Raw genomic sequence first — 57671 nt, 5'->3', positions numbered from 1 at the left:
TTATCTATTCCTAAGACTTTTATTCCCTGAATAAAACTCAAATAACCAATAAGACTATGCCCAAATCCCACGCCAACATTACGCAAAACTGTACTATCTGATAAATCTCTTTGCAACCTACTAATGGGTAGCTTGCCACTTAAAAAGTGGAACATTCCATTTGCAAGCTGTAAATTACCCTCACTATTCTCAAACTCAATGGGGTTAATTTTCTGTGGCATTGTTGATGATCCCACAAAGCCTTTTTTACCTTTTTGAACAAACCAACCATCTGAAATATATCTCCAAATATCTTGATCTAGGTCTATTAAGATAGAATTAATTCTCATCATTACATGAAATACCTCCGCCAGATCATCCCCTGGAGCTATCTGAGTAGTTGGCAAAGCTCTATCTAGTTTAAACTTGCTTAAAAAATTCTGACCAAACTGCATCCAGTCATAATTAGGAAAGGCAAATTTCAATGCACTCATATTGCCAACTGCTCCTCCAAATTTAGCTCTTAACCTAATTCTTTTAAGCTGTTCAATCTGAATCTTTAATCTCGAGACAAACACAGCAAATTCCTTGCCTAAAAGTGTTGGAAGCGCCGCCTGTCCATGAGTTCTAGCTAACATAGGAACTCTCTTATTTTTAGCAATAAACTTACCCAGCTCTCCGCTAACTAACTCAAGCTTAGGAATAATAACATTACCTAGTACCTCTTTAAGCATTAATCTATAAGCCACACTATTAACGTCTTCAGAAGTCAGCCCTATATGAATAAATGGATTTAGGTAGGAAAAATTTAGATCTGCAAATTTGTGCCTAAGGTAGTATTCCACGCTTTTAACATCGTGGCGAATATTGCCTTCTATATCTTTAACTAGCTTACCCTCATTTAGATCAAAATTTTCAACAATATTTCTTAACTCTTTTTTGGTCTTGGAGTCAATTTTTTCAATAACTCCATCTTCAGAAAGCTGGATAAGATACTCAATTTCAACAAGTACTCTTCGTTTAATTAGTGCTAATTCGGAAAAATAATCTACTAGGGGTGAAATTTTATTACTATAGCGTCCGTCTAGTGGCGAAATTGCCTGTAGGCTGCCCATATCTGGTGCAGGGAACAGCATATTAGACAACGTGAACGTAAGTACGACCTTGCTTATGTTGAAAGGTTACTTTACCCTCCTCAACAGCATAAATCGTGTAGTCTTTTCCTAGCTTTACCCCTTTTCCTGGGTGATACTTTGTTCCTTTTTGCCTCACGATAATATTCCCATTAATTGCAGATTCTCCACCAAATAACTTTACGCCTAAGTATTTAGGATTTGGTCTACGTGAACCTTTAGTTGTTTTACCTTGCTTTGTTTTAGACATGCTCGATACCTGTAATTTCTAATTTAGTTAAATATTGACGATGACCCATAATCTTATGGTGTCTTTTACGGTGGCGAAAACGTCCCACTCGAAGCTTTTCACCACGGAACTGACTCACTACCTTAGCCTCGACCTTAGTCTTTAGTGTTGGTGTTCCAATTTTGATTTTTTTATCATCTACAAAAAGCAGAACATCGTCAAGAGTAATAACTTTCCCCTCCTCAACATCCAACTTCTCAACATCAAGCAAATCGCCTTTGGAAACGCGATACTGTTTTCCACCTGTTCTAATTACAACATAAGACATAGTGCGTATTATATCATCAGTATCAACGTATCAACAACTCATCTTGGCGCTCTGACTGAAATACCGCCTGTGCCATTCCTAGCGAAATAAAGGTAACAACAACCGAAGACCCTCCAAATGAAACTAATGGCAATGTCACTCCCGTAATGGGAACAAGTCCCAAATTCATACCAATATTTACTACTGTCTGAATAAATAGTTGTATATAAATACCAATTAAAAATAAGCGGTTAAATATAGATTTGGAACCCATCGCGCAAACTAGTAGACGATAAAATAGAACTGCATATAAGCCCAATAATACAAAACTACCTATAAAACCCAGCTCCTCAGTTAATGATGCAAAAATAAAATCTGTATGACTTTCAGGTAAAAAACGCAGATGAGACTGAGTTCCTTGCCCTAGACCTTTACCTGAAAGCCCTCCTGAGCCGACAGCTATTAGCGCCTGCGTAGCATTATAGCCAATACCTTGTGGATCATAATCTGGCTGCACAAAAGACACAATTCGTGACTGCTGATAATCTTCAAGTGCAAACCACCCCAATGGCAACAGCAACATACCAATAAGCCCTAGGTATAATAGATAACGATATTTTACATACCCTGCAAACATAATAGTAAGGATCATAATTGAGTACAAAATAGCATCACCAAGATCTGGTTGCTTCATTACTATAAAAGCTGGAATAAAACCTAAAAAAAGATAAACAGCTACATTACGAAAGGTACGAAGCAAAAAAGTACTTGCAAATCCTGCAAGTGCAAATACCAGGGCCGGCTTCCCTAGTTCAGCTACTTGAATAGTGTATTTACCAATCACTATCCATCTATATGATCCTCGAATTGCAGGTTGACCAAAAACAGCTAGTAGTCCCACTACCAATAGTATTAGTACAACAGGCCATAGCATTTGGTATCTAACCAAGTTAAACTGTGATATCACTAAAAACAAGACTACTCCTATGCCAACAGATAATAAGTGACCTACTATTAAGTCTGGATTTACACTCCAGATAACAAATGAGCCCAATACGCTAAGAAGTACCGCTGGCAACAGAAGCTGTAGATCAACCTTGAATTTCATTAAAGAATTTTCAACTCTCCACCCTTAATCAACCTAGAAGTTAAGGTTTGTTTTTTAATTTCATCCTCGAACTCGACTGGCCAAGTAGGAAGCTGAACTTTAACTTCTTGATCTAATCTACAGCCCGCTGTTTTTCTAGCAGACTGGATACTACGTATTATTTCTCTAGCCTCCCCTTCTGCTTTAAGTGTGGGTGTTAATTTAGTATCCAATTTAACAGATAATTCTCCCCCATTTTTATTCCACTCAATCTCTTTTACATTAACTTCATCCATTATTAACTGCTCCATCTGTTTCTTGATGTCTCCTTTCGCTCTTAACTGTTTACCATTTACTGTTAACTTATTAAGCGGTTGTCTGACCTTAATCTGGCTTTCCTTACGCGCCGAATGTGTTTTCTCAACTATTTCTCGTACAATCATCATATCCTGCATTAGCTCTTCATTTATCTCTTTTTTATTTACTTTGGGCCAATCGGTTAAATGCACAGACTTATCCTCCGTTAAGTTGCGATAGATTTCTTCAGCTAGAAAGGGTGTAACAGGAGCAAGTGTCTTACTAAATTCAACTAAAACAGAGCGTAAGACCGACAGGTGGACTTTAATGTCTTCTCTTTTCCGGCTCCTTCTAACATACCAAGTTGAAAGATCATTAATAAAGCTCTTTAGCTCACGAACTACTATCGGAGTGAGGTATCCTTCTAATCCTTTGGTTACATTCTGTTTGGTTTCTTCCAGCCTGGACAAAATCCATTTATCCAATATAGCAACCCCAGTCTTCGTGTCACTATCTGGTTTGAATTTATGTAATTCAACGTTTATTAAAAAGTACCGATAAACATTCCAGAGAATAAAGATTGTTCCTTTCACTTGATTCCTATATAGCTCTTCAGAGATTAAAACATCCTCACCAAGCATGACATTACTTTCAAGAAGGTACAGTCTTAAAGCGTCTCCTCCATACTCAGTAATTAACTCTTTTGGATCGGGATAGTTACCATAGTTTTTGCTCATCTTCCTACCATCCGTGCCTAAAATTACACCTGTTACAACCACGTTGTTAAAAGCATGCTTTCCAAATAATGCATTAGAAAGCACATGAAGCACATAAAACCATGCTCTAATCTGACCAGTGTATTCAGCTACAAAGTCTGTAGGGAAAAAGTTATCAATATTCTGTGTTTTATCAAAGGGATAGTGGCGCTCGGCATATGGGGCTGAGCCTGCTTCGATCCAGCTATCCAATACCTCGGGTACTCGTTTTGCATCTTTTCCACATTTAGTACATTTGATTATTACATTATCGATTGCGGGTCGGTGTAAATCTGTTACCTTTTGTCCTGACAACTTCTCCAGCTCACTAATTGAACCTGGAACATATCGCTCGCTACACCCCGAGCACTCCCAGACAGGCACTGGAGAACCCCAATATCTGCTACGTGATATGCACCAGTCTGGCGCGGATTGCATACTTTTTAGAAATCGCCCATACTTAAAATGCGCTGGTACCCAGTTAATTTTTTCATTGGTTTTCTCCATTTGTGGTTTAAGTTTTTGCACATCCATATACCACGCATTTTGTGGAGAATAAAGAAGTCTTGTATGGCATCGCCAACACGTAGGAACTCTATGTGTTAAGGGATCCTCGCGGTAAACCAATCCGCGCTTGGCCAAGTCTGCATTTACAAGCGAATTAACCTTGAGGTAATACATACCTCCCCAGTTAGGTACATCGGGTTTTAGGTGACCTTCTTCATCTACATGCAAAGCAATCTGAATATTTTCAGCCTCCATCAATTTAAGGTCATCTTCCCCGTAGGCTGCAATCGTGACCACCCCAGTTCCCTCTTCAGCTGTAACAAAGTCCCCTGCAAAAATCTCAAAAGCTTTTTTACCTGGATCTATTCTATAAAAATCATAGTGGGGAACAAACCTAAGGCCTACTAACTTCTTCCCAGAAATTTTCTCCACAACTTCATATTTTTCCGCGGTTAGTATATTTTCAGCCGTCGTCTCAGCTAGTATGTAATATTCTTTCCCTTGTTTAACCTTAATATAAGTTAAATCTGGGTTAACAGCCAGAGCTAGCGTAACTAGTTTATTCCAGGGAGTAGTTGACCAAGCCAGGATATATGTGTCCTCCTCCTTAAGTTTATATTTATATACATTGGATGGCTCCGTCACGCTCTTATAATTTTCTGGATCCATGGCAACTTCAAAGTTAGATATAGGAGTAGAACAATGCGGACAAAATAATGAAACCCTAAGCCCCTTATAAATATAGCCTTTATCGTAGATATTTTTAAACACCCACATCACAGACTCCATATAATCTTTATCCATCGTACGATAAGCACCTTTAAGATCAGCCCAACGTCCAATATGATCTACATACCAGTCCCATTCTTCTGAAGTCTTACTAACATAGGCTTTGCATTCCTGTATAAATTTATCTATACCAACTATATTTTCAATGTCCTTCTTGCTCGTGAGGCCCAGCTTTTCCTCAACTTTATTTTCTGCTGGTAATCCATGGCAATCCCAACCCCATACTCTCCGTACCCTATAGCCCTTCATCGTCCAAAATCTTGGGAACATATCTTTAGCTACACTGGATAATAGACTGCCGTAGTGAGGTAGTCCCGTAATAAATGGAGGCCCATCAACAAAATTCCATTTTTTATTCTCAGGGCGAGAACTTATAGATTTTTCAAAAATCTTGTTATCTTTCCAGTATTTGAGTAGCTCATTCTCCAGCTTATTAAATTCCAGCTTTGAATCCACCTGCTTAAACATAAAAGTAATTATAGCAGAAGTAACCAAGCCTCTCATTTCCCCAACATATAAAGATCCGATCTTTATATATCCAAACTTTAGACCTCTAATTCAATCCTTTTGTAAGGTTAAGCCTTACATATTTTTTAACTTAGTAATAATCATTCAATCCAGAGCATATAAACTGTCCAAAATATAGAATTGACAAGACATTTATATAACGTAATATATGATTTTTCTCCTTTCTTTTAAAAAAATTATATGTGTTTAGTGCATCTATTAGCTTTTTATTACTCTTAAAGTAACTTGTGGTGATTCTAAGGTTTGGTAAGCTGTGTGCTTTCTTTTTCAAATCGTCACCAATACCTCCTTTTAATTCCAATAGAGATTCCAATATGCGTGCTCCTTTGAATAAATAACTTAACAATGGATCTATAGATCCACCTTCAGAACTTCTTAGAGCAATAAACAATTTATAACCACCAAATTCCAACAAGAAACCATATAAAGAAGTAATAATTGATCTATGTTTTATATCGTCATGAAATAAGAGAGATTTTATAAATGATTTAACAAAATTTTCTAGTTTTAGATCCAGACCTGAATCGACATTAAATTCCTCTATCCCATCCAAAATAACACTTCTAAGTTGCGCATTAAGAAGAACTCCAATTGAATTACTTTGAGGATTTAACAAAATAAAATCCAAAGCAGGCGCTGTTGTTTCAGAAGATAAATTTTGCATCTTAATTCTTCGTATATCTTCGCTTGCTGCAGCATCCATATAAAATAATGCCTTCTCAAAATCAAAAAACTGGAATGCAGTCCACCCAATAAAAAAATAAGGAGTTCCCTTGTGAATTTTATGATATTGCTTATTGTTATACTTATGTAGAAAATGTAAAAGCGATTCATATGCCCGAGCTCTTTCAAAAGGCTTATCAACTGTAAAAATATCATTTCCAACCCCATACTTTGCAAAAAATTTATCTCCTTTTCCTTCATCTAAAGCATCATACTCATCTACAAGAGCTGTACTTCCTGGATAATCTCTAAAATCTCTTAACTTCATAAACTTTTTAGAGTATTCAATCAGATGAAAGTTCATATCAGAAGTTAAATGTATTTTCCCCCGACTTTCGCGCTTTTTGAGTCTTTATACTTTTTTCCAGGCTAGGAGTAATGTAAATGTGGTCACTAATGGTATGTGTTTTTGATTGATACAATTATCTTGTGTCAACATTCATCAGAAAAGTAAAAACTAAAAGTGGTGCCACTGCTATTCAGATTGTGATCAAGATTGGTAGACAAGTAACTAAACTCATTCATGTGGGTAGTGCTCATGATCCAGAACGCTTACGTTTTCTCATCTCTGTAGCTAAAGCTAAAATTCACGAAGGTCAAATCTCTTTGTTTCCAGAACAAAGACCACCGGTAATCTTTCAGGAAAAAGCTTTCTCCCAGTATCTGTACGACCAGTTTTTATCAGTGTACCAATGGTTACACTTTGACCAGTTAACTGACGATGTCTTCGCTCAGCTCGTCATTGCTCGTCTGATTGAAACCACCCAGTCTTTTGGGTACAAAAAAGAAGATAAAGTGGAGAGACGGGTTATCTATCAGTATAAACAGAAACGAGCCCAGTTGGATCTGTCCAATATTGACAAACAGGTTGTTAAAGCAGAACGTATTGTCAATGGCCACGCCCCTCTAAAGAAAGCACCCTTTCTCACTCTAGCCAAAAAAAACCTATACTTAACCAAGAACTCATCAACGAACACCGACTGAGAGCCGGTATTAAAGGGTATGTCACCAATCTACCCACACTGCAGAAAGATCGCAAACACGGTGTCCTGCCACAGGAAATCATCAACGCCTACCACCAACTCTTTCAGGTTGAAAAGTCATTCCGTATGTCCAAATCAGACCTTAAAGCCAGACCTATTTTTCACCGCAAACTTGACTCAATTAAAGCTCATCTGACTATTGTCTTTGTTGCTCTGGCAATCGCAAGATTTGTTGAAGACAAAACCAATATATCAATCAGGAAATTTATCCAAAAACTTCGAGTGATTCAAACAGGAGTAGTAACTATTGAAGGCAAAAAATATCAGACACAACCAAGTATACCCAGCGATATCCAACAGCTTATTAGTAAATTAGGTGGTCACTAATTCGCGAAAGTCGGGTGCTATTAAAAACCCAGTTTTTAATAGCCCTGAAATACAACCTATTTTAAAATAAATAGCTAAAGATTAGAAGTAAAAAGGAGTATGTTCTCTTTGGAGCTCTATTTCAAACCTTTTGTAAGGCTAAGCCTTACTTACAAGCCAGCTCACTTAAGGTCCCATCTTCCACTAACATGTAAAGAACGACATTGTCTCGTTATCTGCGTTGGCGGAGGAAGGCAGGGATATCAAATTGCTCTTCTTCACTTAATTCTATCTCTGGTTTTTTCTTTTCATCATCATGAGCCACGCCATTTTTATCGTCTGTATCTTCTTCTTGATCCGCTCTAAGTGCGCCAGCTGTGGTTTTATTCTGGATTGAAGAAAAGTCATTCCTGGAAGTTGGCGCATACCGTGTTAATTTCTGCCTTGCTTCATCAAAGCCAGTGGCAATTACTGTAATTTTGATCTCATCTATAATTTCATCGTCTATTCTAGCTCCAAATATAATATCAGCATCTGCATCTACCGCATTAGCAATTATCTTAGCTGACTGATCCACCTCATTCATGGTCAGGTCTCGCCCACCTATAATGTTAAACAATACGCCCTTAGCACCATCAATGGATAGCTCAAGTAGCGGTGAAGAGATTGCCATCTTTGCGGCAGTTATAGCTCTATTTTCACCGCTTGAGGTACCAATACCCATAAGTGAAGAACCTGCATCTGTCATAATTGCCCGCACATCTGCGAAATCAACATTAATTAGTCCCGGAGTTGTAATAAGATCAGATATTCCTTGTACGCCCTGTGTCAATACTGAATCAGCTACACGAAATGAATCCAAGAGTGTCATTTTATTATCTACTACTTCTAACAGTCTTTGATTAGGAATAATGATCAAGGTATCCACATGTGCCTTAAGATTCTCTATTCCCTCCTCAGCATTAACCATTCTTCTTGTTCCCTCAAACATAAAGGGCTTAGTAACCACTGCTACCGTTAGCGCACCTTGCTTTTTGGCCTCTTCTGCAATAATTGGAGCTGCACCAGTTCCTGTGCCTCCTCCCATTCCTGCTGTGATAAATACCATGTCCGTACCAGCAACTTCCTCTGCTATGCGCTCTCGTGATTCCTCACCTGCTTTCTTACCTATCTCGGGATTTCCTCCTGCTCCCAGTCCACGTGTAGATTCTTCGCCTATACGAATTTTTGTGTCTGCCTTACAGGCTAATAATGCCTGTGCATCACAATTAACACCTACAAAATCTACCCCCTTAATAGAAGCAGCTATCATGTTGTTAATAGCGTTATTGCCACCACCACCAACACCTATTACTTTTATTTTGGCAAACTGAGCCTCATCTGGTTTTATATACATAGCACCAAAATTAAATTCTGCGATTACAATGTAACCGATAGTGTCGAAAAAGTCAACTGAAGATATTTAGGGCAAAAACGATTTGATCAGATTTATAGTTTTTCCGGCAACACCCTTGATTGAAACTTGCCTAAACATCGAGCTTAGACTGACCAATTTAAACATTGGTTCATCACCTTGAAACTCCGCACCATAATGAATTAACCCCACAGCAGTAGAATATTGAGGCTTATTTATTTCATCAACCAACCCCTTAACGTGCTCCGGTCTACCTACGCGCGCCGGCATCGCTAGTATATGTCTTGCAACATCCACAATATCTACCGTTTCAGCTCCACCTCCAGTGATTACAACACCAGCTGGCGTTTGTACACCAAATCCACTATTAGAAAGCTCTTCACCTACAAGATGAAATATTTCATTTAAACGTGGACGAATTATTCCTTCCACAACCGTTTTTTCTGAGATCTCCTTTAATCCTTCAGATAGCTGTAGCTTTGTAATATCTATCTTATTGGACTTAGAACCATGCTTGATTTCAGATTGTCTGTTTTTATCACTCAAGAAAATTTTTATCTTTTCAGCGCTCTCTAATGAAACTCTTAAGCCAATTGCTAAGTCATTGGTAACATGTCTAGCGCCAACTGGTACAACAGCTGAATAAGCTAATGATCCTTCAATCCAGATACAAAGATCAGTTGTTCCCGCACCAATATCCAGCATTACTACACCAAGTTCTTTTTCAGTATCTGTTAATGTACTGCTGGAAGAAGCCAACCCATTAAAGACTAACCCCTCAACATCTATGCCCACCTCTTCAACACATTTAGTTAAGTTTCTGATAGATGTTGCTCCACCAGTAACTAGATGTGTGTCTACCTCCAAACGTACACCTGTCATTCCTACTGGATCTTTTATACCTTCCTGAGAATCGACGGTAAACTGCCGTGGCAGTACATGTAAAATTGCCTGAGTAGAAGGTATGGATAGTGCTTTTGCTGCCTCAATAGCCCGCTCAATATCATCGTTGATAATCTCTTTATCTGGATTAGCAACAGCTACTACTCCTTGCGAATTGACCGATCCAATATGAGATCCACCGACTGAGATAAATGCATTTGTCACTTGGTACCCAGCCATGCGTTCTGCGCTCTCTAAACTAGATAACACACTTTTTGTAGCCTGCTCAATGTCTACTACCTGGCTTCTCTTGATACCTTTGCTTAAAACTGTGGAAACACCAATTATGCGTGGCTGCTCATCCTCAGAAACCGAAGCAATGAGGGTCGCAATTTTTTCACTACCAATATCTATTCCAACAATAACTCTGTCTTTAGCCATATTACATTTTTACCACTGCCCTGATATATCTCATATCTATCTCTTGTGGCAGCTTACCTTCTATTGTAAACCGATCTAGCAGGATTTGTAAAGATTGTAAGTAAGAATCAAGATCCTCTACAATAGGCAATATTACCACAAAATTCCGCTCAAAGACCATTAGTAGCTTGTCGTCTTGAATAATCACCTTTTTCAACTCTTCCAAAGCTGGGTATTTGGCTACTTTATCTACTAAAATTAGCGCTGCTCTCTCAGACTCTGAATCCATTTTGGAGCCTTTTTTTAAGCTCGCTTTACCAGTCACAATCAGCAATTTATCTTGCCCAGTGGCCTCTTTAATTACAACACCTCTCTCATCAGCGGAAAAAAACTGTGTTTCATCTTTATCTGCCAGCATGTATTTTTCCTCAATACCGGCTACATCAATATATATGTCACCATTTAGTTTTTTCGTGATCTTTACATTGGTCAGCTCAGGATCATACTCTTTCATCTGATCCATTAGCTGTTGCTTGGAAACACCTAGGACATTAAACTTTCCAAACTTAAAAAATGCTGGATTCAAATAGTTATTGGTAAAAACCCTACCCACTCTCTCGAACCCCCACAACAAGGAGACAATATATAATTCACCAGCAATAACAAACAATAATATAACAAAAGAAAGTAATTTAGTCCTACCCATTGGTTACAGCTATTAACTCCTTAACGACGTTATCTGCCGCAAACTCCAGCATCTTAAATACTGGAATATCACTTTTAGCCGCATTATTCTTTGCTATATTGTTGATTTCGTTATGTAATTTCTCTGGTGTAACTTCATCTTGCTTTAGATATGTACCCAGCTGTGTCTCTTTATAATATCTAGCATTTACTAACTGCTCAGGATTAATACTCTCGAGCAATGGAATTAATACGGCTTTTTTTTGCAAATACAAAAGCTCAGCCATAGTATTTATTCCAGCGCGTGAAATTACAATATCAGCAAGCTCAAGATATGTGCCAATTTTTTCTGTAGATATATGCTTATATAACTCATACTTATCACCTATCTCTTGTTTCATTTCTTTGCGTTTGTGATTAAGCGTAACGTAATCATCATAAGCACTAGAATCTCCCACTTGGTGCACAACTCTAAATACGCTCAACAAATCATCTAGCATGTTTCCAATAAGCTGATTAATAAAATGTGCCCCCTGGCTTCCACCCATCACTAGTATTAATGGCAACTTAGACTTATCCATCTGAGTTTTGGCATTAATTACGGATTTGCGAATAGGTAAACCAGTTACCAAGCTTTTCCAGCGAGGATCCACTAGCTTTGTTTCTTCCCACGACAACAGCACTCTATCTGCAATTCTGGCAATTAACCTATTTGCAAATCCCACTCCAAAAGTCTGCTCATGGGTGAGGATCTTAATTCCCAGAGTTTTCGCACCAAATGCTACAGGAACCGCCAAGTATCCACCAAAAGATAATACAACATCTGGTTTTATTCTCTTAAGAATAGCTAAGCTTTTAAAATACCCACGGGCAATTTTATATGAATTTAGTATTAACTTTAATTTATTTGCTCTATCAAATTTTCCCGTATCTAAATTAATAAAAGAAAGACCTCTTGTAGCTATCTCTTTATACTCAAATGACAAAGCTTTATCATCTGTTAAGGGGTTTTTAGTTCCTACAAAATATATCTTCCAGTCGGGATAGCTTGTTCTAATATGATCAATTACAGCCAGCGCTGGTCCTGGATGTCCTCCGGTAATAACTATTCTCATTTGCTTTGTTTACTAATGTTTAACAAAATTCCAATTCCTAAAAATGTAACCAATAAACTTGAACCACCATATGATAATAGCATCAACGGTACTCCGGTTAGTGGTAAGAGAGCAACAGTAGCTCCAAGGTTGATTATAGTCTGTATAGCAATCCAGCTGCCTATCCCAGCAGCAAGTAGCTGTCCAAAGCGAGTTGGTGAGTTCACAGCAACTTTAAATGCAACTACAATTAGTATCAAATATAGTAACAAAACTAAACTGGCGCCGATAAAACCGGTTTCTTCTCCCACAATTGAAAAGATAGAGTCCGTAGTCGCTTCGGGCAGATACGAAAATTTCTGCAACGATCTACCTAACCCTACTCCAAACCAGCCCCCACTACCAAAACCCAACAACAGCTGTTGAACATGATAAGACGCCCCAAGTGGATCAGAATCTGGCTTTAAGAATGTCATTATACGTTGGTAACGATAGGGTGACGTCAATGCCAAAAGCAGCACCAAAACCACACCTACTGGTATTAGTAAAACAAACTGGGCAAGTGGTGCGCCAGATAAAAAGTATAAAACCATCGCAATAGCACCAATAATAATTGCCGTACCCAAATCTGGCTCCAGCACTATCAAACCCAATACAACAAAAAGCAACAAACCAAACGACAATAATCGATTTTTTTCCTTATGTGTAAACCAAGCAGCAAGATAAATAACTAATACGAGCTTTGCCAACTCTGTAGGTTGAAAATTAAAAAAGCCCAGATTAATCCAGCGATGAGCTCCTGACGCTTTAAGGCCGATACCTGGTAAAAAAACCATAATTAAACTAAATATTACACCGCTCAATAAAAATACTGACATGCTGTAATATCTACGATAATCTATACGTGAAACTATAAACATGCTCACTAAACCTATACTCGCCCAGGTTCCTTGGTTTCGCAAAAAATGAAATTTATCGTCAAATGTTCGCAAAGCCGAGACGGCCGAAGCTTCAAATATCATCAGCAGTCCAAATGCAGCCAACACTATCGTAACTATAATGATAAGAAAAGACGTGGAATTGGGACGCTTACCAGATAGACGAGGTCCTACCTTGCGAAGTTTGTGTCTGGCTCTCTTTTTAATTTTTTGCATTAAGTGAGTTCACAATTTGGTTGAATCTATCTCCTCGATCAAATTCATTTTTAAACATCTCAAAAGAAGTAAATCCTGGACTAAATATTACATAATCTCCTTTGTTAGCTTTGTTAGATGCTGCAAAAACTGCTTTCTCAAGGTTATCATAGACAACAGCGTCCTGCCTGCCTAAGGCTTCAAGCAACTTACTGGTCCCTCCACCTTTAAGAAACACCACGTCTTTAATCTGTTTTTCACTCTGGAATAATTTTACGAGCTCATCAAGAGGTAAATTTTTATCCGCACCTCCAATAATTAATACAATCGACTTATTCATAAAGGCATTTAGTGCCGCAATAACAGATGTAGGGGTCGTGCTGGTTGTGTCATTTACATATGTCACTCCATTTATTTCAGCAATAATTTCCAGCCTATATGGGACTCCAGAAAACTGAGATAGGCTCGATAAAATATCCTTCTCACTTACACCTAGATATCTAGCAACTCCAAAAGCACAAGCCGCGTTTGCCATATTGTGCTCACCAGGTAACTGTAATTCAATTTTTTGCAGTAAATCTTTTTTGTTAAACAATCCCACCTTGCCCACTACTTTTTTTGAAAATTTACTTGTAAAACCATCTTCACTATTTAAGAACAATATATCGTTAGGCTTCTGGTAAGCAAAGATTGTTTGTTTATCATCCACATAGCTCTGCATATCAGTATATCTATTAAGATGGTCTGGATAAATATTAGTTATGACAGCAATATGAGGGCTAACCGCAAAATCGCAAAATCCCTGTAGCGCCCAGCTAGATAATTCTAATACCACAATAGATTTTTCATTCACTTCGTAGAGTAGATCAAGCGTAGATGTGCCATGAATATTTCCTCCCAGCAGCACATGCTTACCCACAGCTTGTAAAATAGAAGCAATCATATTACAGGTAGTTGTTTTACCTCTGGTACCTGTTACACCAATAATAGGAGCAGGGCTTAAAGTTACAAATAAGGCTGCGTCCATTACAACCGGAATATTTTGCTCTTTTGCGTATTGTACATATTCAGAATCTAAAGGAACCGCTGGGTTACGAATCACCAGATCCGCAGCATCTATCATTTCTTTACTATGTCCACCTAGCTTGAGCTCTACTCCCAAATCTTGTAGCTGCCTAAGTAAAGAGGGGTCGAGTTGTTCAGCTGACTTAAGATCAGTTGCTACAACTTTTGCACCAATATCTGCAAAAAAACGCGCGGAGCCAACTCCTCCACCCAATACCCCTATCCCTAAAACTAACACATTCTTACCTGAATATTTCTCACGCAAGGTTTCAACTGGATTAAGGTTTTGCATCTTCTGTACTACTATTTTAATCCAAACCCCCATCCTAAGCAAAGTTGTCAAACGCTGGACGTTTGACACTTTTCAGTAAGCAAGTGAAACAAAGCGAGGCTTTTTATGTAATAAATAGCATTGCTTTAAGTTAAGCGATTCTAAAACCAAACTATATACTAGAGCATAAAGCTCGGCTTTGAAGCTTCCGCTCTTTCCTATTAAAAACCCAGTTTTTAATAGGTTGTAAACAAGGCCTTAATAGAGCGACGCTCTATATAATTCTAATAATCCTGGGTGGAGAACCAGGTGATTAGTTCACCTTCTGGCATGAGGAATGCTCTATCTGGTTTTAATTCTTTTACAAATTCATCCACATGGCTAACTAATACAAGAGTTCCTTTATATTCCTTGAGAGCTTCGAGAACGATTCTTTGGCTCAGAGGATCAAGATAGGTAGTAGGTTCATCAAGAACTAAGAGATTATTATTATTCAGCATTATCATAGCCACAGACAATCTAGTTTTTTCACCTCCTGAGAGCGTCCCGACGCGCTGTTTTACATTATCTGCATCAAACATAAACCTCCCCAAAAAACTCCGAGCTTTCTGCTCATAGATACCACACTCCTCCATTACCGTATCCAACACTCTTTTGCTAAAATCAAAAGTTTCAAACTCTTGAGAATAGTAGCCAATTTGCACGTTTTCCTTGATCAAAACTGTACCTGTATCTGCTTTAATTTTATTCATAATAATTTTAATAAGTGTCGACTTACCTGCCCCGTTGTCTCCAGTTATTAATATTTTCTCTCCTCTATTTACATAAAAAGATAGGTCTTTAAGAACCTTATTATCACCATATGATTTATTGATACCCTTAACCATTATTGGTAACTCAGCAATTCTACTAGGTTCAGGTAAATCTAGCTTAAATTTTTTAATCGCAGTTGGCATTGCAGGAAGCGCAGATTTTTCTTGCCCAATACGTTTTATGTGTTGCATGCGAGCACGTACCCCTTTTTTTGACTTGTTCCTGTAGAGCTTAAGCAATGATTTTTCCATTTGTTCTATATGCTTCTCCTTTACTCTAACCTGTCTTTTAAAATGCTCTTCCTGTTCTTCTTTGAGTTTCATTGCTTTTTTATATGTTCCAGCATACGTCTCTATTTTTTTGCTTTGTATATTTAATATCAAGACCTTATCAATGTGCTCGTCCAGTAAATCAAGGTCATGGGACACGATCATCAGAGATTTAGGATATTGACTCAAGAAGTTCATCACGAATCTCTTACCAGCAGAATCCATAAAATTAACAGGTTCATCCAACAGCAGTAGGTCAGGCTCTTGAATTAAAGCTCGTGCAAGAGCTAGTTTTGTTTTTTGGCCTCCACTCAAGATCTTGGGCTTTGATAGTAGCGCTACATGATCTAATTCTAGTCCTGCTAATAGTTTTTTTAGCTCGAAATCGCTCTTCTGCTTTTCTGGATCAATATAGTCTCTTACTGATAAAGACTCTTCTAAACTAGGATCTTGCTTAACTTCCTGTGGAACATATCCGACAGTTCCAGTCGTCTCGATACTTCCAGCATCCAGCTCTAGTTTATTTGTAATAATGGAAAATAATGTTGATTTACCAGCCCCATTTGGACCAACCATGCCAACTTTTTGACCTTCAGTAATGATAAAACTAGTTTTATCAAAAACGAGCTCACTACCATACGAAAATGTTATATCCTTTGCGCGAATCATGAGCTTAGAGTATATATCAAAATAGGGTGAATCAATAAAATATTAAAACTTAAGTAAAGAAGGAGAGCCAGAGGCCGAACACTCCCAGCATAATTTGGACCAACCAAGCACGCATAACAATTTTAGGCTCTGCCCATCCTTTATTTTGAAGCAATAAATGAAATGGAGCTACTTCGAATAATTTCTTTCCACGAAAATATTTAGATAACATCTGAGCTAAGCTGGAGCTTACTTCTAGAACAAATATTAAACCAATTATTACCAGGGCTACTAACTTACCTAATAATAAGCCAATTACAGCTAATGTTGCTCCAAAAGCCATTGAACCCACATCACCCATCCAGATCCTAGCTGGAAATACATTAAAATACAAGAAAGCTACCAATCCCCCTACCCAGACGGCAATAAAAATTTCCAAAGGAGTATCTAAAACTGAAGCAGATATAACCCAGAAAATAATAAGTGCAATAAATAACAGCCCTCCTGCAAGCCCGTCTAGACCATCGGTAATATTATATGCATTGGTGAAAGCCACAATAACTAGTGTTGCAAACGGAATATATATCCAGCCTAGGTCTATTACCCCAATTAAGGGAATATTAATAATAGATATTGAAAGATTCTGGTAAAGCCAATATGAAATAATTGCAGCAAGAATAATTTGCAATAGAATCTTGTGCCTAAACCTAAGACCAAAAAAAGTATCCGCTAAGAACTTAAACATCTTTTTTATGTCATCATAAAGACCTAAGAGCCCAAACATGACAAATGTAAAAAAAATTACTTTAAGCTCAGATATGAGTGGATAGTCAGAAACTATAGGTACCCAGAATAGTTTCAAGCTAGACAAAATCACCAGAGTTAAAATGCAGGTTGTTATTATGAGTAAAAGCCCACCGCCAACTGGAGTACCCACTTTCATTTTGTGTAAACGATTAAATATTGGCGTTAATTTACCAAAAGTATCCAGCGTATCTTGTTTTTGCCGCTGCATCTGAATTTTATATAGAAGATTAATGAATGGGACAAACAATAATGCATTAATGCAAAAAGAAACTAGAAATATACCTAAGAATAATGCCATATATTAATTAAGTTTAGGAATAAAAAGCAACCACCCCACAATTGCCGCGCAAATTGAAGTTAAAAATACCATGCCAGCAGAGACATCCTTTGCAACTTTAGCATGTTTACTCCAGCGCAGGGTAATTAAGTCCGACAGCTCTTCAACCGCAGTATTCAGAATCTCTGCCATTAATACTAGCGTAATAGTTATTACAAGTATGGACAGTTCGAGATTAGACAATTTTAAGCTTATTCCTAAAACTATCGCGACAAAAGCTAATGCTATATGAATACGAAAGTTTGCATGCTCTCTAAGCACGTACCCTAAGCCTTCAATTGCATGGGTTACTGATTTTACAAATTTCATCTCTATAATTTCATCATACACCAAATAGTCGTCGTAAGAAAGTTGGACTACGCCAAGTACCAATTGTTTTGTATCCTCGTAAATGCTCAACAACTTGCTCATATAGATATGTTTTCCAGTACCCATGAGAAAGCATATAATCATATGTCTGTAGATAAACTTTCTGCTTTGACCCGAATCCACGTTTAAAAACTGTTAACCCAAACCATGGGTGCCCAACATCACTGATGTCTTCAATTCCACCCCAGAAATTAAAATATTCCAACCCACGCATTTTGCAACGTTTTATTGCCTCGTAAATCACTAAATATTGCGCTTGAGTTTTTAAGCCATCATAATTTGCAGCAGCATAATGATAAATACCCTGATTACCCCAGTAATTAATCACTGCTCCCGCAACCGGCTCTTTATTCAAGTAGACAATGATAAGATCCACAGCTTTGTTCTTATCAAACTCACTAACTTCTGTTTTTATCCCACTCCATTCCACAAAACCTTTTTTACGAGCCGTTTGACGGTATAGTTGACTAAATTCCTTAATAGATTTAGCTGAAATTTCATACCCTATCGTAAGGTTTTCGTTTGAAGCTGTTTTTTTAATCGATCCTCTAGTATTTTTGCGCATGCCCGCCAAGATTACTTCCAGCTCAGGTTTGAGATTCACCTCGTAGCATATCTGCGCATCAATATTGTCGTGCACAGGCGCTAGTCTGAATCCAACTTTCTTCAACAAAGTACTATATACACGGTCTATTAATGGACTTATTCTTATAAAAGAATAATTATCTTTGTAGATTTTTTTTAAAAAATCTATCAATACTACTAGATATCTACTGTTCCAACTACTAAGCACTGGACCATGTCTTAACATAATATAGTTACCACGCTTAGCTTGAACAAGTGTTATCTGAAAAACACCAACCAACCTGTCTTTTTCATAGATGCCGAGTCTATCTATTGTCTGACCATTGAGCTTACTCACTTCTCCCCACTCCCAGGACTGAAAAAAAGAGCGAGCAGCAACTGAGCTTATGAAGTTGTTCCAGGTTTTGTTACTAGTAACTGGTTTTATGTGGAGATTAGTCATTCACAATATCTCTAACTTTCTTTATTTCCCTAACAGTCAAACGCGCGTATGTTGGTAAATTTAGTATTCGTCCTGCAATATCTTCTGCCACTGGGCAACTACCTTTTTTGTATTTAAAATTACTCAAAGTTACACCAGCTGGATTAATCACACTATCATACCATGTACCAAGATAAATTCCTGCCCTTTGAGCTTTATTTAATATCTGTTCTCTATTTTTTACCAATACTGGATAGCGCAAATATACAGCTCCTTTTATTAAATTTTCTCCATAGTAACTGGCATTAAAGACCCGTCTTGCATCCATCGCATCTAGCTGTCTAAGCTGATGCATAATTAGCGGAACTAAAGCTGGAGAATACCTTCGAGGATAACTTTCTGGTTTACCTCCAGAATATTCCAATTCTTCATATGGTTTAGAAATAAGTTTAATTTTCTGCAATAAAACTAATAATATCTTTCCTACTTGAATCAAATACAGAGGAAGAATTACAGCCATAGCAACAGGGTGCAATAACTGCTGATATACCCAGTTAGAGGAAGGCTCTAGTATCTCTCTATATAACTCATCTAGATTGGCAAAATGTTTAAGATTATTAATTATTGCGGCACCACCACTAACACTAGAAACTATCTTATCTCTTCCAAAACTAAAAAAAGCCGCATCACCATATGTACCTACTTCTTTTTTACCCACAAATGCGCCAATACTTACCGCACAGTCTTCAATTAGAATAATTTTATGCTCTTGACATATTTTCTTAATTTTAGAAATAGCAGCAGGTATTCCAAAGGTATGTTGAACAATTACAACTTTAGTTTTAGAAGTAATTGATGACTCCAGTAAGTCAGGGTCAAGATTATATGTTTGTGGATCTATATCTATATAAACAGGTTTTGCTCCAATCCAGATAATTGGGTTAATAGCTCCAATACATGTAAAAGCCTGCACTATAACCTCGTCTTGTTTTGTTACACCCGCCGCTTTAAGCAGAAAATACAACGCAGACCGCCCAGAATTAAATAAATAGACTTGATCAGAGTTATACCGACTTGCAAACCATTTTTTTAGAATATGCAACTGCAAAGGATCTTTCCAGTGCCGTTTTAATATTAATGCCTCCAGAGCAATTATGACATCTGTCGCTTTCGTATTTGGAGAAAGTCCTGAAGATATTACTTTTAACATACTTAACTTTTGTAAGTGCTCAAAGCACCCGCGGTCTCCCTTCCTTCAAATAATATAACCTTTTTACCTTTAAAGTTGTTCTTTATGTAATCTTTCACTTGATTCTTATTCTTTACCACTACAACAACATCTTCTTTTACAGCTTTCATAACAGCTTCGTAGTTATTACCATTTGTTAAGATGATGGCATCACAAATTTTTGCCGCATACTTGACTATGTTCTTATGTACTAAAACGGAATCCTCTCCAAGTTCAGCTAATGGATTAAGCACTAATATTTTGGTATCAGAATAGAGTGATAAAAAGTCTAAAGCTGCAATTACACCATCAGGATTTGCGCTGTAGGTATCGTCAATCAATACTAAGCCACGTTTTTTAACTACATTAAGAGAATTAAGTGGCGGAGTAAGTTTTTTTATCTTAGTCTTTATCCTATTCCACGAAACACCTAGCTGCATAGCCACTGTTGCCGCTACAACAATGCCTTCCACGTTTGCTAACCCTAGAAGATCTGTATTTAATTTAGCTCTATTCTTTCCGATAACTAATTCAAATTTAGACCCAGAACTAGATAGCACAATTTTGTCCCCATAGGCATAGAGGCGTTTATCCGTTCCGCATAACACCGTTTTTAAACTGTCTTTTTTGGCTTTTTTTGCAAGCCTCCGCATAGAACGACTATCTACCTTAAGAACCGCAACGCCCTCATCATTAAGACCTGTCACCAAACTATATTTTGTTTGAATTATTTCCTGTCTAGATTTAAACAGCGCTAGATGTTGCTGATTTACTCCTGTTATCACAGCCACACTCAGCTTATCTGCTAACATATTTGTAATACGCACCACCTGGTTCCGACCATGGTGTTTGTCAGCCGCTGCTTCAACTATAAGTAGCTCAGTTTTGTCACTGACTTCTTGCAAAATAAGCTTTGCAATACCCACTGGCTTGTTTATATTCTTAGAAGTTTTAACTACATTGAACTCATCTTTAACCAACTGGTACAAAAACTCCTTAGTTGTAGATTTTCCATAACTTCCGGTAATTCCCACTACGCGAATTCTTTTAAATCTAACCATTTTCTCCATGGCAAAATACTCCAACAATGCATCCCTAATTCGAGTTGGGATGCTTAGTAACCCAATCTGCGCAGCAACGGATACAGCAAGCAGCTTATCCATAAATGGCATAAGATCTAAAGCAAAACGTGGAGATGAGGACAATATCAGAATAAACTGAAAAAGTAATGTTATTAATATGATCAGCACAACTTTGACTGTAAACTTAGGAAGAGGCAAAGAACCTGACATAAACTCGCCTAGATTTCGCCATGCTTCCACAATAAATAAAACCCCAAAACTCCAGATAGCCAAGCTAGCTATAATATTAAACTCCCCTATTAAAGCAAAGATAAATAGAGCTAATAAAACAAATTTAATCTTTGCCATGGGACCAAAAACAATTCTTTTGCCAACACTCGTCTTTAGATAAACCTTAAGCATGTCTAGACGATATTCATTGTTTTGCCACAAAAATATGTGGTAAAGAGTATTTCGTATAGTACGAATTACAAATGCTGCTAGAACAATATATGACAATATATTTATCATTATTTATCAGTATTAAACGCATCAATAAACCTAAGCGGGTTTGCCCAGATAACATCGTGACTAGATCCGGGTATCACCACAAGTTTTGATCCCTTAATCATTTTTTGCATCACTTTAGCTACATTTACAGGAACTGCCTCATCATGCTCACCCCAGACGAGAGTAACTGGAAGCTTTAATTTTGACATAGATTTTACTAGATCAGCTCTAATAATATTTTTAAAAGTTTGTCTCATAACTCCATCTGTATGGTAGTAATCACTGGATTTCGCTAGTCTATATAAGCCTCTTCTTGCACTGTCCTTGAATAACTCTAGGACAGGTAAGTTAAAAATCATATTACCAATTTTCGCTAACACCAAAAACATCTTAATTTTAGTTGATGACACAGGGATCACACCTGGAGTACCAGTTAGGACCAGCTTATTTATAAGCTCGGGGTTTTTAGCAACTAATTTGATCCCCACTCTTCCTCCGAAAGAATGACCAATTAAAGTAAATCTTCGTAGTTTATTCGTAGACAAATACCCTAATACGTACTCAACATAGTCATCAAGTGTAAATGGATTCTTAGGTAACTTCGCAACCCCATTACCTGGCATATCCGGAATATATACTCTATACCCAAGCTTCCTAAGTTCTTTGACTAGTGGATTATATCTCTGGGAGCTAAGTTTCCAGCCATGTAGTATTACAATAGTTTTGCCCTTGTTCATAATCTTATAGCCTGATTATAACAAGAAATGGCTATATTTAAGCATTAATTAGCCTAAAGACATTATTACCTTGGCAAGTTTGTCAGGATCGTGCCGAATTAAACTTCTCTTTAGTTTATCAGCTGCTGGTTTCTGAATCTTCTCATCCGCCAACATATCTGCATGCACAATTCTATATCCATTCTCTTTTAGATTATCAACGTTAAGAATTTCTTGCTCCTTTTCGTATATCTTCAATGTGTCATCGTCGGGCCTAGCATTATTAACTAATACATAGTCCAATACGCCTTTACCAAGGTATTGCTCAAGATCTGACACGTGATCTTGCCCAGTGTAACTTGTTGTCTGACCATATTTTGTCATTAGATTTAAGGCATACACAACTTTTGCCTTAGTTGATGATAAAGCATCAACCACGCCATCAACTAATAAATTAACTAATAAACTTGTGTAAAGATCACCCGGACCAATTAGAACTAGATCTGCTTCCTGAATCGCTGCCACTACAGCCTCATTAATTGGAGCAGTTGGTTTAAGATACGCTCTTTTAATTTTAGATCTCTTTTTATTTGACTCTAGTTCATCAATATATGTTTCTCCTTCAATCACTTGCCCATCTTCTAACTCCACACAGAGATCAGATTTTGAATAGGTAACAGGAAGTACTTGGCCTTTAATTTGCAAAAGCTCTGAAGCCAATTTTAATGCTTCAGAAAAGTCACCGGTCATTTTCTCAAGAGCTGAAATAAACAAGTTGCCAAAGTTATGACCACTTAGGTCTCCATTATCAAAACGGTAAGTAAACAGTTTTCGCCAAACTTCATCGGATTCTGATAAAGCCACGAGAGCTTGGCGAATATCCCCAGGAGGTAGTACCCCAAGTTGATCACGGAGACGCCCAGTACTCCCACCAGAGTCCATCATTGTTACCACTGCAGTTAGTGACACATCATATTCACGCAACCCCGTTAAGGCCACATAAGTGCCCGTTCCTCCACCAATAACAACGATCTTCTTCGCCATAATATTTAAGTATACCTTATTATTTAACCGTAACAGATTTAGCTAGGTTACGAGGTTTATCTGGATCAAGTCCTAGCTTAACTGCTAAATAATACGAGAGCAACTGCGCAACCATCACATTAGGAATAATGGTTGCCTCAGCTGCGTCTTTTACCTCAATATAATAATCAAATACTTCATGATCCTTATGTGACACTCCAATAATATAACCACCACGCGCTTTCATCTCCATTGCGCCTGCAAGATTTGCGCCATATGTTTCATCATTCGGGGCATATACCATACAAGGTGTTCCTTTTTCGATTAATGCTATGACCCCATGTTTTAGCTCCCCGGCGGCAAATCCCTCCGCATGGATATATGAAATTTCCTTTATCTTTAGTGCTGCTTCCAAACTCGCTGGGTATGATAAACCCCTGCCAACTATATACATATGATCTTTTTTATACAATTTGTTTGCTAACTTTTTAATTTTTCTTGTAGTGCTTTCATTCAAAACATCCCTCGCAGATACTTCTGCTTTTTTAAGAACTGCTGTTCCTTCCAAGTTTTTACCCTCCAGTATATATGAAAGCAACACAAGATGAGCAAGCTTGGAAACAAATACTTTCGTTGAGGCTACTCCTTTTTCAGGGCCAGCCCCTATTAACATTTTATGGTCAGCCTCTCTGTAAAGAGTAGACCCCATTACATTAACCAGAGCACCAATTTTTGCATTTCTTGTTTTAGCTTTTTTTACTGCTTCAAGGATATCCATCGTCTCTCCGGATTGGGATAAAGCCAATACGAAGCTTTTATCTGTTAGAAAATCTAATTGGTAGCCAAATTCACTCCCTACTGCCCAGTTCACATGTCTTTTAGCTATTTTTGAAAACAGATAAGAACCAGCTAGACAGGCATATGCAGCAGTACCACACCCAACTAAATAAGTACCATATGATTTTTTAATCACTTTAGCTAACTGTATTGCCTGCTCAATATCTTCTTTAAGAATACGAGAAATAATATCTGGTTGCTCATTTATCTCTTTAAGCATAAAGTATTTGTACTTTCCTAAATCAGCAGCTTCTACACTCCAATCTAATTTTATCTTCTTAAAACCCTTTTGCTTGCCAGTTTCTGCATTAAACAGCAGTACCTCTTTTTTGCCTACATGCACAAGTTCATTATCCTTAAGGTAATAAACTGTTCTAGTATGAGCACTAAGCGCCACTGCATCGCTAGCTAAATAGTTTCCGTCCTGACCGAACCCAACTACTACGGGTGAACCATTTTTAATAGCCACAAAACCTTCTTCACCAACCTCCAGAGCAATTACAGCATTTAGTCCACTAAAATCCAAAAAAGCCTTCCGTACAGCTTCTAATAATGCATTAGTCATCCTGTATTCTTCTATCAGATGTACTGCTACCTCAGAGTCTGTATCAGATACAAATACATGATTTTGGCTCTGTAGCTTACTACGTAGCTTATCGTAATTTTCAATGATGCCATTATGAATTACTGCAATTTTTTTATCACAGGATAAATGCGGATGAGCATTCTTTTCTGTTACCCCACCATGAGTCGCCCAGCGTGTATGTCCAATTCCGGTAGATGCATCTGGTAAGTTGCCAATCGTAGCATTACCAATCTTACCTATTTTTTTTCTTACAGAGATTACATCGCTAGGACCCGGGACTGCCACACCCCAGCTATCATATCCACGATACTCAAGTTTTTTAAGCCCCTCAAGGACTATATCCGCTGCATTATTATTTTTTCCAGTATATCCAAATATCCCACACATAGTCAGTCAGTTAATATATTGACAATTAATAACAAAGACCAAGCATAGTTCGGCACATATGCAATGTCAACAGTTTTTGTCAACATTTTATTGACAAGTGTTATATAATTACCCAATGGATTCACAATTTAGTCTGCTGGGTATATCTAGTAAGGAATATATTGTTTACAAATCACTCCTAAAGCTTGGCCCTGTCTCCATCCGGGAGCTAGCTGCAGATACTAAAATCAATAGGGGAACTACTCACGAAATACTAAGAGAACTCGTAAAAAAAGGCCTCGTATGCTTTCAGATGAGTGGACAGCGAAAACGTTATCTAGCTGAATCTCCTAAAAAACTAACAAATCTTGCTAAAGAAAAAGAAACCAGGATTAAACAGCTAATTTCATCCCTTAGTACAAAAGTCATACCAGAACTTGAGGCATCTAAAATTACTGGATCAAGTCCCACGGTTAAATATTATGAGGGAGAAGAAGGTATCGAAAAAGTACTCCTAGATATTCTCCACTCTGTTGAGAATACTAAAGATAAAACATATTATGCTTACTCAGCTTTGCCAATCAGAAAATACCTCTATCAACAATTTCCTAATTTTACTAAACAAAGAATTACCAAAGGTATCCAGGTAAATGTAATTGCCTTAGGAAAAGGTGGAGAAGAAGTGCAGTTAGCACAGCGAAAATGGATACAAAACTCCAGCTCCAACTCCTCAAGCTATATCATCATCTATACAGATAAATATGCCATCATCTCTATCACCGAAGATGAACTACCATATGCAGTTATCATTGAAGAACCCGGACTAGTCCAAACCCAGAAAATAATCTTCCAATCCCTCTGGTCCCTCCTCCCCTAACGCGAAACAAGGCAAGGCCTTACATGAAATGGAAGACCTTGCCTTAAGTTGAGCGTTAAATGAAAAAAGGTGCCGTTTCCCAATTGAGTAGAAAATTTGCATATATATTTTCTACAAGATTTGTCCTTGTATTTTTTCTAAATAGGTGGCTGACCCCATTATCTGGATTTAAAGGGTCTGAAATTTAAAGGGTAGACCTCCTTAAAAGCTTGATTTAACAATCTATTTAAAACCCAGTTTTTAATAGAAACATCTTTCAACCATAGCTATAGCTATTTATCAACAATCTCTTGCTCATTTTTTTGAAGAAATGGAAGATTTTTCAGTTTTTCTAGATCCTTTTTCAGAGTTATGTACTTTTTCATAAGCTATAATTTTAATCTCTTTCCCATATTGTTTCAGTAGCTTGTTAATGTCTTTTCTAGTTTTTTCTGCAGAATCGCTAAATATCTTTATATCCAATTCAACAGCAGTAATACCTTCTTGCAGTTTCGTATTAAACTGATAATCCAAGAATGTTTTAGAAACCCCAACTTGGGGAGATATAAGCATTCCAAAAAACATCGTTATGCTTTTGAGTCGCTTTTTTAGATTATCCATTTTTTGATAAGTATCACGAATTCCGTTGCCAACAGCGTCATCGGGAATTTTGGCTACTAAACCAGACATAACCATATTGTTGTGATGTTTATCCTGAAGCGAACCAACAAGGATTTCTGAAGCCGTTTTCCATATAGAAGCGGTAACTATTTTTTTATCTCTTTCTGACATAGAAAGATTTTGTTTATCCAGTTGGCCTAGAGATTTTTCATTATTTTTTAGAATATCTTGAATCTCTATAACATTATCCAAGATTTCACCGCCAACGTATCGGGATACAGATACATAAATCATTTCATGTTCCTTATCCCTGCGTTTTTGTTCATTTTTCGCGCTTGCATACAAAGGTAGTGAAATTGCAATTAGCGTAGCAAGGAGCATAAGGACGGCATTTACAGCTAAAGTTATAACATCATATATGCCAATTAAACAACCATAGACAAGTAGCAGCAAAAGAAACAAAACAAATAAAACTGGAAGAACAACGTTGAAGTACTTACTCTGAAAAATATTCATTGTCAGTTTTTGTAATTTTGTCTGCTCTGCTTTGAATCATTAATCAACTTTAAGAACTTTAATGTCTTTCTCTGAAAGTGTAGTATCTGGCTGACCATAAATTTTATTTAATTCCATTCTCATAGCAATTACGATTTTTGAATAAATTTTATTGCTCTCTCCTTTCAATTTCCCTTCTTTGTTATGGCTTTCTATAAACTCATAGCAAAGCCTTATAACCACATCTGATGCATATACAGGAACGCTTGTATAAACTTCCCACAAGAATTGTTTCTTGCGAGCTTTTTTATCTGCAACTGCATAGTCTTCCCATCCCTCAAAAAAACCCATTAAATTATTAAGAAGACTTTTATATTGATTTTCTTTTAATTCTCTCATTTTTATTTTTGATTCTGAGGATTGTTTTAGTTTGTGTGTGATAAATACAGTTATAACGCTTCCAAGCCCGAATACTGTTAGAAAATTAAGAAAGGTTTCCATACAATTATTATACCACGGCCGAGTGGGATTCGAACTTAAAATGAGGTTAACTTTTGAATGACAAAAATTTTGGAACTTTTTTTGAAGTTTAAAAAGTATTACGAGCTCTGTGTCCCAATAATGGAAATCACTTCCTGTAATTTAAATAGTTGACCCCCTTAATAGCTTGATTTAACAACCTATTAAAAACCCAGTTTTTAATAGAGCCAGAACTAGATCCAATCCAGATATTTAAGCAGAGTTGGAGTCGGCTATACAATCAGCCCAAATACCAAGTAAATAGGTTACATCCGATTCGTCAAGAGCATGATTTAGCGATCCTCTCGCTTTTTGATTGCTTTCTGGACCTAGTCCAGGATCTAATGCATTATGTAGCCAACCACTCACTTCTATGTTATCCAGACCATATTTCTCTGCAATTACACCTGTTATAATACTTGCTTCTCTAGCTTCCATATTTATAATCTAACTGCTTACTTCTTTCCTGTTTCTAGTTTCCTTGTTACTTCCCTTATAGCAATTTTTGGGAGAGTTTCTCTATTTTCCTTCAAGTAATGCCTTACTTCATTTCTATAGTTTTTTATCATATCCCGTAACAACCACGAAATTGCTTTTGTAATTAATATATCTTTCTCTTTCTTTAATTTATCTATATTTTCCAGCGCAAGACTAAACAACTTATCATTCTTAGCGTCTCTTACAGGTTTTACAAGCAAAACAAGACTCGCTCTTCTTTTGCTAATAAAATCTGATCTGGAGAAAGTAATTAAGGCTTTTTCCCAACTGTTCCATTTTAGTAATATTTCATCAGCACCAAAAGAAGACTGGCATAATGAATCAATTTCTGCCCAACCTTCAAGATTTTCAAGCCACTTATCTAAATGTTCTGGACCTATGTGTTCTTTGTTGTTTTTATACAAACATAAAATCATTGAGGCAATAGTTTTTTCTTCATAGGATTTTCCAGTGTTCAAAGAATCCAAAAGCTCAATATACTCATCGAAAGATAAATCAAGATACTTTCTAAAAAATTCTTTTGCAGCCTGACGCTTGATTTCTGTTTTAAGATTGTAGAATTTGTCACTTGTCCCACAGTACTTCTGGCTATTGTGTAATGACAAATCTTCTCTTCTTGAATTCTTCTGGATATTAACCAATAGTTGCCTATGATAACTATTCATAGCAGATTACTTCTTTATAATCTTTTCTGTGTGGGATTCGGCTTTTTGATAATACCGAACATTTGGAGGGACATTCGCAAACACAGTGGTACGAGGGCCAACTATTGAATTCTCACCAACTTTAACCCCTGGCATAGTTGCCACATTTATACCCGTATAAACATTATCACCTACTATACAACCCAGGGCAAAAAACCTTGTATCTATTTTTTTACCTTTAACCTCTACAGAGATGGTTTCCCTATCAATGCGGCGATTAGCTGAAACAAATCCATGAGCTATTCTCACCTCTTGCCCCACTATAGAGTCTGCAAGATATCCCTGCACATGAGACTCTTCCAAAACAATACTATTTTTTACTTCTGCTGAACCACCCACCATCGAGCCCTCTTCCAATGTAGTCAAATCACGAACCAAAGCATGATCTCCTACTCGTACATTTCTACCAATATATGCGGGACCTCTAATAACGGCATATGCTCCTATTTTCGCATTTTCATCGATAATAACTACCCCATCTATCACGGCTGTTGGGTCAATTTTCGCTGTTTTCGCTATACTTGCTTTACTAGAGCGAAGAAGCGTATCCTTGATCTTGAATAAGTCCCAGGGGTATTTTAGCGATACTGAGTAGTCTCTAACCTGAAACCAGGATAATTTGTTAGCTCTTGCATATTGATCAAGGGCAAGTTCAAAACTATAGTGATCTTTTTTAGTCTGTTGCAAAATATCTGTGTATGTTTTGGTTAGTAAATATATTCCAAGAACATATTTCTTATTATCTCCCCCCTTATACTCCATCTCCTCAACCTGGACAATGTCATCCTTTTCAACCGTGGCAAGTCCACCGCTTTTTCCTATTACGGGATCAGTTACTAATAAACAGCCATTATTTTCAGCTGTAACCTTAACCATCTTTTTCATGTAATTAACTCCCGCAAAGTGGTAGGGATGAAGCACAAAATATTTATCATCCAAAAAATCTAAAGCTGCCAGCAGGGCATCTCCCATTCCTGTAGGTTTATCTAGAACTACAAATCTTAGTTCACACTCATGAGCAAATAACTGAGGTCTTCGATCTGGCGAATGAACTATAATAACCTCTTCTACACCAATGCTCTGTAAGTTATCTACCGTGCGCTGGAGCAAACTTTTACCAAGCAATGGGATTTCTGCTTTATGCCTATATGCAGACAACGGCTGAAACCTTGATGACTCGCCTGCTGCCAATATAACTGCTTGTTTAATCATTAGATCTTTTAATATCTGCTCCTATTATACGCAATCTTTTGTCAATATTCTCGTATCCCCTTTCAACAATCTCTGCTTGATCAATAACACTCTTACCCTCCGCTATTAAAGCCGCCAAAACTAAGGCCATTCCTGCTCGTATATCTGGACTTGCCAGCTCTCTTCCATACAAGTTTGACTTGCCATACACAATGACACGATGCGGATCACAGATTGTAATGTGAGCCCCCATTCTAATTAGCTTATCAACAAAGAACATGCGTGACTCATAAAGAGGATCATGACACAGGGTCTGCCTTTCTGCCTGTGTGGCAAGCACGATTAAAGGACTCATAAGGTCAGTTGGAAAGCCAGGCCAAACCATTGCTTGCACAGGTCTAAGAGGTGCTGTTATTTCTTTGGAATTTACACGAAGTTTATCTTTATCAAACTTTAGATTAACGCCAAATCTCTCCAGCACTATCTTTATCATCTGCATGTCATCTTGTACAATTGGTCCAATCTCCAGGTCTCCTTTGGTTACTGCAGAAGCAATTGCAAATGTGCCCGCTTCAATCGGGTCAGGAGAAATTGTATACTCTCCGCCCTTTAAGCTCTTTTTTCCTATTATTCTAATTCTACTAGTTCCTGCTCCCTCGATAGTTACACCAGCTGATGCTAAAAATCTAGATAGATCAACAATATGAGGTTCAGCTGCAGCATTCTCTATCACTGTTTCACCATCTGTTAAAGCCGCGTACATCATGACATTTTCTGTGCCTGTCACTGAGGGTTCATCTAAAAATACTTTCACTGCATTTTTCTGAATAACCTTGCCATAGTACATGAGGTCATCTTGAGTAATTTGAACCCCTAGCTTCGTCAATGCAGAAATATGTGTGAAAATACCACGCCTACCTATTACATCACCACCAGGATGAGGAAGCTTAACTTCTCCAGCTCTTGCAAGTAATGGTCCCAACAATAATACTGATGCTCTCAGGCGTTGAGCTAGATCACGTGGTATTTCTAGATTGGTTATATTTGAGCTGTCTACTGTTAATGTTCTCTCGCTTAAGGTTACTTTTGCTCCCAGCTTGCGTAAAATATTCACCATTACCTCAACATCTTTTATTTCAGGTACGTTATGAATAATGCTTGTTCCTTCACAAAGAAGCGTTGCCGCCATTACTGGCAAAACCGCATTCTTATTAGCCGCAACCTTAATTTTTCCTTCTAGTCTATTTCTGCCATTTATTATAAATTTTGCCATATTAGACTTTTAGCTTATCGTGTATCTTGTATACATCTCCAGCTCCCATCGTAATTATAACCTGTTTACTCCCTAATTTCGACTTTATCCTGTTAACCATCTCCAGAACACTTCGTACATATTTAACCTGCGCCCCATGCTTACTAGCTTCCTTGGCTAATTCTTGTGATGAAATAGATGGATCTTTCTTTTCTCGGGCCGAGGAAAAAATATCTAATAAATAAGTTTCATTCGCATCTGTAAAAGATTTTGCAAAGTCCTTAAACAGAGCTTTAGTGCGTGAATATGTATGGGGCTGAAATATAGCTATAATATGATAACCCACGTAGAGCTCCTTAGCCATAGCCAGCACAGCCTTAATCTCAGTTGGATGATGTGCGTAATCATCGTATAGTACGGTCTCTCCTTGTTGGCCTTTTAACTCAAATCTGCGCCCCGTACCCGTAAAACTTCTCAGGTATTCGGGTGCTTTAGTCCACGATACTCCTACCTCAACACAAGCAATAATGCATGCCAATGCATTTAAGCTATTATGTCTACCAGATACCGCCAGCTGTGTGCAAAATAACTCACGTTTTTGGTGTTCAACACAAAACTCTAAAACCACTTGCCCGCCAGATAATAAGGTTGGATAATAACTTTTGATTCTATAATCTGCACGAGGAGAGAATCCATACCAAATAATCTTAGCCTTAGAGCCCTCTAGAGCTTTCTCCACACCTAGGTTATCTATACAGGCAATGATGGTACCATCTATGGGTACTTTTTCCGCTAGCTCTCTAAATGCTTGAACTAGTTTGTAAACATCTGAATAAACATCTGGGTGATCATATTCGACGGATGTTATTACTAATATCTTAGGCTTAAGCCACAGAAACCGTGGGGTAGGATCTGTTTGAGGATCAGTTACATATTCGTCAGCTTCAACTACAAACAAATTACCCTTGCCGTGATGACCTGGATTTGGTAATGAAGGTATGCTTCCAACTCCCACTAAGTATGATGGATCTGTCCCAGCTTCAGTTAAAACATGCGCTATCATTGCAGTTGTTGTTGACTTACCATGCGTTCCAGCAACAGCAATCACATTCTTATGCATGGATAATATACCCAAAGCTTGAGCGTGGGAGACTACTTTAAAGCCTAGCTCTTTAGCATGTTGTACCTCTAGATTATTAAATCCTTGGTGTGCACCCGTTGTAACTACTAATAATTCTGGGGGGCTGTATCTTGTTAGTAACTTCTTAAAATTCTCTCCATTAAATTCCCCAAATACTTCAATCTTCAGATCTTTAAGCACTTTGTCTGTCACAAATTCTTCCAAAACATCAGAACCAGTCACCTTTTTTTTCATCTCATGGGCTAATACAGCTAGAGATGTCATCCCTACACCTTTTATACCAACAAAATGTATATGCTTAATTTTACTTAGATCCATATCTTTTAGTTAGGGCTTTTTGAACAGCCTTATTTTCATCCCAAGGATATTCAACTCCTCTAAAATTCATACTTTGCTCGTGTCCTTTTCCACATAAAACAATAATATCTCCAGGCTTTGCAATGTCTATTGCAGCATTTATTGCCCCTTGCCGATCTGCTATTTTAGTATATACATGCTTATCTTTTTTGCTACTATCTCCTAACTGTTTGCTGCTTAATTCTTCTGCTCCAGCTTTATCTGCCCAACCTGCAATCACAGCGCTTATCTTTTCCACGCCTTCAAAACGAGGATCCTCGGCTGTAATAATTGTTATATCTGCCAACTTACCACCTACCCTGCCCATCTCTCGCCTATCTGCTCCACGTTCTGCCGCACAACCAAATACAGCTATAATTCTTGCCTGAGTTTGATTCCGCAGCGCAGTAAGTAAAGCCTGTAAACCATAGGGCGTATGGGCAAAATCTATTACTACCCGAAAGTCTTTTTTAATATCTACTTCATTAAATCTGCCTGGTACTGCTTTAAAAGATGGTAAATATTTACTAACTTCATCAATAGAGAGGCCAATATTATTTACAACGGCTGTGGCGGCCAGAATATTGGATAGATTGTAATCTCCTGGTAGAGTGACAGGTATACTTGTTTGTATTATTTTTTTACCTGTAAAGTCTGCTTGCTCCTTAATGCTATACGTAACAATATCTTTTCCTGTTAAGAGTGTATTTAGCCTGTTAAAGCTTTGATCGTCTTTGTTAAGAACTGCTTTTTGAGCTCCTAAGAGTAGCTTAGACTTTGAATGAAAGTAGTTATCATAAGTTTTATGATAGTCCAGGTGGTCAGGTTTAATATTCGTTACAATTCCATACCTAAAACTACAACCGGCAAATCTGTGTTGATCCAATGCGTGGGAAGTAACTTCTAGAATCGCATGAGTTACCCCAGATTTAACTGCTTCAGCTAAATATTTCTGCACTTGCCAAGGATGGGGACTGGTAACATGAAAACCTGTATTACTAGTTTTGCCAGCTATCTCCGCCAATACAGACGTGATCATAGCTGTTTTATATCCAGCTTTTTTTAACAAATGGTTAATAATGTAAGTTGTAGTAGTCTTTCCATCTGTACCTGTTACCCCAATTAAAGTAAGTTTTTTAGCTGGAAACCCATATCTCAAAGCCGCAAACAAAGCAATAGGATAATGCCAAAAAGTATTAACTAAATTATTTGGAATCAGACCACGAAGCTTTGTAACTAAAGCCATGGATGTATTATATCTTAAGTCTTATCTTCCACCTAAAAACTGCTAGTTTCCTATATGTGAGCTAGTACTAGTAGCTCTTCCTGGTACATCACCGGATTTATCCTTCACACCCTCTTCATAATCACTGCAATTCTATTAAAAACTGGGTTTTTAATAGAGCTTATTTACGGGCTAATTTGTTACCATCAATCATTATCCCTTCCAATAGTCCTTCATTATCATCGCTAATCCTGGAAAGAGTAAACCTTACCAGCTCTTCTGCGTTATTATTACTTAAGCCGAGTAAATAACTGATATCAACGAGCTTATTATTCACTTCTCCTACATATAAACGCAACGATGTCCAGGGATATGTAAGCAAACCCTTTATATCAACAATTCCTGCTACAGTTGGATTAATATGAACATATCTACTAACTTCTAATAGTTGAGGTTCAGATATTATCTGAATCGCTCTAAAATTTCCTTCATACAGTGATCCGGTTAGATTGTACTTCTTGTTAAAGTACTTTGCATAAGAAGCCGACATTTTATGCATAAATTTTGATATTCCATTATCTACATTTTGCCTCAAGACTAGGTGAAAGTGATTTGGCATATGTGCGTAAGAAATTACATTAACCAAAGACTCAAATAATCGGTACTGCATTTCAATTTGTTCAACTACTTCTTTAATATTTCTACCACTCTTTTTCGCCTGATTAATTTGCTGTCTTAGAAGACTATAGGGATAGCCAAAATTATTACTCCAATACAAACACTCATCTCATCGTCTATAATCACTTTCATTCAAAAATATTTCGCTTTTACGAGTTCCTCTATTATATACATGATAAAACTCACCGACTACAAACACCGCATCTTTTCTCATAACAATACAAGAATACCAAATATTCTATTAAAAACCCAGTTTTTAATAGACCGCTAATAAGAGCTAAAACAATTAACTTTAACTTGGAGATACATTCAGATACGCAAAGAGGTCGCGGGAGATATCAAAGAAAAGCGGCGCTGCTGTTTCAGACCCCCAAGGAGAAGTCTGAGGTTCTTTAAGTATTACAAGCATAATAAACTCGGGATCATTAGCTGGAGCAAAACCAATAAAAGAAGCTATAGTACGATCTGGATCATAACGACCCTCAACTGGAATCTGGGCAGTACCAGTTTTGCCGGCAATACGAAAACCCTTTGGCTTAGCCCAGCGCGCATCACCATTATCTACTGATGAAACCATCATTTCCGTCACTATACTTGCGGTAGCTGGAGATATCACTCTCTTGCCTTGTTCCGTCATCAGGTCAATCACCCTATTATCCTCAAAGCGCATGGCATTTGCAATTTTAGGCACCACCAGCTCGCCCTGATTAGCAATTGCCGCAACCCCGCGTATTAACTGAATTGGAGTTACAGCTATTCCCTGGCCAAAAGATGAGGTTGCCAGATCTATCTCTTTCCAGGAATCTCTTTTACGCAAAGGAGAACTTACTTCCTCCTGAAGATCTATACCAGTATATGCGCCAAAGCCAAATTCACGAAGATACTTGTAAAAAAGCTCTATGCCAAGTTTCTGGCTAATAAACACCATTCCCACATTAGAAGATCTTTCAAGCACTTCGGTCATATTTGTCTTTCCACCATATTGCTCATTCCATGTTCTAATTTTGTATCCCTGCACAACTACAGGTCCGGTTTCCATATATGTAGTTGTTGGTTTAATTACCTTTTCATTGATAGCAGCAGCCATAGTAATAACCTTAAAAGTTGAACCAGGTTCGAATGTATCAGCCACTATTGAATTTTTGTACAGCTTCGGATCATAATTTGCATAGTCTCGCTGATCATAAGAGGGAAAAGACGCCATTGCGACTATTGCACCAGTTGTAGGGCGCATCACAATAACCGCGCCAGACGTTGCTTCATATCGTTCTATTCCTCGTTTTAAGTGTTGCTCTACAGCATTTTGAATTCCAACGTCGATATTTAACACTAAATCAGCGCCCTCAATAGCTTCTATGCGCTTTTGTGAGCCTATGGGTATTGGTACCCCATGTGCATCTTTTTCAGCACGTACAAAACCTGGCTTGCCCGTCAAAATTTCATCATAATAACCCTCAAGCCCAAAATAGCCCTTGGGCTCTCCGCTTAGATCTCCACCTACAAAACCCAATAAAGCAGCACTTGCCGAGCCTTCAGGATAAAAACGCACATTCTCCTGTTCAAAACCCAAACCAGAAATCTCTAACTCCTCAATAAGTTGTTTTTGTTCCGTGGTTACTTTACGAACTACAGACACCCAGTTTTTTTGTGTATCTAGAGTTGCGGCAATCGAAGCTTCTTCAATTTCCAACGCCTTGGCTATCTCAAATATATAGTTCTTATCTGAAGGTAATTTTTTAGTCTCAGCAAATAGGATGTAAGCAGGTTGATTAGTAACAATAACAGCATTATCAACTGATAGAATTTTGCCGCGCGTTGGAAATACACTATACTCCGAAGCATATTGTCCTTGTGCTTGAGTTGCGAGCCGATCCCGCTGAATTACCTGCCAATAAAAAAGCCTAACCCAGATTAGCAAGAAGACTAACATAAACAACAGCCCTATAAAGCGTAACCGGTTCATCTCTGTACAACATACACCGAATCGTCAAGAAACTCAACGGGAACCTTGGTAGTTATTCCCAGTTTTTCAGCTTTTTGCTGCACTATAAGAAGGGCAGTTTCACTAGCTACTTTATGCTGTAATAAATCATTTTCGCGGTCAAGTTTGATCGCATTGGCTTCAATAAGCGCCACATCTTTACCTATGCCAGAGACTTTTGCAGATACAGTAATCTGTACAACAAATAATATTAACAACGGAATCAGGGTTAGAATTATTGTTTTTTTCATTTTTTTATAGCAACTCTAAGTTTTGCACTTTTTGCTCGAGAATTTGCTTTTACTTCTTGAGTGCCAGCTGTAATTGGCTGTTTTGTTACTACCTCCATCTTTTTTGTATTTGACCAATTATTAAACGCCTGTTTAACCAGTCGATCTTCTAGTGAATGAAAACTAATAACAGCTAATACTCCACCTGGCTTAAGGATGGCTTCTGCTCCAGCTAACCCTGATTTTAGTGCTCTAAGTTCATGATTTACCTCTATACGCAGTGCTTGAAATGATCTTGCCAATAAGCTCTTTGAGCTGGCAACTGAATTTATGATTGTTACAAGCTTACTACCTGTAACTATTGGCCGTTTTTTTACAATAATTCTTGCTATACTTTTTGCTTCTCTTAGCTCACCATACTTACTAAACACTTCATATAGTTCTTTTTCAGAATATTTATTTACTATATATTCAGCGGTAATCTCTTGAGTTTGATCCAAGCGCATATCTAGTTTTTCTTCTGAATCAAGATCAAAACGAATACTTAAACCCCGATTAGATTCATCCAACTGCCAATTAGATATCCCTAGATCAAAAAGAACACCTGAGACCGAGCTAAACCCTTCTACTTCTGCAATATTTTGTATATTCTCAAAATTTCCTTGCACCAACTTCCAACTATTGCTGTCATATGCTGATAAATCCTTACCTACTGATGCCAGATTTTCACCGTCGCAATCTATTCCAAGAAGTATTCCACCTTTTTTAAGGATCTCTTTTGTATGCCCACCAAAACCAAGCGTTGCATCAATATATTTCTCACCCTTCTTCACCTTTAAGCTATCCACAGCTTCCCGTGGAAGAACGGGTATATGAGATGCATAGTGTGTACTATTTTTCAATGTTTAATTTACTTAATCTCTCTGATATATCTTCAATATTCACATTTAAATATTCCTGATATTCTTCCCAGCGCTTTTTATCCCAAAGCTCAATATACGTGCCTAATCCAAGAAATATTACCTCTTTTGTTATCTCACCGTGCTGCTTAAGATAGTCAGGTAACACAAACCTACCTTGCTTATCTAAAATCGCCGAACTAGCGCTACCTAATAAAAACCTCGTGGTGTCGCGTGCTGCGCCAATAGTAAAAGGCTTTTGACTTGTTCCTTTGATCAGCTCTCGCCAACTACTCTCGCCAACTAAGATTAGTGATTTTTCATATCCCTGAGTCACTACTATTTTTTCTCCTAGTTCAGCTCTGAGCTTAGCTGGCAAGGCAACTCTGCCCTTGTCTGTAACACGGCTCGTATATCTACCTAGTAACATTTCACCACTTTTCACCACTTATATCCACTCTACACCACATTTAAGCTACGTGTCAAGACATCTTCACCACAACCAATATATAAAGATCCGATCTTTATATATTAGTCTATAACTAGTGAACCAAGTTCCGCTGTAAATCCAGAGCCTGACTCCTCTTTAAGAAAATTTAATAACTCCTGTGGGTTTATAAACACACTAGGCAACTTGGTTGTGTCGACTATCATCTTGTCAGTATTTCCCAAATACTCTTTAAGTGCTGACCATTTATATTTTTTTAGATTTAAAATTGAAACTATGAGTGCAACTACGGGATTAAGTAACATATACTTTAACAGCTGAACTAGCTGAGCATCTGTTTCTACGTGTACAAACTTATATTTACCTTGAAAAGCTGACCCAGATAGCTCATATTTACTATTAAGATACATTGCATACGCAATGGACAGCTTTTGCATAAACAAAGAAATGCCTGATTCAACGTTTTGCTCGAGAACTAAGTGAAAATGATTAGGCATCTCAATATAGCAAAGAATATTAACAAGAGGCCGACTGTAACGATATTCTTTTTCTATACGTTCTTGATAGGCATCAAGACTAGCCTTCTCCTTACTAAGCGATTTTAGCCCTTGAACATAACTACTAAATGGATAGCTATAGTTAGAACACCAGGATAAAAGATTTTCCCACCTCACATAGTCAGAATCTCTATAAAAAAGTAAATCCTTGCGAACACCTCTGTTATATATGTGATAAACCTGACCATTCACAAAATTGACTAGTCTCATACAAACTAATAATATCATATATAAAGATCGGATCTTTATATGTTGGGGTTAGTTGTATTCTTGTTTGAAGAGTTTGGTGCCAGAGCTGGTATTAAAGCGGATTATTAGCGTAATAGTGCCTATTTCTTTATCATATCTACATACTCCACTAGAGCACGTTCCAAAGTCCAGCTCTCGCTCAACTTCACCATTAACATCCACCTCAACAGGTGAACTACCAGAATTTATTCCTTTAACTAAGCCAGATGTTTCGTAGAGTACTTCATATTCTAAACTTTCAACTCCCGCCTTATCTAAGCCACTGATTACAAGGGTAGCCTTCGTACGGGCTTTATTTGGTTCAAAATTAACACTAACCTCATCTCCTATAGGGGCAAGTGCTGGAGTCACTGTTGGCTCTGACAGCAATTCTATATCTGAATTGGTATTTTTACCAAATAGAAACCAACCGCCTATTACCAAGAAAATCAAAACCACAACTCCAATAACTAAATTTTTCATAGTATATCATTAATATAATCTACTATTTTATCAATTGCAACTCTACTCTGCGCCATTGTATCTCGTTCTCTGATTGTCACAGCGCCGTCCGTAAGGGTTTCAAAATCTACAGTTATGCACAGTGGTGTTCCAATCTCGTCTTGAGCAAAATATCTTTTACCTATATTACCCCTCTCATCTATAGTGACGCTAAAATATTTTTGCAACTTATCATATATAGCCTTTGCTTTTTCTTTTAATTCTGGCTTATTACCCAAGAGAGGGAAAATAGCTGCAACATAAGGAGCTAGGCTTGGCTTAAGTTTTAGTACTGTCCGTTTTTCTTCCTCTGTATACGCATCAACCAGAACCATCAAAAACAATCTATTTACTCCCACAGCTGGTTCAATTACATGAGGTACTAATTTTTTATTAGTCTGGGGGTCAAGATATCTAAGATCCTGTCCACTTTCCTCCATGTGCTGCTTTAGATCAAAATCTGTGCGATAGGCAATTCCCCATAACTCCTTATATCCAAACGGAAACTTGTAATCCAGATCTTCTGTATGTCTGGAATAGTGCGAGCGTTCATCATCTGTATGCTTTCTCCAACGTAGCTTCGCCTTATCTATCCCTAATTCATCAACTACAAATGTCTGCATTTTATCTTTCCAGCTATTAAACAATTTTCTCCAGTCATCTTGTTCTGGATCAAAAAAATACTCGATCTCAGCCTGCTCAAACTCCAAAGTTCTAAACACGAAATTACCTTTGGTAATCTCATTTCTAAATGATTTACCAATCTGACCTATTCCAAAAGGTAATTTAGGGCGCATACTTTCTACGACCTGCTTAAAATTAACAAATATTCCTTGCGCTGTCTCTCCTCGTAAATAAGCTTTTGACTGATTCTCTGGGACAATACCGATGTTAGTTTCAAATAATAGATTAAAAGCACGTGGAGCAGTCCAATCTATTTTTTTACATTTAGGGCACACAATTCCATGGTTCTGAATAATATCTGCCAAGTCCTGACTAGATAAACCTTCTACCTTTATTTCTTCTTTTTTTTCTTCAAAGTGTTCCTCTATTAGATGGTCTGCTCTTGTACGCAATTTACAGTTACGGCAATCTATAAGCATGTCATTAAAAGTTGAAGTGTGACCCGAAGCCTCCCACACCCTAGGACTCATAAGAATTCCCGAATCAAGCGGAAACATATCTCTTCTTTGAGTAATAAACAGCGTCCACCAACTATCACGAATATTCTTCATTAACATAGTTCCTAACGGTCCGTAATCCCAGGTATTAGCTAATCCACCATAGATCTGACTACCAGGATACACAAATCCGCGTCGCTTACTCAGGGAAACAATTTTTTTCATTAAATCATCCATGATAAGAATTCTATCATAATGTACGTTTAGCTACCTCAATTGAGTTAAACTTGCGTCCAATGATTTGTTGAGCATATTCCATCACATCAACTGACATAGTATCTGATATATATCCGTATTCAGTTAATACTCTTAAAAAGAATCTTTCTATCACCTTATCGCAGTAAGACAAAGTAAGTTCTTCAGATAGCTTATCTATGTGATCAAGCGCCAGCAATAACACATCGTATACTTTTCTGTTTGGAACACCTTCGGGAGATATTTTTTCAATCAACTCACAAAATGCAAACGCCAAATGGACTTTAGCTTCATTTTCTTTAAGGTTTCGATAGTTATTAATACTCTCAACTCCATTAATATAATATGTTCCATTGTTTACCGAAAAATATAGTTTCGACTGATTAAATATCTCAAGATGAGCTGCTCTGCGGCTAGTCATTTTCCTAACTCCTTTTGCAATACCTGTAAGCTTACCTCGTGACCGGGTAAATAATGAAACATATCTATCTGCTTCGCCAAAGTTCGTTCGCTTTAGAATAACTGCTACTGCTTTAAAGGATTCCACTAGAGGGTGAGTTGAAGTTCTTTATCTGTAATAAGATCAAACTCTTCAACCATTTTACCATTCAGTTTAATAATATATTTATGACCTTCTGTACCAGCTTGTTTTTGAATTAACATATTATAGTCCTCAGTAGAGCTCACCTTAAACGGCAACTTATACGAAACTTTTAGCTGCGCTTGTCCCTCAGGTCGCACTGTAAAGAATCCTTCAAAAACCGTCTTTCCTAATTCATTCTTCTCCACTGGATCGGTCTCTGAACCTTTAAAGTCCAGAAGCTGGGATCCTTCTGGTGTGTAAATACGTACCCAGTTTCTAAGCAATCCATTCAAACAAAGGCCTCCGCGCTCTAAGTTACAACCAGGAGAACCTGGTTCTGTATTTTTATAACTTAAGGTTAAAGTCTTTGTAACTGTCCCATCCTTAGCAATATCTATTTCTTGTTCAACCGTATGATTTGTAAACATATTAGATTTTGCTCCAGCAAAGTTAGTATCATTAACATGCAAGTAATCTCCATCAAAATCCTTTATCCTGCCAGCAAAGTTAAGTGCCTCTGCTCCTGCTTGAGCGTCTTTATCATGGAAATATGCAATAAAATGCTTCTGCCCAACTTCGTCAAGTGTCATCTGGAACAATCGACCCCAGTACTGACCAGGAGATACTCCTAACGCTTTTTGCATAATTTGGGACATTAATACTCCAATAATATCTTTTCTATTTTCTCGTATATAGCCGACTCGTTTGTCCGCATATTCCTCCAGTTCATACACCACTTGCGGACAGCCACCGCAACGATCATCGGGTTCAGTTGTAAAAGTTGTACCATATGCATTTATCGGACCAAGAATTTTCATCGACTCTGCCAACATATGCGTATCTAAAGCAAAGATTCCATCTATCTCCAAATTACCCGAAACATCACTATATAACTCCTCAAATAACAACATTGATTCCCTAAAATCTGGAGATAAATTACTGTCTCTTAAGGTTAGCTCATAGACCTCTTTATGATATTTTAATAGCTCTTCAGGAGCGGCAACTTTCTTTCGTCTAGCATTATCTAGATTGTAGATATCATCTGAGCGAATTACCTCAATTTTACCCTTGTGCATCCGGAAGTATGCATAGGCTGTAATAAAGCCACCCGTTGGACGTAGTTCTTTGTCATTCTGAAAAAGGAAAAGATATGTTTTTGCTTCGTCTGCCCCCATTAGATCAGGTAGCGCGGTTAAAAATGGCTTCGCGTCAATAAACAGATCTGCTAGATCGTTAACTTGAGCCTTAGCGTCTACAATCTTAACTCTTACCTCCTGGTCTTTGTACTTTTCTGGATATCTAGCTGGATCAATGCTCCCAATTTCATCTCTTACAATAGTCAATTTTCCTGCAATCTCATCTAACGCTGGGCTCAGTTTACCTATTGTCGTCACAGCTGTTTGCAAGCGATCTTCGGTAGATTTATTTACAAATGAGGTCCCTTCCTCTAAGCCTAATAAATCTGCATATGGCTCAATCGCATCTACCGCAATTTGACCTCCCTCAACAGCTGCTATCCCCGCTGTCACCAAACTTTTCAAATCTTTTTGGTAGGCACCAACAACTGGTAGGGATCCAAACCAGTTAAGCTTACTAACAGAAGCATTAAGAACTGTAAGTTTGTCTTTGGAGTCTTTTAAGCTTTCTTTAGCATCTTTGAGATTTTGCTTTTTTATAGCTGCATTGGTTACCTGAAGTTGATCCTTAGCTACTTTAGCATCTGCATAAATTTGGCGAGCTGGAATACCCACGACTACACCCAAAACAATTAGTAATATAAGCGGAATTCCTAGTAGAGCTGTCAAGATTATTCCAGTTTTTTTACTGAATTTAAGCTTGGGAAAGCCCACCTTAAGTCTCCTTCTGCTTGAACCTTTAGTCTCAACTTGAGCTTCTGGTTGGTTATTTATTTCTATTTTTTTAAAATCCATATTTACACCGCTCCTTTTCCACCAATCATGGCCCAAGGTGTTTTAAGAAGAATAGAAATATCATACAACAATGATCGTTTACTTGCATACTTTGCATCCATAGCAATTCGTTTATCAAAGTTCACCTCAGACCTACCTGATACCTGCCAGATACCAGTGATTCCTGGTTTGATAGAAAGTACCTTCTGCACAGATTTTTGTGTATGTGGATATTTTTTTTGCTGATCCTTTAGTTCGTCAGGATAATAAGCTCTGGGACCAACTAAGCTCATCTCACCACGAATCACATTGATTAGCTGTGGAAGCTCGTCAACAGAATGTTTACGAATAAACTTACCCACTACTGTTACACGTGGATCTTCAACCAACTTGTAACTATTCTTTTTATACTGCTCGTATAATACTCTCAACTTGGGGTCTTTTCTAAGTAAATTATGAGCATCCATAATCATTGAACGAAATTTATACATCTTAAAAGGTACACCATTTTTTCCTACTCGCTCTGGGGTATCTGCAAAGACTGGACCCTTTGTATCCAATTTAATAGCAATTGCCGTAAACAAAGCAATGGGCAAAAAAACAATCATTAAAATTGTTGTACAAACAAGATCAAAAACGCGTTTAAGTTTGGGATACATTATTTATGTAAGATGATCATTATCCGTGCCTACTAAGCTATTCACCAATTCTTTAACTTTTGGTGTAGATTTTTTAGGACAAATCAAGAGCACATCTTCAGTATTTACAATCATCATATGGTCAAGATCTATGGCCGCAACGGTCTGACCCGTATAGCTATATATTAAGCTATCACTGCAATTATTTATAATAACCTTCCCCTTAGTTATATTCTGCCCTGGCTCATCCTCTAATGCCTCTTTTAAAGCCTCCCAGGCACCCACATCGCTCCACCCGATGTCTTCCGCGATTACATATCTATTTCCAGTCTCTATTTTTTCTAGGATTGCATTATCGAAGCTTATTTTTTCTAAAGTTGGATATATCTCCTTAAGCCTTTTTTCATACCCAGCTTTTCCTCTTAATTCGACTATTTTCTGGAGCTTTTCGTACATTTCTGGAACATATTTTTTATACTGCTTAAGTAAAAACTCTGGTGTCGTAACAAAATAACCAAGATTCCAGAGATGTTTACCACTCTTGAAAAACTTATCTGCTGTAACTTTATCTGGTCGATATTTCCAGCTTTTAAATCCATATACATCTATCCCCTCTATCTCATTTTGTTTTTTATCTCTTTCTATCCATCCTAAGTTTTCACTAGCAAAGCGTGGGGTTTGACCAATAAAGACTATACTGTCTTTATCTTTTTCAACTAATTTTCCACCAACTCCTAAGATACGGTTGAATAGCTTCACATTTTTAACCAAATGATCACTCCATAATATTGCAAATGGCTCACCAGGAGCATCTTTACGTAAGATCGCAGATATTAAACCAACAGCTGGACCCACATCACGCATTTCAGGTTCACCAATAATATTATCTTTAGGTATATCTGGAAGCTGATCCGAGACCATATCTACATATGGCATTCCTGTAGATATATATATTTGTTCAGGCGTAAAACTCGATGTTAAACGCTCAACTGATAATTGAAGAGTGGAGCTATTACCTACAATTTGCTCAAATTGTTTGGGGGATTTTTTTCTAGACAGCGGCCACAATCTTGTTCCTACACCACCTGCAAAAATTACTGCTTTCATATGTTTAGTATTTATCTATTGTATGTATTTAACATACTCAACGAATGTTTTTCAAATTTACGCATAAAGTTAAGTTTACTAAATTTTTTACTTTTGCTTCTTATTTCTTTGCTATTATACACAGATGCATCGAAGTCTGCCAAGGCTTCTATAAGCGAGGCAACCGTCTGCTTATTAAAATACTTACCTGTAACTCCGTCTTTCACAATTTCACTAACTCCACCTTTATAAAAAGTTATTACCGGCTTACCCATTGACTGAGCTTCCGCGGCAACCAAACCAAAATCTTCCTCTTGCGGCGCTATGAGAGCTTTGCAACTCTGATAATAACCAGCCAGCTCACCATCATTCACGTCAGATATAAAAGTTGTATTATTACCAGCTAACTTCTGCAAGTAGTCCTTTTCTGATCCTGTTCCAATAATCACAAGCGAGTGTTTTAGTTGCTCACACGCTTTTATCGCTAAATCCACTTTTTTATACTTAACAAGTCGACTAACAACTAAATAATAACCCTTACCCATTTCAGGAGTGTGTATCACGCTCCTGGAATGGGTGTCTGCAAGCTGTGATACGGGGGGATAAATAACTACTGAGTCTCGATTATAGTAGCGCTTTATTCGGTTACTGACATACTCTGAAATAGCAACATAAGCATCTGGTCGTGAGGCAGCCACTTTATCCCATTTTCTAAGGTACGTTAACACAGGATCGGCTACCCACCTAATAGCTGGATGAATGCTATTTCGATACTGCTTATCATTGCTCCATAAATACCTAGTTGGGGTTAGACAGTAACAAATATGGAGAGTTTTGGGCTTAGTTATAATACCTTTTGCCTCAGCTGAAGTTACTGATATAACTAGATCATAATCATCAAATAAAAAGTTTTCAAAACCAAATGGCATCAGCCAAGCAAACAGCTCATGGCGTGTACGAGTAAATATTAACTTATCTATCAGCGAGGGCTTAACTTCAAAAACATCAGCCCATTTCGCAGACTGCGGATTGTATACACCTGTAAACAAAGGTGCATCTGGCCAAATCTCATGAAGAGCTAGCAACACTCTTTCAGCGCCTCCCCATTTGTTTACCCGATCATAAACTAAAGCAACTTTCATATGTTTGAAGGGTCAAAGCAGCCGTATCCTCCCATGAGAATATTGTTACTCTAGCTTTACCTTTTTCTATGAGATTATTACGTTTGTCTCTATCTGCAATCAGCTCCATAAGCTTACTATATAGATCTTGAGAATCTTGGGATTTAAAATATAAAGCAGCATCAAGACAAATTTCACGATGAACAGGAATATCACTGCAAAGAACAGGGCAACCTCTGGCCATTGCTTCGACTGTGGGTAAACTAAACCCCTCCATTAGCGAAGGCTGGATAAGTAACAAAGCTTCTCTATACAAAATTGCCAGCTCATTATCTTCAACATATCCTGTAAAAATAATATTTCTATTCATGTTAGCAGCAATGAACTGGTTGTAAAAATAGTCATACTTACCAACTAGTATCAACTTAAGATTACCCTCTCTAATCTTATCAAAAGTCACAAGCAGAGTTTCAAGATTTTTATGTGGGTATGCATTGCCCACATATAACAAATATTGCTGACCTTTAAGTTGATATCTATTTAAAACATCTCCTCCTCCAGTAGCTTCGCTTAGTTTCTTATCAACACCTTCATATATTACAGATATTTTCTCTGGTCCTATATTATATGCTTGAAGCAACTGTTCTTTAACAGCAAAACTTGGCACAATTACTCTGCATGCGCGTCTCACCGCGAGACTTAATACCAATAAATATGCCATTCTCTTCAACCAATACAATACTGGATTCAGCGTACTTGCTCTACCTGTAGCATAAGTATTAATAATAAGATCGTGTACAGTCATCACATATTTTCCAGAGTAAAAAATAGGGACATTGAAGTAAGGAAAATGAACCAAGTTATATTTATTTCCTAATAAAAATGGCATTATAAGCTGCTCTTTAATTGAGTGCCATTTAATATCTGGGCTAATTGAAACATATTCATGGCCGCTATTAAGCTTCCTAAGATTAAGCAATAAATTCCGTATGTATCTACCTACACCGCTCTCATTTTGTAAGCGAGTATCAATTCCAATTCTCATATACCCACTTTAATTACTTTGATTATTCGAATAAACGAAGTAACAATTAATGTTAATATTTTGGGATACTTGTTAGTATAGTGTTTCTTATAAAAAATAATCATTGCATCGAATCTTGCTTCCTGTGCCCTTTTTTTAGTCAATCTATCTACGTTTGAATAATTACTAGACTTCTTTTTAATTCCTCCAGATACTCCCTTATGATGCAGTACTACAACATCGGGATTAAATACTATCTTATTTCCTCTCTCTTTGGCCTTATAACAAAAATCCAGATCTTCACCATACCAAAAAAAATCTTCATCCCACCAGCCTATATCTTCGCCTACTTTTTTTCTTACTAACATCGCCGCGCCTACGCACGCATCAATTTCGTGTATCTTATCTAGACTCCTATAGCCTAAGTGATAACCATTAAACAGCAACGAGCGTGGGAACATCGAAGCTAATCCAGAAAAATGACAAAAAGCATTCCAGGGAGTTGGAAATCCCCGATGACATGCATCGTCAATTAAACCATCTGTTAATTTAACATACGGAGTTAAAATACCCACATCTGGATTGCTTTCTAGATAACTGACCATCTTAGACAACCCACTGGGTAAAACTTCTGTGTCGGGATTTAGAAACAGATAATAATCAGCCTCACCGGCTCGCTTAATTCCTATATTATTGGCACGGGAAAATCCGGTATTTTCATCCAGCTTAACCCATGTAACATCTTGAAATAACACTTTAAGCTCCGCTACTGTTCCATCTGTTGACGCATTATCTACCACAACAATAGATAAGTCTTTAGTAGGATAATTACTCTTGCTTAACGTCTTTAAACACTTCTGAAGATACGGTTTTGTATTATAACTAACAATAATTACTGCCAATTTCATTTCACTAAATTTTTATAAATTGATCTTAATTTTGAGCCTATCATATTCCAGCTATACTCTTTCTCAACAAGTTCTCTTGCTCTTTTGGACATCTCTTCAGCTGTATTTTGAGACTTTAGAATATTTTCTATTGCCAATGCTACATCTCTCTTATCTTTAAATACAACAAGTTCCTTTCCGGGTTTAGCATTTAATCCCTGTATCCCCGTAGGCGTTGTAAGCACAATTACACCAGTAGCCATTGCCTCAAGTATCTTAAACTGAGTTCCCGAGCTTATACGAAGCGGTGCAAGCAGCATATCTGCATCGGAATATACTTCACGAATATCTTCAACATCTCTTTGGATAGTTACACCATAGCTTTTTTCAAGATTCTCTGGAATATTCTTGCCAACTATAGTCAATGTTGAATTAGGATACTTGGCTCTTATTGCTGGGTATATATCTTTTAACAACCAGCTAATTGCATCACTATTCTGAAGATAGGCATAATCTCCTACATACAATAACTTTAACTTATTTATATCTATGGTTGGACTTTCGTAGCAAAAATAATCAATATCCACTCCATTTGGAATCTCGTACACTGATTTCGTAGTATGTTCGCTAATTGTAGCCTTATCAGACAGGCAAACCGCAAGTAACGCGTCGGCTTTTTTCCAACTAGACTGCTCAAACATCCTTGTTCGAAAAGCTTCCAGTTGCAGTGGAAATCTACTAGTAAAAGATTTCATCTCGAAATGCCCTTGATATATCTTCCATTCAATATTTTCTGTGCCCAAAACCTGGGTAACGTTGTAATCTCCCAAGAGATGACTTGTATAGAATGATTCCAGATGTAGTAGGTCGTAGATGCCAGTTTGTAATTCTTTATCCAGCTCTTGGCTAAGACCGGAGTGGTAGTAATGTGAGATATGCGCAGTGAGATTTGGATGCAAAATCGTATTAACTATATGCTTTAGTGAAAATACAGCTACTCGCTTGAAGAGATGAACGTTAGCACAGTATTTACGCAGTTCATCCACATAACTTAGCTGAGAGTTATCACGGTAGTAAGAAAACAATGTCACCTCATTCTCTTTAGCTAGTTCCTTTATTAAGTTATATGCACGAACTTTTCCTCCCGCATCAAGTGGATACGGTAGATCATAAGTGACAAATAGAATTTTCATTTTAGCGAAATAATAATATACCCTTCCCCTTCTTCAACAACTGTATATTTTTCAGCAAGCGTTCTAGGCTCTATATCTAATGGATCAATTGAAACATAGGCAGTTGCCCCTTTTTCTATTTTATCTTCTATTTCAAACCCTATTGGCCAACCCGCGCGATTAGTCTGATACAAAAAAGCCGTATCTCCACCGTACGGTGCTATGACTTTTGCATCGCTGGGCAATAAATTATCAACCACTTTACCCACCTCAACCATTTTCATATTATTAATCCAGTAATATGTCCGAATTTCGTGCCAAGAAAGAACTACTGACAATCCCATAATAACTATTACAAAAGCGTAAGAAACAAATCGCTCGACATAGGTTTTTTTATCTTTTATAAGATACTCAATACCTACAGCCACAGCAAAGAAAAGAGCAGGCAATATCATCACTTGATAATAGTCGTGCTTAACATTACCTGTTGCGAATACAACCAGATATATTCCAGCCCCCACTACAAACCAGAGCAATGGCTTTAGTTTTGAATTAGTTAGCATCCACAAAACTCCCATTGCTAGAGGAACAACTCCCCAGTATCCAAGTATTAATTTAGCTATTCGCTCTCCGAATAACCAGTAAAACCACGCACCTTTTAATCGGATTCCATCACCATTTAATAACCACATGTTCGCGGGAATACCTTCGGGATATGAAGCTATCCAGTTTCTCCACCAGATAAATGGAACAAACATTAAGATAGCCAAAAGATATGGCCAAATTGAAAAGATACCCCTAATACCTTTAAATCTAACCCAAGCAAAATATATCATCGGCAACATGATAAAAGCAGCTGTTGGCTTAACCAGTAGCACAAGTGCTCCAACAACCCCAGATGAAATCACTGCTACTAAGTTACTCTTCACACGAATTAAAAGGTAAATAGATAGCAATGCTAAGAAGACCGCTGTTGCTTCAGGTAAAATTACTCTACCATAATATACAGAGTACGGAAAAACTCCGTAGCCTAATGCAGACATCAGTCCTACTCGTTTATTTACCACATGGACCCCAAGAAGATAAATCAGCAGTACAGATCCAGTTGAGAAAGATATACTTATTAATCTGAGCCATACCTCAATTGACCATACACCAAACGCTTGTTTTAAGCCAACTGCTACAAACTGGTAGATAGGAAACTCCACCATTCTCCAACCCATCGGATTGTCCAGACCAGAGGATATATTAGACAAATCATCATAACGAGGATGAAGAACATCGACTCCAAACTTCTCAAAGTTTCGCGCTACAGCTGCGGTATCTGCCTGACGCCAAGAGTGCCAGTCTGCAACCGGACTATTTATTCCGCGTAATCTCAATACCACCGCCAAAATTAGAATTATTAGCAGCGCTATCCTGTATTTCATTCAACAATAACAAACTCTTTTTCAAATTTCACTATTTCATGCTTAACCAATTCTATTTTTCCATCGCGAAAGATAAATACATATGAATTACCCGCAGTATCAGCAAGTCTAAATCCCTCGCCAATTGAAGAAACTTCGTGGATTTCTAAACGTGGATCTTGCCAACTATGCCAAAAAGCATCAGCTAACCCAACTGGAAACACCCAAGCTGTACCATATCGAATTGGTCTATCTACAAAGTAAAAACGTCCTTTACTAGCAAAAGGGAAATATTTATTCTTCAAACTCAACAGAGTGTTCTGGACTATCTCACCAGCCTGAACCCAGTCCCTATTAGACTCTCCAAGCTGTCGATAATTAAAGCTAAGTGTCGCAATAAATATAAAACTTGTGACAATTATTGCAAGCAAAAAATTAACTTTTCTAAGCTGATCATAAGCCATCTTAAGAACATAGATATATACTATTGCAAAGCCAGGTGCGGCCAAATAACTATACCTTATGCTAACATTACCCAATCCTAAAAATGGCATTAGAGCAATAATGGAATATCCAATTCCAAACAAAAGTAGCTTAGGAACATACTGTCTGCGTCTAATCATCACAGTAATAAATATCAGTCCAGACATTGCAACTAGGACTGTAACAGCTATCATTGTTTTAACCTCGCTATTTAAAAGATATCTTAGGCTATTAAACCAATCACCTGCCCAGCGTGGTCCCGTCACAAACATAACTAGATACGCCAAGGCATTACCAACAACATTAACTGGTAATTTTAACCAGTTATAGTTATAGTCACCAGCTAACCCATGCGCAGAAGCAAAATATCTCGCTACTACATACGCTGGCATTAATAACAAGTTAGGTATTAAACGCCATATCTTACGACTTCCATATATTAACTCCCACAAAACTAATAATAGTGGAGCCGTAATCCCTCCCTCATAGGCCAGCATTGCAATAATATTTAAGACAAACACCAAAACACCCAGGAATATTTTATTATGTAATCTTGCCTGACTATATAGATAGGTAGACCACACCATAGTCATCACAGCTAACATATTACCCAGTGAAGAAGCCCAAAATATGGACTCTGAATTACTTGCTAGAAAAAGAAAAATAAAGGCTGGAACAAGGGCTAAGCGCCTGTTTTTTATAAGCTGATCGCTCAATAAATACACTCCTACAGTTGCAGTAAGATGAACCACTAGACTCACGAAATGATACCCCATAGGCTGCAGCCAAAAAACATTAAACATCACTAGATACAGCAATTTTTGCAATGGTCGATAAAAGAACCCATCTGCATATAAAAAGTACGCCAAACTATCCTCAAATCCATCTTCTGCTGCCCATCGTAACCACGTAAAATCATCACCTGTAAAATAATTTTTCAGAAACGGTAGAAAGGAAACTAAACCAATTGTCAAAAGTCCAACAATTAACACAGGTTTCGAGATGATTAACCTTATTAGCTCCTTTAGATAATTAAACTTACCCTTATAACTAACCACCAAAGCACCCAATCCTAACCCCATCAATATCCAGAGTGTGTATGCAATCTTTGAAGCTTCAAATACATCAATAAGAAGTGCATTAAATGCTAAGCCAATAATCCCCCCAGCTATGCCTAACGCAAAATTTCTAGAAAGCTTATGATCCACTTTTTTATAGCTACGCATAATCACTACTCCAGCGGCAAAGAAAACCCCTAGAAAAGTCAAGGTTCCTAAGATTCCTGTCTCCCCTAGCATTCGATAGTAATCATTATCTGTTGCTAGACTTATGGTAGAGAAACCACTACCAAGGATGGGATTACGACGGAAAGCATCCATTGCTCGTGGCCATTCACCTTGAAATCGCGTTGTAAATGAAATGTCATAAACTAAAGCTTTGCGTATCAAAAACCTCCCAGAAACCGTCGCCAGTTTTGCTCCACCTGTAGCCGCAAGCTCTTGAGTAGCGTATGTTTTATATGTTAATTGGCGAACTTCAATTCTCTCGCTCGGCTCATACCTACTTAATAAACCTGAACCAGCACTATTACCTCCGCCTCCACTTCCTCCTCCTCCAGGTAATCCTATAAATCCTGATCCTACCGGCAGTCTTTCTTTGGTAACTTCCTGTGATTCAGCAATAGCTATTCCTGTTTCTTTGTCTATATCCTCAACTGCGGCTATAGGTTGCCCTGTTTCCATATTAAAAGCAACATCTCTTATTCGAAATGTTTTATATAATCTCTCAGAAGAGCCAGATAGATTATTCATTAGCACAAAACTTATAATTAATATCGGTATAAGAAGTAATTTCTTTCGCATAAAGATCATGGTAGAACTAACCGCTAAAAAATATGCCGCGATTGAGACTCTAGACTCCGTAAACAGCAACACAATATACGAAAATGTAGATAATAGCGTCAGTCCTATCTTTAAACTAATTCGTTTTACAGAAAATATTGCCGCCAATATAACAGGAATAACAAGCACCATATAAGCCGCCAAATCATAGTGCCCAGCAAATGTTGCTGTAATTCGCGCAGTCGGTGGTAGATAAAGGAGCTTACCTTTAGCAAACTCTTCATTCATCGTTATTACTGCTGGAAATCCAGCGAATCTTTGTCCTACTGCATATATAATAATCGCAAAAACCGTCAAACATAATGTTATTAAATACAACTTAACATCGGATTTTGACTTTATGCTATTAAATGCAATAAAAAATACCACCATATATTCAATTCGACGCAGGTAATGCAAAACTGACAAGTTTGGGAAAACATGAGGCAAGCTTCCCAAAATAAAAAACAGAGCATATATGGTTGTTAACAATCCAGCTATCCAGTACAGAGCGATTGGCTTTGTGAGAGGAGTTTTTAGCGTTACTTTCCAACGCAAAACCTGAATACCAAATATTAAACTAGAAAGAGCAATTACAATATCATCCCAACGAATATATACCCAGGTATTCTTCAGATCTAATAAAGGAAATTTTGGATACAGTGGAATAAATGCAATCAAGAAAACCACCACCACTTTTAAGATATTGTCATCTAACCAATTTAGCCATTTTTTCATCATATTGCTTCCCGCATTGCTTGCTTATAACTTATCCGCATATTCCTATTACGCACCAACATACCAACTATTATACCTAATAATCCTTTCAACAATAACATTAGTTGAAGAACCAACAAGTTTGCACCCTTATGATGCTTCCTATAAAAATACACCAGACCCTTAAATATATTAATTACCGGAGCACGATTGCTTTTTGAGCTTGCAGCTCCATGATGAATAAACTTTGCATCGGGATAAAAGTATGTCCGGTATCCTTTTTTAGAAGCCCTATAAAGAATATCTATCTCATCCATATACATGAAAATCGATTCATCAAATCCACCGATCTTATTAAAAATATCTTTTTCTAACATTAAGCAAGCCCCAGAAACCCAATCTACTTTTTTAACCACGTCTGGTGAATATCTTGTTAATCCCCAGTGATCACCACGCAAGAATAATACACCAAACGATACAGGTAATGAATAAAATGGTCCACAGGAAGGTTGCGCTGATTTTCCACCAGTATTTAACAGTTTGCCTCCTGCAATACTAGCATCAACATTCTGATCAATAAAGCGATGAAGTTTATCTATCGCACTATCTAATACAACTATATCTGAATTAAGAAAAAGTAAATATTTACCCTTTGCCCTGCGAGCTGCTAAATTGTTTGCTTTGGAATATCCCATATTTTTTTTGCTTTCTATGAGCTTTACAGCTTTAAACTGCTTATCTACCATTGCTACGCTGTCATCGGTTGACGCATTATCCACCACGATAAGCTCAAATCTTAGATTAGAGTTTTGCAGACCGAAAAACACAGACTGGAGACATTCTTCTAGTAGCTTTACTGTATTGTAGCTTAAGATTATTATCGAAAGGTCCATTATTGAAAATTACGCGCACGTCCAAGTATGTATTGAGGGTCCACAAGTTTCCTATCACGTATATTAATAGCCGGAACACCTCCTACAACAGTAAAAGGAGCTACGTCTTTTGACACAACTGCTCCCGCGGCAACTATTGCTCCTTCTCCTATCGTCACACCTGGTAAAATAATAGCTCTGGGTCCAATAAATACATAATTTCCAATATTCACTGGTTTAAATACTGCTTTGAATTTTGGATCATCAATATCATGTTGGGACGAATAAATCATTACTTCCGCGGCAACGTCTACATGATTGCCCAGAGTGATCGGAGCCCTACCATCTAAAAATACATTATTTCCGACAATTGTGTCTTCTCCTATTGATATTCCAGCTGGCTCAAAAAAACAAGCCCACATGTGAATATTCGAGCCCTTGCCTATTTTCATACCCGAAAGTCTATAGAAGAGCTTACGGAAACTGTGAAATGGTACGTGCCCAATCCAGCGTAGAATCATAAGTTCTAGATCCAATAGAATACCATCTATCCTATTCATTCCTTTTTGTAGAACCTCACCTGAACTTAATTTATCTCCATATTTATCTTTCATATAATTAATAAAGATCCGATCTTTATATATTCCCAACTACACTTTGCAATACTTGAAGCGTCTCTCTAGCTGTGTCACTCCAATTAAACTTAGCTGCTTGTGCTTTTGCCAGCTCCCTTTGCTTATTATAAGCCGAATCAGACATAGTAAGAGCCTTCGTTATTCCGGAGGCTATATCTGATGAATCCTCTGGATTAACTAAAATACCCGCCTCACCAACAATCTCCGGCAAACTAGAGACATTTGAAACTACAGCTGGCGTACCATAACTCATCGCCTCAAGAGGTGGTAACCCAAATCCCTCATACAGACTTACTAAAGTAATTAGCTTGGCTTCTTGATAGAAGCTTGAAAGTTCTTCGTCCGGCACAAATCCTGTAAAAATAACTCTATCTTCCAGTCCTAGCTCATTTACTTTTGTAAATATCTCGTCAAACAACCAACCTTTTTTTCCAACTATAACTAACTGCAACGTCTTATTTTCCAACAGACCAAATGCCTCTATTAAGCGAACTAAATTCTTGCGTGGCTGAAGCGTGCCAACATACAGAATAAAGTTGGGCTTAATTCCATATTTAGCTAAAATCTTATTCGTTAGTATATTTTTATTCATTACAATCCCCGGATAAGTAACCACTACTTTTGTCGGATCAACATTATAGAACTTAATTATATCAGCTCTTGCTGCTTTACTGATAGTCAAAACCATAGCTGCGTTATTTATTGAATATTTGCTCCAACTCGTCAATTGATATAGATCTCTTTTCTTAAACATTTCTGGATAGTGTAGATACGAAGTGTCCATGATCGATACAATACTTGGGACGGGGCAAAAACGCGGAGCATAATGTGTTGGTGTCCAGAATATATCTGGTCTATTTTTGTCTAAAAATAGATCAATTGGTAGACCTATTTGTGTCCAAAACGCTCGAGGACCAACAATTTTATATTCCCACCCATCTTTCTCTTTAGGCATATGGCCTCTCGGTTTATCTTTTAAATAAATTTGGAGTTTGATATTTGGTATTTGAAAATTGTAGAACTGCCATAGCAGTTCCATCGCATACCTACCAATTCCTACCCTTGTGTCTTGATTAGCCTCATTACCATCAACACCTATTAACATCATAGTTTCCCTCCAGGATAAACAACTTTTACACCTGATTCACTAATACCTAACATTTCAACTAAGTCTTGTTTAGTTGCCTTACTATCGCAAATTATCATGCTACAGAGTTTTTTTACTTTATCTAGTCTTCGTTTATGAACATTTACTATTAAAGGGTGGTGCTCTTGGGGGAACTTTAATGGAGAAAGATCATGTACTACTGTTACTAGTTTAGCCAAGCGAGAGCTCGGCTGCGTCCAGTCACTGGAAATAAAGACGTCTACTTTTCCTATAAACCATTCAATCGGAAATATGCCCAAACGATTCCAGAGTATATCTAATAAAGTAGGTGGAAGATAAAACCTCTTGATGCTTACGTTTTCATTCTGGATCTTAGCTATAGAATCTGGTAGTTTTCTTCTTAAGCTTGAAAAAAACAACACATACTCATTCTTCGTATCGTTCTTTACAAGATTAACTATTAATCTTTTAGTGTATTCACCTACTCCCGTACCAGAATACACAACTTGTGAAATATCTACTCCTATTCGCATATCTAATTCAATTTTAGCTTAAACAGTGCTAAAATACACTTTATGTTGCTTTTGCTCTTAACACTAAGTGTATTATTGTTCCCCGAGCATGCTCACGCATACCTCGATCCTGGTACGGGTAGCTATGTCTTTCAGATCCTTATAGCTTCAATAATAGGTGGGGCTGTTGTCTTTAAATCTGGCTGGAGCAAAATAGTTGAGCTCTTTAAACGTAAACCAAAATCCAGTGCTGATGAAAAAAACAACTAAGCTTCCAGGCTCATTTCGTGATCCATCCGGCTTCATTTTTCTCGAAGGCCGCGCGATCTACAGACAAATAAATAAGTCGTATAAGAGTAATTATGACAAGCTCATATCAAGTGGTCTATATAAAGACCTCTTAGAAAAGAGTTTATTAATCCCACACAGAGAATCAACTAAAAAATCAACTGAGCCAGCTTTGTCATACAAGGTAATTAAGCCAGACATGATACCTTTTATCTCATATGCATACGAATGGAGTTTTTCTCAACTTAAAGTTGCTGCGCTTGCCACGCTAGATATCTCTCTAATAGCTTTAAAACATAACATGATCCTAAAAGATGCTAGTGCATTTAATATACAGTTTATTAAAAATAAAGCTATATTAATAGATACTCTGTCTTTCCAAGAATAT

The 57671-nt window shown here is 37.5% G+C and carries 56 protein-coding genes (2 of these 56 cut by a window edge); 5 read left to right on the top strand and 51 right to left on the bottom strand.

The features are described from left to right. The 6 genes from CO050_01530 to CO050_01505 all read right to left on the bottom strand — a co-directional run. Positions 1–1115, bottom strand: the 5' portion of a protein-coding gene (locus CO050_01530) for an adenylosuccinate lyase (protein PJC32160.1). The gene continues 259 nt to the left of window position 1, outside the view; 1115 of the gene's 1374 nt are visible here — the first part of the coding sequence; its start codon is at positions 1113–1115; its stop codon lies beyond the left edge, outside the window. 1 nt (position 1116) lies between these two features. Then, positions 1117–1362, bottom strand: coding sequence for a 50S ribosomal protein L27 (locus CO050_01525; GenBank protein PJC32159.1), 246 nt, complete (start codon positions 1360–1362; stop codon positions 1117–1119). After that, positions 1355–1669: a 50S ribosomal protein L21 gene (gene rplU, locus CO050_01520; GenBank protein PJC32158.1), complete on the bottom strand. Its 315-nt coding sequence runs from the start codon at positions 1667–1669 to the stop codon at positions 1355–1357. Before rplU ends, CO050_01525 begins: the two co-directional genes overlap by 8 nt. Before the next feature lie 22 nt (positions 1670–1691). Beyond that, the gene (locus CO050_01515) at positions 1692–2756 is read right to left on the bottom strand and encodes a hypothetical protein (GenBank protein ID PJC32157.1); all 1065 of its coding nucleotides are present in this window, start codon (positions 2754–2756) and stop codon (positions 1692–1694) included. Beyond that, on the bottom strand, positions 2756–5587 hold the full coding sequence (locus tag CO050_01510) for an isoleucine--tRNA ligase (protein ID PJC32156.1): 2832 nt from the start codon (positions 5585–5587) through the stop codon (positions 2756–2758). Before CO050_01510 ends, CO050_01515 begins: the two co-directional genes overlap by 1 nt. 94 nt (positions 5588–5681) lie before the next feature. Further along, entirely contained in the window at positions 5682–6638 is a 957-nt protein-coding gene (locus tag CO050_01505) for a hypothetical protein (GenBank protein ID PJC32155.1), read from the bottom strand. Positions 6639–6763: 125 nt separating this feature from the next. Here CO050_01505 and CO050_01500 point away from each other — a divergent pair, with 125 nt between their 5' ends. Both CO050_01500 and CO050_01495 read left to right on the top strand, forming a co-directional pair. Next, positions 6764–7318 carry a hypothetical protein gene (locus tag CO050_01500; GenBank protein PJC32154.1) on the top strand — a complete coding sequence of 185 codons (555 nt, stop codon included), beginning with the start codon at positions 6764–6766 and terminating at the stop codon, positions 7316–7318. 125 nt (positions 7319–7443) lie between these two features. Continuing rightward, on the top strand, positions 7444–7704 hold the full coding sequence (locus CO050_01495; protein PJC32153.1) for a hypothetical protein: 261 nt from the start codon (positions 7444–7446) through the stop codon (positions 7702–7704). 211 nt (positions 7705–7915) lie between these two features. On the opposite strand, the gene CO050_01490 is transcribed toward CO050_01495, so the two are convergent. The 15 genes from CO050_01490 to glmS form a co-directional block, all read right to left on the bottom strand. Next, positions 7916–9079, bottom strand: a complete 1164-nt coding sequence (locus tag CO050_01490) for a cell division protein FtsZ (protein PJC32152.1) — start codon at positions 9077–9079, stop codon at positions 7916–7918. A 66-nt stretch (positions 9080–9145) separates the two neighbouring features. Beyond that, complete coding sequence (gene ftsA / locus CO050_01485) at positions 9146–10420, bottom strand: cell division protein FtsA (protein PJC32151.1); 1275 nt, start codon at positions 10418–10420, stop codon at positions 9146–9148. 1 nt (position 10421) lies between these two features. Then, complete coding sequence (locus tag CO050_01480; GenBank protein ID PJC32150.1) at positions 10422–11105, bottom strand: hypothetical protein; 684 nt, start codon at positions 11103–11105, stop codon at positions 10422–10424. After that, a complete protein-coding gene (locus CO050_01475; protein PJC32149.1) occupies positions 11098–12198 on the bottom strand; it encodes a hypothetical protein in 1101 nt (366 codons plus the stop codon). The genes CO050_01480 and CO050_01475 overlap by 8 nt, the downstream gene beginning before the upstream one ends. Then, on the bottom strand, positions 12195–13331 hold the full coding sequence (ftsW, locus tag CO050_01470; GenBank protein ID PJC32148.1) for a putative lipid II flippase FtsW: 1137 nt from the start codon (positions 13329–13331) through the stop codon (positions 12195–12197). The genes CO050_01475 and ftsW overlap by 4 nt, the downstream gene beginning before the upstream one ends. Further along, positions 13318–14700, bottom strand: a complete 1383-nt coding sequence (gene murD / locus CO050_01465; GenBank protein PJC32147.1) for a UDP-N-acetylmuramoyl-L-alanine--D-glutamate ligase — start codon at positions 14698–14700, stop codon at positions 13318–13320. Before murD ends, ftsW begins: the two co-directional genes overlap by 14 nt. A 230-nt stretch (positions 14701–14930) precedes the next feature. Then, positions 14931–16397 carry a hypothetical protein gene (locus tag CO050_01460; protein PJC32146.1) on the bottom strand — a complete coding sequence of 489 codons (1467 nt, stop codon included), beginning with the start codon at positions 16395–16397 and terminating at the stop codon, positions 14931–14933. Between the two features lie 49 nt (positions 16398–16446). Continuing rightward, positions 16447–17481, bottom strand: coding sequence for a hypothetical protein (locus CO050_01455; protein ID PJC32145.1), 1035 nt, complete (start codon positions 17479–17481; stop codon positions 16447–16449). A 3-nt stretch (positions 17482–17484) separates the two neighbouring features. Further along, positions 17485–17973, bottom strand: a complete 489-nt coding sequence (locus CO050_01450) for a hypothetical protein (GenBank protein PJC32144.1) — start codon at positions 17971–17973, stop codon at positions 17485–17487. Beyond that, entirely contained in the window at positions 17843–18916 is a 1074-nt protein-coding gene (locus CO050_01445) for a hypothetical protein (protein PJC32143.1), read from the bottom strand. The genes CO050_01450 and CO050_01445 overlap by 131 nt, the downstream gene beginning before the upstream one ends. After that, on the bottom strand, positions 18909–20105 hold the full coding sequence (locus CO050_01440; GenBank protein ID PJC32142.1) for a hypothetical protein: 1197 nt from the start codon (positions 20103–20105) through the stop codon (positions 18909–18911). Before CO050_01440 ends, CO050_01445 begins: the two co-directional genes overlap by 8 nt. A 2-nt stretch (positions 20106–20107) precedes the next feature. Continuing rightward, complete coding sequence (locus tag CO050_01435) at positions 20108–21715, bottom strand: hypothetical protein (protein ID PJC32141.1); 1608 nt, start codon at positions 21713–21715, stop codon at positions 20108–20110. Then, positions 21715–22431, bottom strand: coding sequence for a hypothetical protein (locus tag CO050_01430; protein ID PJC32140.1), 717 nt, complete (start codon positions 22429–22431; stop codon positions 21715–21717). Before CO050_01430 ends, CO050_01435 begins: the two co-directional genes overlap by 1 nt. Positions 22432–22479: 48 nt before the next feature. Next, positions 22480–23454: a hypothetical protein gene (locus CO050_01425; protein PJC32139.1), complete on the bottom strand. Its 975-nt coding sequence runs from the start codon at positions 23452–23454 to the stop codon at positions 22480–22482. Between the two features lie 19 nt (positions 23455–23473). After that, positions 23474–25243, bottom strand: coding sequence for a glutamine--fructose-6-phosphate transaminase (isomerizing) (gene glmS, locus CO050_01420; protein ID PJC32138.1), 1770 nt, complete (start codon positions 25241–25243; stop codon positions 23474–23476). 115 nt (positions 25244–25358) lie between these two features. Between glmS and CO050_01415 the strand changes: the two genes are divergently transcribed. Next, positions 25359–26099 (top strand): transcriptional regulator, encoded by a 741-nt coding sequence (locus CO050_01415; GenBank protein PJC32137.1) that lies wholly within the window; start codon positions 25359–25361, stop codon positions 26097–26099. A gap of 294 nt (positions 26100–26393) precedes the next feature. Here CO050_01415 and CO050_01410 read toward each other — a convergent pair whose 3' ends face one another. The 30 genes from CO050_01410 to CO050_01265 form a co-directional block, all read right to left on the bottom strand. Beyond that, complete coding sequence (locus CO050_01410) at positions 26394–27215, bottom strand: hypothetical protein (protein ID PJC32136.1); 822 nt, start codon at positions 27213–27215, stop codon at positions 26394–26396. Between the two features lie 39 nt (positions 27216–27254). Beyond that, positions 27255–27695, bottom strand: a complete 441-nt coding sequence (locus CO050_01405; protein ID PJC32135.1) for a hypothetical protein — start codon at positions 27693–27695, stop codon at positions 27255–27257. Positions 27696–27926: 231 nt separating this feature from the next. Continuing rightward, entirely contained in the window at positions 27927–28151 is a 225-nt protein-coding gene (locus CO050_01400; GenBank protein PJC32134.1) for a hypothetical protein, read from the bottom strand. Between the two features lie 17 nt (positions 28152–28168). Next, positions 28169–28876, bottom strand: coding sequence for a hypothetical protein (locus tag CO050_01395; GenBank protein PJC32133.1), 708 nt, complete (start codon positions 28874–28876; stop codon positions 28169–28171). Positions 28877–28882: 6 nt separating this feature from the next. Then, positions 28883–30127: a hypothetical protein gene (locus CO050_01390; GenBank protein PJC32132.1), complete on the bottom strand. Its 1245-nt coding sequence runs from the start codon at positions 30125–30127 to the stop codon at positions 28883–28885. Further along, the gene (gene murA, locus CO050_01385) at positions 30120–31379 is read right to left on the bottom strand and encodes a UDP-N-acetylglucosamine 1-carboxyvinyltransferase (GenBank protein PJC32131.1); all 1260 of its coding nucleotides are present in this window, start codon (positions 31377–31379) and stop codon (positions 30120–30122) included. The genes CO050_01390 and murA overlap by 8 nt, the downstream gene beginning before the upstream one ends. Position 31380: 1 nt before the next feature. Next, the gene (gene murC, locus CO050_01380) at positions 31381–32817 is read right to left on the bottom strand and encodes a UDP-N-acetylmuramate--L-alanine ligase (GenBank protein PJC32130.1); all 1437 of its coding nucleotides are present in this window, start codon (positions 32815–32817) and stop codon (positions 31381–31383) included. Continuing rightward, entirely contained in the window at positions 32804–34081 is a 1278-nt protein-coding gene (locus tag CO050_01375; protein ID PJC32129.1) for a hypothetical protein, read from the bottom strand. The genes murC and CO050_01375 overlap by 14 nt, the downstream gene beginning before the upstream one ends. A 160-nt stretch (positions 34082–34241) precedes the next feature. Further along, positions 34242–34838 (bottom strand): hypothetical protein, encoded by a 597-nt coding sequence (locus tag CO050_01370; GenBank protein PJC32128.1) that lies wholly within the window; start codon positions 34836–34838, stop codon positions 34242–34244. 192 nt (positions 34839–35030) lie between these two features. Further along, entirely contained in the window at positions 35031–36701 is a 1671-nt protein-coding gene (locus CO050_01365) for a hypothetical protein (protein PJC32127.1), read from the bottom strand. After that, entirely contained in the window at positions 36698–36970 is a 273-nt protein-coding gene (locus tag CO050_01360) for a hypothetical protein (protein ID PJC32126.1), read from the bottom strand. The genes CO050_01365 and CO050_01360 overlap by 4 nt, the downstream gene beginning before the upstream one ends. Further along, the gene (locus CO050_01355) at positions 36967–37851 is read right to left on the bottom strand and encodes a 16S rRNA (cytosine(1402)-N(4))-methyltransferase (protein ID PJC32125.1); all 885 of its coding nucleotides are present in this window, start codon (positions 37849–37851) and stop codon (positions 36967–36969) included. The genes CO050_01360 and CO050_01355 overlap by 4 nt, the downstream gene beginning before the upstream one ends. Then, the gene (gene mraZ / locus CO050_01350) at positions 37841–38296 is read right to left on the bottom strand and encodes a division/cell wall cluster transcriptional repressor MraZ (GenBank protein ID PJC32124.1); all 456 of its coding nucleotides are present in this window, start codon (positions 38294–38296) and stop codon (positions 37841–37843) included. The genes CO050_01355 and mraZ overlap by 11 nt, the downstream gene beginning before the upstream one ends. A gap of 83 nt (positions 38297–38379) precedes the next feature. Then, positions 38380–39081: a hypothetical protein gene (locus CO050_01345; protein ID PJC32123.1), complete on the bottom strand. Its 702-nt coding sequence runs from the start codon at positions 39079–39081 to the stop codon at positions 38380–38382. Between the two features lie 30 nt (positions 39082–39111). Beyond that, entirely contained in the window at positions 39112–39564 is a 453-nt protein-coding gene (locus tag CO050_01340) for a hypothetical protein (protein PJC32122.1), read from the bottom strand. Further along, on the bottom strand, positions 39561–40928 hold the full coding sequence (locus CO050_01335; GenBank protein ID PJC32168.1) for a glycine--tRNA ligase: 1368 nt from the start codon (positions 40926–40928) through the stop codon (positions 39561–39563). The genes CO050_01340 and CO050_01335 overlap by 4 nt, the downstream gene beginning before the upstream one ends. 25 nt (positions 40929–40953) lie before the next feature. Beyond that, the gene (gene recO, locus CO050_01330) at positions 40954–41505 is read right to left on the bottom strand and encodes a DNA repair protein RecO (protein ID PJC32121.1); all 552 of its coding nucleotides are present in this window, start codon (positions 41503–41505) and stop codon (positions 40954–40956) included. Further along, positions 41505–43472: a hypothetical protein gene (locus CO050_01325; protein ID PJC32120.1), complete on the bottom strand. Its 1968-nt coding sequence runs from the start codon at positions 43470–43472 to the stop codon at positions 41505–41507. The genes recO and CO050_01325 overlap by 1 nt, the downstream gene beginning before the upstream one ends. Before the next feature lie 2 nt (positions 43473–43474). After that, positions 43475–44110 carry a hypothetical protein gene (locus CO050_01320; protein ID PJC32119.1) on the bottom strand — a complete coding sequence of 212 codons (636 nt, stop codon included), beginning with the start codon at positions 44108–44110 and terminating at the stop codon, positions 43475–43477. 3 nt (positions 44111–44113) lie between these two features. Then, a complete protein-coding gene (locus tag CO050_01315; protein PJC32118.1) occupies positions 44114–45196 on the bottom strand; it encodes a hypothetical protein in 1083 nt (360 codons plus the stop codon). A gap of 11 nt (positions 45197–45207) precedes the next feature. Continuing rightward, positions 45208–46317: a glycosyltransferase family 4 protein gene (locus CO050_01310; protein ID PJC32117.1), complete on the bottom strand. Its 1110-nt coding sequence runs from the start codon at positions 46315–46317 to the stop codon at positions 45208–45210. Beyond that, complete coding sequence (locus CO050_01305; protein PJC32116.1) at positions 46295–47341, bottom strand: hypothetical protein; 1047 nt, start codon at positions 47339–47341, stop codon at positions 46295–46297. The genes CO050_01310 and CO050_01305 overlap by 23 nt, the downstream gene beginning before the upstream one ends. After that, entirely contained in the window at positions 47338–48228 is an 891-nt protein-coding gene (locus CO050_01300; protein PJC32115.1) for a glycosyl transferase family 2, read from the bottom strand. The genes CO050_01305 and CO050_01300 overlap by 4 nt, the downstream gene beginning before the upstream one ends. Further along, positions 48225–49400 carry a hypothetical protein gene (locus CO050_01295; protein PJC32114.1) on the bottom strand — a complete coding sequence of 392 codons (1176 nt, stop codon included), beginning with the start codon at positions 49398–49400 and terminating at the stop codon, positions 48225–48227. The genes CO050_01300 and CO050_01295 overlap by 4 nt, the downstream gene beginning before the upstream one ends. Beyond that, complete coding sequence (locus tag CO050_01290) at positions 49397–50809, bottom strand: hypothetical protein (protein ID PJC32113.1); 1413 nt, start codon at positions 50807–50809, stop codon at positions 49397–49399. Before CO050_01290 ends, CO050_01295 begins: the two co-directional genes overlap by 4 nt. After that, a complete protein-coding gene (locus tag CO050_01285; protein PJC32112.1) occupies positions 50806–53892 on the bottom strand; it encodes a hypothetical protein in 3087 nt (1028 codons plus the stop codon). Before CO050_01285 ends, CO050_01290 begins: the two co-directional genes overlap by 4 nt. Next, the gene (locus CO050_01280; GenBank protein ID PJC32111.1) at positions 53889–54761 is read right to left on the bottom strand and encodes a hypothetical protein; all 873 of its coding nucleotides are present in this window, start codon (positions 54759–54761) and stop codon (positions 53889–53891) included. Before CO050_01280 ends, CO050_01285 begins: the two co-directional genes overlap by 4 nt. Continuing rightward, on the bottom strand, positions 54761–55354 hold the full coding sequence (locus tag CO050_01275) for an acyltransferase (protein ID PJC32110.1): 594 nt from the start codon (positions 55352–55354) through the stop codon (positions 54761–54763). The genes CO050_01280 and CO050_01275 overlap by 1 nt, the downstream gene beginning before the upstream one ends. A gap of 22 nt (positions 55355–55376) precedes the next feature. Continuing rightward, positions 55377–56483, bottom strand: a complete 1107-nt coding sequence (locus tag CO050_01270; protein PJC32109.1) for a hypothetical protein — start codon at positions 56481–56483, stop codon at positions 55377–55379. Further along, complete coding sequence (locus tag CO050_01265) at positions 56480–57016, bottom strand: hypothetical protein (protein ID PJC32108.1); 537 nt, start codon at positions 57014–57016, stop codon at positions 56480–56482. Before CO050_01265 ends, CO050_01270 begins: the two co-directional genes overlap by 4 nt. 42 nt (positions 57017–57058) lie before the next feature. On the opposite strand from CO050_01265, the gene CO050_01260 reads away from it, so the two are divergent. Both CO050_01260 and CO050_01255 read left to right on the top strand, forming a co-directional pair. After that, positions 57059–57265, top strand: coding sequence for a hypothetical protein (locus tag CO050_01260; GenBank protein ID PJC32107.1), 207 nt, complete (start codon positions 57059–57061; stop codon positions 57263–57265). Further along, a protein-coding gene (locus tag CO050_01255; GenBank protein ID PJC32106.1) for an SAM-dependent methyltransferase crosses the window boundary here: on the top strand, positions 57249–57671 show its 5' portion. The gene runs 960 nt beyond the window's last position; the window shows 423 of its 1383 coding nt (coding positions 1–423); its start codon is at positions 57249–57251; its stop codon lies beyond the right edge, outside the window. The genes CO050_01260 and CO050_01255 overlap by 17 nt, the downstream gene beginning before the upstream one ends.

It is taken from the genome of Candidatus Roizmanbacteria bacterium CG_4_9_14_0_2_um_filter_38_17, from assembly GCA_002788855.1.
Lineage (GTDB): Bacteria > Patescibacteriota > Microgenomatia.
The sequence above is the reverse complement of the archived record's forward strand: the minus strand, read 5'-3'. Positions and strand labels throughout refer to the sequence as shown.

Coding starts and splice junctions, on each gene's coding strand:
- CO050_01295 (PJC32114.1), bottom strand. CDS start 49,400: ATGAAAATTCTATTTGTCACTTATGATCTACCGTATCCACTTGATGCG.
- CO050_01495 (PJC32153.1), top strand. CDS start 7,444: ATGTCCAAATCAGACCTTAAAGCCAGACCTATTTTTCACCGCAAACTT.
- CO050_01335 (PJC32168.1), bottom strand. CDS start 40,928: ATGAAAAAAATTGTTTCCCTGAGTAAGCGACGCGGATTTGTGTATCCT.
- CO050_01475 (PJC32149.1), bottom strand. CDS start 12,198: ATGAGAATAGTTATTACCGGAGGACATCCAGGACCAGCGCTGGCTGTA.
- CO050_01525 (PJC32159.1), bottom strand. CDS start 1,362: ATGTCTAAAACAAAGCAAGGTAAAACAACTAAAGGTTCACGTAGACCA.
- CO050_01410 (PJC32136.1), bottom strand. CDS start 27,215: ATGAATATTTTTCAGAGTAAGTACTTCAACGTTGTTCTTCCAGTTTTA.
- CO050_01280 (PJC32111.1), bottom strand. CDS start 54,761: ATGGACCTTTCGATAATAATCTTAAGCTACAATACAGTAAAGCTACTA.
- CO050_01455 (PJC32145.1), bottom strand. CDS start 17,481: ATGGCATTATTCTTAGGTATATTTCTAGTTTCTTTTTGCATTAATGCA.
- CO050_01445 (PJC32143.1), bottom strand. CDS start 18,916: ATGACTAATCTCCACATAAAACCAGTTACTAGTAACAAAACCTGGAAC.
- CO050_01460 (PJC32146.1), bottom strand. CDS start 16,397: ATGATTCGCGCAAAGGATATAACATTTTCGTATGGTAGTGAGCTCGTT.
- CO050_01405 (PJC32135.1), bottom strand. CDS start 27,695: ATGGAAACCTTTCTTAATTTTCTAACAGTATTCGGGCTTGGAAGCGTT.
- CO050_01395 (PJC32133.1), bottom strand. CDS start 28,876: ATGAATAGTTATCATAGGCAACTATTGGTTAATATCCAGAAGAATTCA.
- CO050_01325 (PJC32120.1), bottom strand. CDS start 43,472: ATGGATTTTAAAAAAATAGAAATAAATAACCAACCAGAAGCTCAAGTT.
- CO050_01285 (PJC32112.1), bottom strand. CDS start 53,892: ATGATGAAAAAATGGCTAAATTGGTTAGATGACAATATCTTAAAAGTG.
- ftsA (PJC32151.1), bottom strand. CDS start 10,420: ATGGCTAAAGACAGAGTTATTGTTGGAATAGATATTGGTAGTGAAAAA.
- CO050_01390 (PJC32132.1), bottom strand. CDS start 30,127: ATGATTAAACAAGCAGTTATATTGGCAGCAGGCGAGTCATCAAGGTTT.
- CO050_01320 (PJC32119.1), bottom strand. CDS start 44,110: ATGTATCCCAAACTTAAACGCGTTTTTGATCTTGTTTGTACAACAATT.
- CO050_01505 (PJC32155.1), bottom strand. CDS start 6,638: ATGAACTTTCATCTGATTGAATACTCTAAAAAGTTTATGAAGTTAAGA.
- CO050_01260 (PJC32107.1), top strand. CDS start 57,059: ATGTTGCTTTTGCTCTTAACACTAAGTGTATTATTGTTCCCCGAGCAT.
- CO050_01480 (PJC32150.1), bottom strand. CDS start 11,105: ATGGGTAGGACTAAATTACTTTCTTTTGTTATATTATTGTTTGTTATT.
- CO050_01345 (PJC32123.1), bottom strand. CDS start 39,081: ATGATATTATTAGTTTGTATGAGACTAGTCAATTTTGTGAATGGTCAG.
- CO050_01365 (PJC32127.1), bottom strand. CDS start 36,701: ATGAACCGGTTACGCTTTATAGGGCTGTTGTTTATGTTAGTCTTCTTG.
- CO050_01515 (PJC32157.1), bottom strand. CDS start 2,756: ATGAAATTCAAGGTTGATCTACAGCTTCTGTTGCCAGCGGTACTTCTT.
- ftsW (PJC32148.1), bottom strand. CDS start 13,331: ATGCAAAAAATTAAAAAGAGAGCCAGACACAAACTTCGCAAGGTAGGA.
- murC (PJC32130.1), bottom strand. CDS start 32,817: ATGGATCTAAGTAAAATTAAGCATATACATTTTGTTGGTATAAAAGGT.
- rplU (PJC32158.1), bottom strand. CDS start 1,669: ATGTCTTATGTTGTAATTAGAACAGGTGGAAAACAGTATCGCGTTTCC.
- CO050_01300 (PJC32115.1), bottom strand. CDS start 48,228: ATGAAATTGGCAGTAATTATTGTTAGTTATAATACAAAACCGTATCTT.
- murD (PJC32147.1), bottom strand. CDS start 14,700: ATGGGGGTTTGGATTAAAATAGTAGTACAGAAGATGCAAAACCTTAAT.
- CO050_01435 (PJC32141.1), bottom strand. CDS start 21,715: ATGATAAATATATTGTCATATATTGTTCTAGCAGCATTTGTAATTCGT.
- CO050_01425 (PJC32139.1), bottom strand. CDS start 23,454: ATGGCGAAGAAGATCGTTGTTATTGGTGGAGGAACGGGCACTTATGTG.
- CO050_01490 (PJC32152.1), bottom strand. CDS start 9,079: ATGTATATAAAACCAGATGAGGCTCAGTTTGCCAAAATAAAAGTAATA.
- CO050_01305 (PJC32116.1), bottom strand. CDS start 47,341: ATGAGAATTGGAATTGATACTCGCTTACAAAATGAGAGCGGTGTAGGT.
- CO050_01310 (PJC32117.1), bottom strand. CDS start 46,317: ATGAAAGTTGCTTTAGTTTATGATCGGGTAAACAAATGGGGAGGCGCT.
- CO050_01270 (PJC32109.1), bottom strand. CDS start 56,483: ATGATGTTAATAGGTGTTGATGGTAATGAGGCTAATCAAGACACAAGG.
- CO050_01375 (PJC32129.1), bottom strand. CDS start 34,081: ATGGCTTTAGTTACAAAGCTTCGTGGTCTGATTCCAAATAATTTAGTT.
- CO050_01290 (PJC32113.1), bottom strand. CDS start 50,809: ATGAAATACAGGATAGCGCTGCTAATAATTCTAATTTTGGCGGTGGTA.
- CO050_01400 (PJC32134.1), bottom strand. CDS start 28,151: ATGGAAGCTAGAGAAGCAAGTATTATAACAGGTGTAATTGCAGAGAAA.
- CO050_01415 (PJC32137.1), top strand. CDS start 25,359: ATGGATTCACAATTTAGTCTGCTGGGTATATCTAGTAAGGAATATATT.
- glmS (PJC32138.1), bottom strand. CDS start 25,243: ATGTGTGGGATATTTGGATATACTGGAAAAAATAATAATGCAGCGGAT.
- CO050_01315 (PJC32118.1), bottom strand. CDS start 45,196: ATGAAAGCAGTAATTTTTGCAGGTGGTGTAGGAACAAGATTGTGGCCG.
- murA (PJC32131.1), bottom strand. CDS start 31,379: ATGGCAAAATTTATAATAAATGGCAGAAATAGACTAGAAGGAAAAATT.
- CO050_01340 (PJC32122.1), bottom strand. CDS start 39,564: ATGAAAAATTTAGTTATTGGAGTTGTGGTTTTGATTTTCTTGGTAATA.
- CO050_01510 (PJC32156.1), bottom strand. CDS start 5,587: ATGAGAGGCTTGGTTACTTCTGCTATAATTACTTTTATGTTTAAGCAG.
- CO050_01360 (PJC32126.1), bottom strand. CDS start 36,970: ATGAAAAAAACAATAATTCTAACCCTGATTCCGTTGTTAATATTATTT.
- CO050_01275 (PJC32110.1), bottom strand. CDS start 55,354: ATGAAAGATAAATATGGAGATAAATTAAGTTCAGGTGAGGTTCTACAA.
- CO050_01440 (PJC32142.1), bottom strand. CDS start 20,105: ATGTTAAAAGTAATATCTTCAGGACTTTCTCCAAATACGAAAGCGACA.
- CO050_01450 (PJC32144.1), bottom strand. CDS start 17,973: ATGATTATATGCTTTCTCATGGGTACTGGAAAACATATCTATATGAGC.
- CO050_01430 (PJC32140.1), bottom strand. CDS start 22,431: ATGAACAAGGGCAAAACTATTGTAATACTACATGGCTGGAAACTTAGC.
- CO050_01265 (PJC32108.1), bottom strand. CDS start 57,016: ATGCGAATAGGAGTAGATATTTCACAAGTTGTGTATTCTGGTACGGGA.